The sequence below is a fragment of the Paracoccus tegillarcae genome (assembly GCF_002847305.1).
Taxonomy (GTDB): domain Bacteria; phylum Pseudomonadota; class Alphaproteobacteria; order Rhodobacterales; family Rhodobacteraceae; genus Paracoccus; species Paracoccus tegillarcae.
In genome coordinates, this window is record NZ_CP025408.1 from 1725610 (window position 1) to 1782561 (window position 56952).

The window sequence follows — 56952 nt, forward strand, 5'->3', positions numbered from 1 at the left end:
GTTGAAATACATCACCAGCGGCACCAGCGTCATGCCTTCGCGCCCCGTTGCCTGCCACAGCCGCGCCAATTCCTTGCGGCTGACCAGCAGCTTGCGCTTGCGCCGCTCGTCATGGCCGAACACACCGGCATTGTTCAGGGCCCCGATGTAGCTGTTGATCAGCCACAATTCGCCCTGCTCGATGCTGGCATAGGATTCGGCGATATTGGTCTGGCCCGTGCGCAGCGATTTCACTTCGGACCCGGTCAGCATGATGCCGCATTCCAGATCGTTTTCGATGAAATAATCGAAACGCGCCCGCCGGTTTTCGGCGATCACCTTATAGTTCTTGTTTTCCGGTTCCTTGGCCATCCGCGTCAGATAGGCTTGCGGCGTCAGCCTGTAAAGGGATGGCGCTGGACGATTGAGGTTGTTCGCCTGCCTGGGCAAGTGCTTTAAGAGTGCGGGAAAGGGGTGCCAGATGTTGATGCAGATCGGTTTGGGGGCGTTGCTGCTGGTCATCACAACGGTGACCGCCGGGGCCGCGGCCCTACCGATGATGCGCTTTTTCCGCTTGCGCAATGCCTGGCTCAGCCGCGAACCGCATGATCTCAAGCTGGTCCTTGCCATGATCCTGGCCAGCTTGTGGATGCTGTTCATCATCACCGCCAGCGTCACCATCTGGGCCACGGGTTTTCGCCTGCTGGGTCTGTTCGACACGATGGAGCAGTCGGTCTATTTCAGCCTGACCGTCTTTACGACGCTGGGCTTTGGTGATGTCCTGTTGCCGCAACAGTGGCGCATTCTCGGTGTCATCGCCGCGGTCAACGGATTGCTGAACGTGGGCGTCCTGACCGCGATCCTGATCGAGACGCTGCGCAATATCCGCCGCAGGCAAATGCGTGACCACAAGGAGCCAAGATGAAACCGGGACGCCGCAACCTGATTACCGATGTCGAGGGGCTGCGGGTCGGCAATGCCGATGATGGCGCGCTACGCTCGGGCGTTACGGTGCTGACGGGTGATGCACCCTTTGCGGCGGCGGTGCATGTCATGGGCGGCGCGCCGGGCACGCGAGAGACGGAATTGCTGGCACCTGACAAGATGGTCGGGGGGGTCGATGCGCTGGTGCTGTCTGGCGGCAGTGCCTTTGGACTGGCGGCCTGTGACGGGGCGATGCAGGCGCTGCGCGCGGCGGGGCGCGGCTTTGCCATCGGACCGGCGCGGGTGCCGATCGTGCCGGGGGCCATCGTGTTCGACTTGCTCAACGGTGGCGACAAGGATTGGCAGGTCAATCCCTATTCCGCGCTTGGCCAACTGGCCTGCGAGGGCGCCGGTGCAGAATTCGCCACAGGCAGTCATGGCGCGGGCTTTGGCGCGATGACGGGGCGTCTCAAGGGCGGACTGGGTTCGGCCTCGGCGCGGCTGGATGCGGGCTATACCGTCGGGGCGCTGGTTGTCGTGAATGCGCTTGGGTCGGCCACCATGGGCGAGGGGCCGCATTTCTGGGCAGCCCCGTGGGAGATGGCCGGCGAATTCGGCGGGCTGGGTCTGCCGCGTGATCTGCCCCCATTGGACGAGCCCCGGCCCGGCAAGCGGCTGGGCGAGGCCACCACCATCGCCATCATCGCCACCGACGCGGCGCTGGACAAGGCTGGCCTGCAACGGTTGGCGATTGCGGCACATGACGGCATGGCGCGCGCGCTGGTGCCCAGCCACACGCCCTTTGACGGCGATCTGGTCTTTGCGGTGTCGACCGGGGCGAAACCGATGGCCGACCCCGAAACGGACCCGTTCCTGCTGGGCCATGTCGCGGCCACCACGCTGGCCCGTGCCATCGCGCGCGGCGTCCACGCGGCCCGCCCTGCCGCCGGGGATCTGCAACTTTGCTGGCAGGATCTGGCGGCGCGGGCAGACGGTCGTTCAGAATGAGAGAAGGGCGGAACCGTTAGGTCCCGCCCCGAGAGATCGCCAAGAGGGATAAACCTAGCGATTACAGCCAAACGAAACTGCGCCCGCTCTGGTTCAACGGAACCGGTGATTTCACGATGATACAGCCGCGATCCTGTCGCGATACCCGGCAAAAACAGGCTATTTTCATCAATCACGTTTTTGGCAACGCCGGATCTGATGGGGCTATTGCCTTTTGGTGCTGCGGAACCGCCCTTGCCGCTTTGACAAGGGCGCGGCGGCGGACCATCCTCAGGCCAAACCAATCGAGGGCTTCGATATGAACAAGCACAGCACTGATCTGAAAACGCAACTGGCGGACCCGTCACTTCTGGAGACCCGCGCCTATGTCGCGGGCGAGTGGGTCGATGCAAAGGATGGCAAGACCTTTCCGGTCACCAATCCGGCCCGTGGCGACGTGATCTGCGAGGTGGCGGACCTGTCGCGCGCCGAGGTGGCCAGTGCCATCGAAGCAGCCCATGCCGCGATGAAGGACTGGGCCGCGCGAACCGCCAAGGAACGCGCCAATATCATGCGCAAATGGTTCGATCTGATGATGGAAAATCAGGACGATCTGGGCCGCATTCTGACCGCCGAGCAGGGCAAGCCGCTGGCCGAGGCCAAGGGCGAGATCGCCTATGGCGCGTCCTTCATCGAATGGTTCGGTGAAGAGGCCAAGCGGATCTACGGCGAAACCATCCCCGGTCACATGCCCGACAAGCGCCTGACGGTGATCCGCCAGCCCATCGGTGTCGCGACCTCGATCACGCCCTGGAACTTTCCCAACGCCATGATCACCCGCAAATGCGGTCCGGCACTGGCGGCGGGATGTGGTTTTGTCGCCCGTCCTGCGGCGGAAACGCCGTTATCGGCGCTGGCGCTGGCTGTGCTGGGTGAACGCGCGGGTCTGCCCAAGGGGATCTTCAGCGTCGTGACCTCGTCGCGGTCCTCTGAGGTGGGCAAGGAGTTCTGCGAAAACCCGCTGGTGCGTAAACTGACCTTTACCGGCTCGACCGAGGTGGGCCGCATCCTGCTGCGTCAGGCCGCCGATCAGGTGCTGAAATGCAGCATGGAACTGGGTGGAAACGCGCCCTTCATCGTCTTTGATGACGCCGATCTGGATGCTGCGGTCGAGGGCGCTATGGCGTCGAAATTCCGCAATAACGGTCAGACATGCGTCTGTGCCAACCGCATCTATGTGCAGGCGGGCGTCTATGATGCCTTTGCCGAAAAGCTGGCGGCGGCGGTGGACAAGCTGCGCGTCGGCGACGGGATGGAGGATGGCGTGACCACGGGCCCGTTGATCAACGAGGATGCGGTCGACAAGATCGAAGAGCACATCAAGGACGTGGTCGATGGCGGTGGCAAGGTGGTGACCGGCGGCAAGCGCGGAGAGGGTCTGTTTTTTGAGCCCACGGTTGTCACCGGCGTCACCGACGACATGAAAGTGTCAACCGAAGAGACCTTTGGCCCGCTGGCGCCGCTGTTCCGGTTCGAGACCGAAGAAGAGGCCGTCGAAAAAGCCAACAACACCATCTTTGGCCTCGCCAGCTATTTCTACGCCCGCGACATCGGCCGGATCACCCGCGTTCAGGAAGCGCTGGAATATGGCATCGTCGGTGTCAATACCGGCATCATCTCGACCGAGGTCGCGCCCTTTGGCGGGGTCAAGCAATCTGGGCTTGGCCGCGAGGGGTCGCGCCACGGGATCGAAGACTACCTCGAAATGAAATATATCTGTCTGTCGATCTAAGGAGTTGTCATGACCCAGAAAGTTGCCCTTTTCACCGCCGCCGGCAGCGGCATGGGCGCGGCCGCCGTGCGCCGCCTGGCCGCCGACGGTTTCGCCGTCGCCGTCTTGTCATCCTCGGGCAAGGGCGAGGCGCTTGGTCAGGAACTGGGCGGGTTCGGCGTCACCGGTTCGAACCTTGATCCCGAGGCGCTGCAAAAGCTTGTCGATGGCGCGATGGATCGCTGGGGCCGCGTCGATGTGCTGGTCAACAGCGCCGGCCATGGCCCGCGCGATACCGTGCTGGAGATCAGCGACGACGACTGGCACACCGGCATGGAAGTTTATTTCATGTCCGCCATTCGCCCCACGCGGCTGGTGACGCCGATCATGCAAAAGCAGGGTGGAGGCGCGATCATCAATATCTCGACCTTCGCGGCCTTTGAGCCTGACCCGACATTTCCGACCTCGGGCGTGTTTCGGGCGGGTCTGGCGGCGTTTTCAAAGCTGTTCGCGGATCGTTATGCCGCCGATAATATCCGCATGAACAACGTCTTGCCCGGTTTCATCGACAGTCTGCCTGAAACCGAAGAGCGCCGCGACCGCATCCCCATGGGGCGCTATGGGCATCCCGAAGAAATCGCAGCCACAATCGCGTTTCTTGCCTCTGAAGGAGCGGGCTATATCACGGGTCAAAATCTGCGGGTTGATGGCGGAATCACCCGATCTGTCTGAACAATGGAACAATTCCGCCCATAGCGAAGTTTTGTGCAAAAGAAATATAGGAGAGACTAATGGAAGGTTTTGGCTGGATCTTGACGATCATCCTCGGTGCGATCGCTGGTTGGATCGCCGAACGGGTGATGAAAGGCGAGCATAGCCTGGTGATGAACATCATCCTGGGTATCGTGGGTGCGCTGGTTGGTAACTGGCTGTTCCGGTTGCTGTTCGACACGACCGCAGGTGGCGTATTCGGCCAGCTGATCGTCGCGGTCATCGGTGCCTGCATCCTGATCTGGCTGGGTCGGTTGCTGCGTAGCCGCACCTGACGCATCTTCGGATCGATCAATAAAAAAGCCCGCCGCGAAGGTTTCGCGGCGGGCTTTCGTTTCAAGAAGCCTGTGATCAGCTCCAGATGTCCTTGTTCACACCCGGCGCAAGTTCCGGATGCTTGGAGATATGAAACTTGGGTTCCTTGCCCTGTTTGCGCTGAGCCAGGTAATCCTTGGTGACATAGGTGATCGTGCCCGATAGCAGCACGATGGCGATCAGGTTGATCGTAGCCATCAGACCCATGCTTGCATCGGCAAAGTTGAACACCGTTGCCACCGACTGGATCGCACCCCAGATCACCATCGCCAGCGCAGCCACGCGCAACACCATGATGCCGGTATTGCCGCCGCCCAGAAACACGATGGCATTCTCGGCATAGGAATAGTTCCCGATGATCGAGGTGAAGGCGAAGAAGAAGATCGCGATGGCGATGAAGATATGGCCGAAGCCGCCAAAATGATCGCCCAACGCGGCCTGCGTCAGCGCCACGCCGGTCAGTTCATCCGATGGCATCACATCTGCCAGAAGGATCAGCACAGCCGTTGCCGTACAGACAAGCAGCGTGTCGATGAACACACCCAATGCCTGAACAAAGCCCTGCGATGACGGGTGGTGCGGGTTGGGCACCGCCACTGCCGCGATGTTCGGGGCCGACCCCATGCCGGCCTCGTTCGAAAAGAGACCGCGCTTGATCCCGTTCAGCGCGGCTGCGACCACACCGCCGGCAACGCCGCCCACGGTTTCCTGCAGGCCGAACGCAGACTTGACGATCCCGGCCAGAATGCCCGGCACCAGCCCGATATTCATCACCATCACGATGATCGCCGCCAGCAGATACAGCCCGGCCATCACCGGCACGACCTTTTCTGCCACCCGCGCGATTTGCGGGATGCCGCCAAAGATGATCACCGCGGCCAATGCCGCGACCAGCACACCCACGATGGCCTTGTTGATGCCAAAGGCGCCCTCGACCGCCTCGGCGATGGAATTGGCCTGCACGGCGTTGAAGATCAGGCCGAAGGAAATGATCAGCGCGACCGAGAAAACCGCAGCCAGCCATGGTTGCCCCAAGCCGCGTGCGATGTAATAGGCCGGGCCGCCGCGATACATGCCGTTGGGGCCATGTACCTTGTACAGCTGCGCCAGCGTCGATTCGGCATAGGCCGTGGCCATGCCCACCAGCGCCACCATCCACATCCAGAAGATCGCGCCCGGCCCGCCCAGTGTCAGTGCGACGGCGACGCCGGCGATGTTGCCGGTGCCGACGCGGCTGGCCAGCGAGACGGTCAGCGCCTGAAACGGCGAGATCCCGTCCTTGTCGGTCTCGCCCGAGCCGCGCACGGTGCGCCACATTTCCTTGAAATGGACGAACTGGATAAAGCCCAGTCTGACAGTAAAATACAGCCCGACGGCCAGCAGGCCGTAGATCAGGATGTAGCCCCAGAAGATCGTATTCAGAAAATCAATAATCGCGTTCATGGCTTGTCCCCCGCCACTGTTTCACCTTTGGAGTGTGTAACAGCTTTGTGAGGTGCGCAAGGCGGCCGTCCTGCTGGCGATGCAGTTGTTCAGCGAGGCTCGACGTTCAGCCAGACGCCGCCATGCGGGCGCAGGGTCAGGATCACGCGCGGTTCTGGCTGACGGCCCGGAATCGCGGTGAAACGAAAACGCGCAAGCAGCGTCGACAGGATGATCACGCATTCCTGCAATGCAAAGCTGGCGCCGATGCAGATGCGTGGCCCGCCGCCAAAGGGCAGGAACGCAAAACGATCCGGCGGCGTCAGAAAACGGTCCGGGTCAAACGCATCGGGGTTGTCCCACAGCATGTGGTGCCGGTGCATCGCATAGATCGGCATCATGATCGTATCGCGCGGCAGGATCTCTCGGCCGCATAGCTCGTCATGCGCCAGCGCCGTACGCGCCAGAAACGAGCCGGGCGGATAAAGGCGCAGCGTTTCGTGCACGACCCGGTCAATATAGGGCAGGTTGACGACATCAGCGGCGGTCGCGGTCCGGTCGCCCAGGACCGATTGCGCCTCGGCGGCGGCGCGTTCCTGAACCGCAGGATCAAAGCTGCACAGATACAAGGCCCATGCCAGGGTCAGCGCCGTCGTCTCGTGCCCGGCCACGATAAAGGCCAGCAGGTTATCGCGCAGCTCGGTATGGGTCATCTTGCGCTGCGTTTCGGGGTCCTGCGCCTCTAGCAGCAGATCCAGCAGGTCGGGCGGCCCGTGTTGTTCCGCGGCGGCGGCGCGGTCAGCGATGGCCTGATTGGCCTGACGTTTCATCCGGCGCAGGCTGGCATTGGCAATGATCCGGCCCGGGCGCGGGATCCAGCTGGGCGCACCCACCACATCCAACAGCGACGTCTTGGCCGCGCTTTCGATATAGCCGTTGACCGCATCATGCACGACCTTGCGGTCCAGCCCGCCCTCGCCCGAAAAGGTGACATCCGCGATCACCTCAAAGGTCGCGGCCACGGTTTCTTCAAGGATATCGACCGGTCCTGTGGCCTTGGCCAGACGGCGGGACGAGGCCTCGGCGGCGGCGGTCATGACCACGCCAAGTGCCGTGACATGGCGCTGCGCAAAGACCGGGGCCGCTGCGCGGCGCTGCCAGCGCCAATGCGCGCCCTCGGTTCCGAACAGGCTGTCACCCACGGCAGGTTTCAGGATCAGCTTGGTAATGTCCGATTTCGGATAATCGTCCAGTTTGTCCTTCAGCACCCGGCGCATCGCCTCGGGGGCCATGACCATGTGCCAGCGCACCCCGGTCTTGCCGGATATCATCAGCTGCCTTGTGGCGATCTCGGGGACGATGTTCAGCAGACTGCGCCGCGCGGCAACGGCGGTGCCAAAGATACCCAAAGGCTCGCGCAGCAGCGGCGCGCGGGCGGGCAGGGCGGTGCTTGTCTGAGGCTGAGGCGCGTCAATTTCTGCGGCGTGGGTCATTGGCGCACGATAGCTGCGTAACCGGGCGGCGACAATGCGTCAGCATGTCGTTTAGCGACCTTTGGCTTAACATCTGACGGCGGGCTGCACATCATCTGCAATCTGCATCTGACGGCGGCGGCTACAGCCCGGAATCGGTCAGCACCTGCTGGATCACCGGGGCAAGGCGCTCGGCCCAGTCCTGCTGGCCCGGCGCGTCGGCGATCAGGTCGTTGCGGACCTCGATCAGCACGTTGGGCCGCCCTGGCCGCAGGCTGTGACGGTCTATCGAATCGCCGTTCAGGTAATCGGCATAGGGCTGGTTGTCGCCGGTGATCCATCCCTCTTGCCGGCAAGCCTCGATCAGCAGATGCGCCAGCCTGGCCTCGTGCCAGGGATAAAGAACCGCGATCTCCCACGGGCGCGCGGCGCGGCCCCGCAATTGCGGGGTAAAGCTGTGGATGGCGCAGATGGCACGGTCGGGCCGGCGCGCGGCCAGCGCCTCGTAGGCGTCATGATAAGGGCGGTACAGCCGCTCGATTCGGCGCTGCTTTTCATCGGCATCGGCATGGCGATTCGCCGGGATGATGGTGCCGTCATACAGCCGCATCAGCAGGGTCGGGTCATCTTCGCCCCGGTTCGGGTCAATAACGAGACGCGAAAAATTCGACAGGATCGCCGGTGCGTCCAGACGTTCGGCCAGCGCCGTGGCCAGCCCCGCCGCGCCTACATCATAGGCGATATGGCGGGCCATATCTGACGTAGCAATGCCCAGATCACCGCCATTGACCCAACGTGGCACGTTGTTGGTCGCGTGATCGCAGGTGATCAGCCAGCGCGAGGGCCGATCCTCGCCGATTGTCGTGAATGGGTTATCGTTCATCGTGTCTACTCTGCCCCAGTACCAGCGTTTATTCGACCCGTGCGCCAAGTGCCAGTTGCCGCTGCGTCGCGCATCGGGCATAGCTAGCGCAAACATGAAGGAGGCGATTGCAGATGAGACGGCACCGCAAGGTCAAGATCGTGGCAACCCTTGGACCAGTCTCGAGTGATGAGGCGATGATCCGCAAGCTGTTCGAGGCAGGGGCCGACGTGTTCCGCCTGAACATGAGCCATGGCAGCCACGAAGATCACCGCGCGCGTCATACCGTGATCCGCAAGATCGAGGCCGATACAGGTCGCCCGATTGCGATTCTGGCGGATTTGCAGGGACCCAAGCTGCGCGTCGGCACCTTTGCAAAGGGCCCGGTCGACCTGGCCGACGGTCAGCGGTTCCGCTTTGACCTGGATACCGCCGAAGGCGACGCCAATCGCGTGCAATTGCCCCACCCCGAGATCTTTGCGGCTCTGGCGCCCGGCTCTGAACTGTTGGTCAATGACGGCAAGATCCGCCTTTCGGTTGATGACTGCGGCAAGGATTTTGCCGATTGCACGGTGACCGCAGGCGGCGAGATTTCCGACCGCAAGGGCGTGAACGTGCCTGATGTGGTGCTGCCACTGGCGGCGCTGTCGCAAAAGGACAAGGCCGATCTGGAGTTTGCCTGCGAATTGGGCGTCGATTGGCTGGCGCTGTCTTTCGTGCAGCGCGCCGAGGATGTCGAAGAGGCGAAGCACCTTGCCAAGGGCCGCGCCGCGGTCCTGTCCAAGATCGAGAAACCCGCTGCCGTGCGTGCCTTTGACAGCATTCTGGCCGTGTCCGACGGGATCATGGTGGCGCGTGGCGATCTGGGCGTGGAACTGCCCGCCCATGCCGTGCCGCCGATCCAGAAACGACTGGTCCGCGCCTGCCGCACCGCCGCCAAGCCGGTGATCGTGGCCACGCAAATGCTGGAATCGATGATCGAAAGCCCGATCCCCACACGCGCCGAGGTCAGCGACGTCGCCACCGCCATCTATGAAGGCACCGATGCGGTGATGTTGTCAGCCGAAAGCGCCGCAGGTGATTTCCCGGTCGAGGCGGTGACCACCATGGACAGCGTTGCGCGCTCGGTCGAGGCAGATCCCACTTACCGCGAACTGATCGAGGCGACGCGTCAGGCCAAGCGTCATTCCGTTGCCGATGGCATCGTGACCGCCGCGCGCGAGATCGCGGAAACCACCGATATCGCGGCGATCTGCGCCTTTACGCAGTCAGGCACAACGGTCAGCCTTGTTGCCCGTGAACGCCCCCGCGTACCGATTCTGGCGATGACGCCGGTCGAGACCGTGCTGCGGCGGCTGTGTCTGACCTGGGGGACGCATTGCGTCATGACCCCGCGTCTGCAGCGCTTTAAAGAGGCGGTCGTGCAATCGGCCAAGGCAGCGCGTGATGGCGGCTTTGCCGACGAGACGCGGCAGATCGTGGTCATGGCGGGTGTGCCCTTCAATGTGCCGGGCACGACGAATATCCTGCGCATCGCGCCATGTGACGAGCGCTTGATCTATAGCACCGATCCGGAATAACCCGGTCACTGACACTTAATATCGGGTTTCTCACATGTCAGATTTTCTGCTGCTGGGCGGCATCGCCCTTTGCATCCTGTCGGTCATCTATGCGGTGATCCAGCTCATGCGGGTTCAGCCGCCGCGCGCTGCGGTCATCATGCTGATCCTTGGCATCGTCGCGATGTTCGCGGGCGCCTATCTCAGCCCGCAGCCTTTTACGGTCGAGGAAATTCCCGCGGCCTGGTCGCGCCTGACCGGTGGCGGCGGCGTTTAACCCTTGCAATACAGGCTGCGCCCCCGTATAGGGCGCGCTTCCACCCGCGTGGCCGGCCGATATGGCATTGCCGAGTCGCGCGTTTACTCTGATGAAGGAGACGAAAATGCCGAAGATGAAGACCAAAGCTGCCGCCAAAAAGCGGTTCTCGTTCACGGCCTCGGGGAAAGTGAAATCTTCTCAGGCTGGCAAGCGCCACGGCATGATCAAGCGCACGACGAAGTTCATTCGTGATGCGCGCGGCACCACCGTCCTTTGCGACGCGGATGCCAAGATCGTCAAAAAATACATGCCCTATAACCGCTGATCCGAGGACTGAAACATGGCACGAGTTAAATCCGGCAAGGTTACCCACGCCCGCCACAAGAAGGTTCTTGACGCGGCAAAAGGGTATTACGGCAACCGTTCGCGCAACTTCCGCACCGCGACGCAGGCTGTCGACAAAGCCAACCAATACGCCACCCGCGACCGCAAGAACCGCAAGCGCAACTTCCGCGCGCTGTGGATCCAGCGTATCAACGCTGCCGTTCGCGCGATTGATGCTGACCTGACCTATTCGCGTTTCATCAACCTGCTGTCGAAAGCCGGCATCGAGGTTGACCGCAAGGTTCTGGCCGATCTGGCCGTTCACGAGCCCGAAGCATTCGGTGCGATCGTGGAAAAGGCGAAAGCCGCCGCCTGATCACGGCAAGCCCCAAATACAAAAAAGGCCCGCCATTCCGGCGGGCCTTTTTCTTTGGGCTGCTCTGTGCCGCGCTAATCGTGGTCGTGGTCGTGGTCGTGGTCGTGGTCGTGGTCGTGGTCGTGGCCGTCGCCTCGATCCCCGTGAACCGCAAAGGCCTCCAGTTCGGCGTCCTGCGCCTCGATGAACCGATATTCCTCGGCCACGCCGGCCTCGGTCAGGCGGCGGGCGACGGTCAGGACGGTGTTGGGTGCATGATCGGCGCACAGATCGGCCATCTGGCTCAGTTCTTCGGCGGCAACGGGCAGCGCGGCCTGAACTGACGGCGCGCCGTAATGGCTGACGAAATGTTCGGCCAGCGCGCGTTTCAGCGCCTCGTATTCGGTGGCCTCGATCCGGACCACGGCGACAAAGGTCACCCGACCAAAACTTTCCAGTCCCAGCCAGCCGTTGGCGAATGCCTGCCGCGCCTTGCCTGTCAGATCGGCCTCGGACCAGTTGGAAAACTCGAACCCGCCCGAGACCGCCCATTCGCCGGTCACGGCGGGGCGGTGAAAGATGCGGCTGTCGCTTTCGTCGAAATGCACGGCGCGGGCCAGTTGCATATCAGTCCTCCAACAATGAGGTCAGGGGCGTCAGGACGGTCTGATCGCCCCGTTTGTCCAGCCGCCCGAAATTCTCGTCCACGCCGACAAAGCTGTCCTCGCCCAGCCCCTTGCACAGGCCCTGCCATTCGCGCGCCAGCGCCGCGCGGCCCTGTTTGTCGTCCAGATCGCCCAGCCAGAACATGCTGTGCCGACCCCATGCCCCGACGATATCGACCGGCGCCAGCGTGACGCCCTCGGCATATAGCGTGGTGTGATCGGGCGTTGTACCACCCTCTAGTCCCGGTGGCGGCACCAGCGGCAGCGACCAGCCGATGATCAGCCAGTCGGGCGCCAACGCCGGATCGCGCCCCGAGGCCGTGGCCCTGAAGCCACCGCAGCGCGCGTCATTGACCCAAAGCGTGCCGTCCCAGCCAAACTGGATACCAACCTCGCTGGGGCCAAGACTGCCCAACGCGTTCTGCATCCCGACCATCACGGCGGGCAGCGCCGCCATGGCCCGGCCCAGTGGCATGTCGGGCGCCAGCACGATCGCGGCCTCGGCGGTGTCGGACAGGGCACGCCACGGCACCAGCCCGCCATCCACACCGTCTGCGGCTGCCTGCCGGGCGACCTCGAACGGGTCATCCACGCAAAGCAGCCCTTGCATCATCGGAGGCAGGTCAGGGTTCATGCGAGGTCGGTCGCGATCAGCTTGCGCGCCAGCTCGCGAAAGGCCTGCGCCTGCGGGCTGTCAGCCGCGCTGACCACCACCGGCGCACCGCCATCACCTGCGGTCCGGATCGACAGGTGCAGCGGAATTTCGGCCAGCAGCGGCACGCCCATCTTTTCGGCCTCGGCCTTTACCCCGCCATCGCCAAAGATATGTTCGCGCGCGCCACAGGTCGAACAGACATGCACCGACATGTTCTCGATCAGACCATGGATCGGCACGTTCAGCTTGTTGAACATGTCGATCCCCTTGCGGGCGTCGATCAGCGCAATGTCCTGCGGGGTCGAGACGATGACCGCCCCGTCCACCTTGACCTTTTGCGCCAGCGTCATCTGCACATCGCCCGTGCCGGGCGGCAGGTCGACGATCAGCACGTCCAGCGCACCCCATTGCACCTGAAACAGCATTTGCTGCAACGCACCCATCAGCATCGGGCCGCGCCAGACGACGGCCTCGTCCTCGGCGGTCAGCAGCCCCAGCGACATCAGCGTGACGCCGTGATTGCGCAGCGGCAGGATGGTCTTGCCATCGGGGCTGGCAGGTCGCCCGCTGACGCCCAGCATCCGGGGTTGCGAGGGGCCGTAGACATCGGCGTCCAACAGCCCGACCCGGCGACCCTCGGCCGCCAGCGCGGTGGCCAGATTGGCGGCAACGGTGGATTTACCGACGCCGCCCTTGCCCGAGGCAATCGCGATCAGTCGTTTCACGCCGGGGATCGGTTCCGGGCCCTGCTGGGCCGGTTTGGCGGCGGGTTTCAGATCGGGCGGCGCCTTGTTGCTATGCGCCGTCATGACGATAGAGACGTTTTCGACGCCGGGCAGCCCGCGCAGGCGATCCTCGGCCTGCGCCTGCACCGCCTGCATCTGCGGGGCGGTGGCGGGGTCGATTTCCATCACGAAACGCACCCTGCCGGCATCGACCGACAGGGCGCGCACCAGACCGGCTGTCACCATATCCTGCCCGCTGACGGGATCAGAGATGTCCTTCAGGGCCGCAAGAACGGCCTCACGCGTCAGACTCACGCGTCGGGTCCCGCGATCTCACCGGTGACGACATGTTCCAGTTCCAGCCCGTCGATGGTCAGCACCACCTTGGCCTTGTAGGGGCCTGACTGGCCGCTGCCGCGTACCGCGTCCTCGATCGCCTTTTGCGAGGTCACACCGACCTGCTTGAGGAACTTGCGCATTGACATGTTGAAAGCATCATCCATTTCGGACCTCTTACTGTTTCTTTGTGGGTTTCTGCTGATAATCCTCGGTCACCCGGGGATTGGGCCGTGCCGCGATTACCGGCGTGCCGCCGGCCGAGAACTGCGCCCTGACCCGGCAATCCTCGCACATCTGGATCAACCGGCTCTGCGCGCTGCCTGCAAACATCGGGTGGTGACCCTCCAGTTTCTCGACGACGCGCCGTACCGTCGAGGCGACACCAAACAGCGTGCCGCATTCGATGCAGGCAAAGGGTTCCTCTTCGTGCAGCACGACCGAGGACAGCGCTGCATCCGCGGGATTGAAACGCGGTTCCAGCGTGATCGCATTCTCGGGGCACAGATTGGCGCAGAGCCCGCATTGCAGGCAGGCGTCCTCTTGAAAGCGCAGCTGCGGCTTGTCGGGGTTGTCCATCAGCGCGCCGGACGGACACAGCGACACGCAGGACAGACACAGGGTGCAGGCGCCGGTATCGACCAGCACGGCACCATAGGGCGCGCCCTCGGGCAGCGGCGTGATTTCATCAACGCCCAACGCCCTGGCGGCCAGCCGCGCGACCTGCCGACGAGAGCCCATCGGCAAAGCCGTGGGCGCAGGCGCAGGGGCAGCCTTGCCGTATAGCGCATCGGACAAGCCGTCAGGCTCGGCCGGCTCAATCACCGTCAGCCGACCCTTTGCACCCATGGTCAGCGCCAGGGTGATCTGCCCGTCCAGCGCGTCGCGTTCGGTCTGGGGGCCGGGCAGGACCGTGACCTCGCCGAAACCACTGACCAGCGCGGCCAGCATTTCGGCATGACCAAACGAGGGCAGGGCGTCCACCAGCAGCGGGATCACATCGGCAGGCAGCCCGCGCCCATGACGCGCGGCCAGTTGGATCATCTCGGCGCCATGTGTGTCATGGACCAGCAGGCGGGGGTTCGTGCCGCCTGCGCGGGCAAAGGTCTCAGCCAGCGTGCGGATGCGGCGCAGCAGGTGGTCGCGGGGCGGGTTCTCGAATTCGATCGCGCCGGACGGGCAGACCGAGGCACAGCCGCCGCAGCCCGCGCAGATCATCGGATCAACGGCGACGTGATCGCCCGCAGATGTCAGCGCGCCGGTCGGGCAGACATTCAGGCAGCGGCTGCACGCAGCCTGACCCGCGCGCGAATGGGCGCACAGACCCTGATCCAGCCGGATATGCAGCGGTTTTTCAAAGGTTCCCACATGGTGCGCGGCCTTGGCCACCGCCTGTGCCACGGCAACCGGGCTGCCCGGATCGGCGCGCAGATAGCCGTCGCGCTTGTCATGGGCCGCAAACAGCGGCGTGCCGCCGGACAGGTCCAGGATCACATCGCAATCCGAGCGTGCACCATCGCGCGGAGGGGTAAAGCCCGGCTCGCCCCGTCCCCCCGGCTGCAACAATTGCAGCGCGTCGAGGCTGACGTGAAACGCGCCCAGCGTGCCAGAGACGCCGCTCAACCGGCCCGACACGATTCGAAAATCCGCATCCGGCAGCGGCTCGTCCAGTCGCGGCGCGGACAGAAGCACCGTGATCGCCATATCCTCGGACAGTTCGCGGGCGGCGGGCAGGGCCGCTTCGGGCGAACCGATGATCAGGCAGGTGCCGGCGGATACCACATCAAGGCTGGGTGTCTCGGGCTGCGGCAACAACGCCTCGGCCAGCAAGGCGGCCTGTTTCGGCGTGGCGTCAGCATCGTCGGTCCAGCCGGCGCGGTCACGGATATCGACGCAAGGCGGCGCGTCCAGACCCAGCCCGGCGGCGATCTCGGCAAAGCGGCGCGCCTCCTGGCCGCAGGCGATCAGCACGTCGCCCTCGGCGATGGCGCTGGCTGCAGCGTCGATCTGTCGCAGGCAAAGATCGGTGTGAACGGACGACATGGACTGCCCCGTGGCCTGTTCCAGCCGCGCGGGGTTCAATTTCTGGCTGCCCAGACAGTCGCAAAGAAGGATTTTGGTCATTGGGTGGCTGAATTCATGGTCGCCCTAATAAGTCAGGAAGCGCGCCGTTCAACAACCCCGTTGCGATCAAGACTTCGCAAGCTCATGCCCAAAATTATTGCAATTCAGGCGATCATCTGGGACGTTACGTAACGCAGAGGCGGCAAACCGCCCGTTGATACTAGGGAGAAACACGCCGGGCATGGCAGTAATTCGCGACCATATGCCGGTGGGCATCGTTGTGCGCCGCAGCCCCGGGGTCACCCGCTGGGCTAAATGGGCGTGGCGAATCGTCGCCATCATCCCCGGTGCAGGACCTGCCGACTGGCGCGAACTGCGCCGCGATGGCGAGGTGGTCGATTATCATGCCGCGACGCTGACGCTGGAAATCTATTCATCCGATACCGAAGGCTATCTGGCCACATTGGCTGGCCAACAGCCGGGCGTGACCGTTGTGATGCATCCCGAAACCGCGCCAGATGCGCAGATGCCCTGGCGGGTCAGCCATGTGACCGCCTCTGCCTATGATGGGCAGGATTACGGCGATTCCGGCGAGGCGATGCTGGAAATCGTGGCGATGCCGCCGGCGATGATCGGCTGGCTGCAGAACTTTGTCGACGCGCATCATGTCGATGAACCCTTTATCAAACGCCGCCGCGACCGGCTTCGCATTGACCGGAACGAGGACGGCAAGGGCGATGCGCGGATCCGCCAGATGGCCGACGTCTATCGTGCACCGCGTACCGGGTCGGTGCCATGAGCGATTTCTGGACACGCCGCAAAGCAAGGGTCGAGGCCGAGGCCGAACTGGTTCAGGCCGATGCGCATGCCTCGGTGCAGGCTCGCGCCGATGCGGCTCTGGCCGAAGAACAGGCGGCGCTGAGTGAGCCGGAACTGTTGGCGCAGCTTGGCCTGCCTGATCCCGACGGGTTGCGTGCGGGCGATGATTTCACCGCCTTTCTGCGCCGCGAAGTGCCCGATTTCCTGCGCCGCCGCGCATTGCGCCGGCTGTGGACCTCCAACCCGGTGCTGGCCAATCTGGACGGGCTGGTCGATCACGACGATGATTTCACCGATGCGGCCACCGTCAAGCCGGGGATGCGCACCGCCTATCAGGTCGGTCGCGGCATGATTGATCGGGCGCGCGCCGAGGCTGAAAAACTGATCGCGATGACCGATGACCAGGATGTGCTGCCCGCATCCGAACCGTCCCTTGAGACGCCCCCTGTGCTGCCCGCCGAGTCCTCGACCGTGCGCCGCCCGACCGCGCCGCGCGTGACCGCGCAGCCGCAGGTCGCGGCGCCCCCGCCCGAGATCGCGGCAGTGGCGCCAACAGCGTTCGAGGCACAGCCACAGCCCGACATGCCCGCCGCGCGTCACATGCAATTCCAATTCACCGAGGCCCCGGCATGAGCGTTGATGCGACAGCCCAGATGATCGATCCCGACGAACAGATGCGGGCGGATTTCTATGCCTTCCTCGCCGGTTTTCTGGCGCGGCCGCCCTCGGCCGCGCAGTTGATCAGTGCGGCTGCGCTCAAGGGCGATGAGACCCCTATCGGTCGCGGTATCGATGCGCTGGCCGCGATTGCCGCCCATACCGGCGAAAAATCGGCGGTGCGTGAATTCAACGCGCTGTTCGTGGGTCTGGGCCGGGGCGAGCTGTTGCCCTATGCCAGCGTCTACCTGACCGGCTTTCTGAACGAAAAGCCGCTGGCCCAGTTGCGCCGCGACATGGCGCATCTGGGGATGAGCCGCGCAGATGATGTGTTCGAGCCCGAAGACAATATCGCCAGCCTGTTCGAGATGATGGCCGGGCTGATCGGTGGCCGCTTTGGCCCGCCTGCCGCTCTGGCCCCCCAGCGCGATTTCTTTGCCCGCCATATCAGCCCCTGGGCTGGCCATTTCTTCGCCGATCTTGAAGCGGCGAAAGGATCGGTGCTTTATGCCCCTATCGGCCAGATCGGACGGCTATTCGTTGATATCGAGAAAGAGGCCTTTCGCCTGAGCGGATCGCCGAAATGAAGGAGCAAGCCACATGAGCAGCGATGCCAAACGCCAGCCCAAACCAGCCAATCGCCGCGACTTCCTCAAGCTCGCCGGCAGCGCCGCGCCGGCGGCCATTGCCGCAGCCGCGCTGACGCCCGATCAGGCGCAGGCCGCGCCGCAGGTGAGGCTGTCTGAACGCGGCGACGCGTGCATGCAGGACACCGCCCATACCCGTACCTATTACGATCTCGCCCGCTTTTAAGACCCTATCCCAGCCACGCCGCGCCGCCGGCCAGAGCAAGGACAAGACCAATGCTGAAACGCAAGACCACCGGCGCAGCGCGCCGCCAGGACGCCCCCGCATTCGTGACCGCCATGGGCGACACGCAGATGAACCGGCGCAACTTTTTGCAACGCTCGGGTCTGGCGGTCGGCGGGATCGCGGCGCTTGGCGGCATGGCTGGCACGGTGCGTCCTGCGACCGCACAAGAGGCGGCTGCAGCGGGTGGCGAGATCAAGACGATCAAGTCGGTCTGCACGCATTGCTCGGTCGGGTGCACGGTGCTGGCCGAGGTGCAGGACGGGGTCTGGATCGGGCAGGAACCGGCATTTGACAGCCCCTTCAACCTGGGCGCCCATTGCGCCAAAGGGGCCTCGGTGCGCGAACATGCCCATGGCGAGCGGCGGCTGAAATACCCGATGAAGCTGGTCGGCGGCGAATGGACCCGCCTCAGCTGGGAAGATGCGATCAACGAGATCGGCGATCAGATGCTGTCGATCCGCGAGGAAAGCGGCCCTGACAGCGTCTATTGGCTGGGCAGCGCCAAGCATTCCAACGAACAGGCCTATCTGTTCCGCAAGTTCGCGGCCTATTGGGGCACGAACAACGTCGATCACCAGGCGCGGATCTGTCACTCGACCACGGTTGCGGGTGTTGCCAACACCTGGGGCTACGGCGCCATGACGAACAGCTATAACGACATTCACAAATCCAAGGCGATCCTGATCATCGGCGGCAACCCCGCCGAGGCGCATCCGGTGTCGCTGCAGCATGTGCTGAAGGGCAAAGAGGAAAACCGCGCGCCGCTGATCGTCTGCGACCCGCGCTTTACCCGCACAGCCGCCCATGCCGATGAATATGTCCGCTTTCGTCCGGGCAGCGACGTGGCGCTGGTCTGGGGTATCCTGTGGCATATCTTCGAGAATGGCTGGGAGGATGAGGAATTCATCCGCACCCGTGTCTGGGGCATGGACCAGATCCGCGCAGAGGTCGCCAACTGGGATCCGGCCGAATGCGAACGCGTCACCGGCGTGCCCGGCACGCAGCTAGAGCGCGTCGCGCGGCTGATGGCCGAGAACCGCCCCGGCACGCTGATCTGGTGCATGGGCGGCACCCAGCACACGAACGGCAACAACAACACCCGCGCCTATTGCATCCTGCAGCTTGCGCTGGGGAACATGGGCGTATCGGGTGGCGGCACCAATATCTTCCGCGGCCATGACAACGTGCAGGGCGCGACCGATCTGGGCGTGCTGTCGCATGACACGCCCGGTTATTACGGCCTGGCAGACGGCGCATGGGCGCATTGGTCGCGGGTCTGGGGCGAGGATCTGGACTGGCTCAAATCGCGCTTTGTCGTCGTCAAGGACGCCGAGGGCAAGGACAAGCCCCTGATGAACGAGAACGGCATTCCCGTCAGCCGCTGGATTGACGGCGTGCTCGAGGATGCGGACAACATCGACCAGCCCCACAACGTCAAGGCGATGGTTCTGTGGGGACACGCCCCCAACAGCCAGACCCGCATGACGGAAATGAAGACGGCGATGGAAAAGCTGGAAATGCTGGTCGTGATCGACCCCTATCCGACCGTCTCGGCAATTCTGTCGGACCGGACCGATGGTGTCTATCTGCTGCCCGCCGCGACCCAGTTCGAGACGCGCGGCTCGGTCACGGCATCGAACCGTTCGCTGCAATGGCGCGAAGAGGTCGTCGCACCGCTGTTCGAATCCAAGCCGGACCACACGATCATGAAGCTGTTTGCCGACAAGTTCGGCTTTTCCGACCGGCTGCTGCGCAATATCGCGGTCGAGGGCGATGAGCCCGTGGTCGAGGACATCACCCGCGAATTCAACCGCGGCATGTGGACCATCGGCTATACCGGCCAGTCGCCCGAACGGATGCGGCTGCATATGGAAAACCAGCATACCTTCAACAAGACCAGCCTGCGGGCCGAGGGCGGCCCCTGTGACGGCGAGTTCTACGGCATGCCATGGCCATGCTGGGGCACGCCCGAATTGAAACATCCGGGCACCGCAAACCTTTACGACATGTCGATCCCTGTCAGTCAGGGCGGCCTGACCTTCCGCGCCCGCTTTGGTGTGGAACGCGAGGGCGAGAACCTTCTGGCCGAGGGGGTCTATTCGAAAAACTCCGAGATCCAGGACGGCTATCCCGAATTCACCTATGAAATGCTGGTGCAGCTGGGCTGGCATACCGATCTGACCGAACATGAACGCTATCTGATCGGTCAGGTGGCCGGCATCGAGGACATGCAGGGCAACTGGGAAGAGGTCGGCGAGGCCGAGGGCATGGCGGTGCCGGGCGATTATGACGCCCGCGCCAGCACGATCAACTGGAAGACCGACCTGTCGGGCGGCATCCAGCGGGTCGCCATCCTGCATGAATGCGCGCCCTTCGGGAACGCCAAGGCGCGCTGCAACGTCTGGACCTTCCCCGATCCGGTCCCGGTTCACCGCGAGCCGCTTTATACCAACCGCCGCGATCTGGTGGCGGATTATCCCACCTATGCCGACCGGGTCTTTTATCGCCTGCCGACGCTGTATGAATCGATCCAGAAGAACGATTTCTCCAGTGATTTCCCGATCATCCTGACATCCGGCCGCCTGGTCGAATACGAGGGCGGCGGGGAAGAGACGCGCTCGAACCCCTGGCTGGCCGAGTTGCAGCAGGAAATGTTCATCGAGGTCAATCCGAAGGATGCCGGAGATCGCGGCATTCGCGATGGCCAGCAGGTCTGGGTCGAGGGCCCCGAGGGCGGCAAGGTGCGCGTCAAGGCGATGATCACCGAGCGGGTGGGCGCGGGCGTGGCCTTCATGCCCTTCCACTTCGGCGGCTTCTTCGAGGGCAAGGACCTGCGAAGCAAGTACCCCGAGGGCGCGGACCCGATCGTCTTGGGCGAATCCACCAATACCGCGCAGACCTATGGCTATGATTCCGTGACGCAGATGCAGGAAACCAAAGCCACCCTCTGCAAGATCACGGCAGCGTAAGGAGAACAGACAGATGGCAAGAGCAAAATTTCTGTGTGACGCCGAACGCTGCATCGAATGCAACGCCTGCGTAACCGCCTGCAAGAACGAACACGAGGTCCCCTGGGGCATCAACCGCCGCCGGGTCGTGACGATCAATGACGGCAAGCCGGGCGAACGCTCGATCTCGGTTGCCTGCATGCATTGTTCGGACGCGCCCTGCATGGCGGTCTGCCCGGTCGATTGCTTCTACCAGACGCCCGACGGGATCGTGCTGCACAGCAAGGACCTGTGCATCGGCTGTGGTTATTGCTTCTACGCCTGCCCCTTCGGCGCGCCGCAATATCCCAAGGCCGACAATTTCGGATCGCGCGGCAAGATGGACAAATGCACCTTCTGCGCCGGCGGACCAGAGCCCGACAATTCCGAGGCCGAATTCCAGAAATACGGCCGCAACCGGATCGCCGAGGGCAAGCTGCCGATCTGCGCCGAGATGTGCTCGACCAAGGCTCTGCTGGCTGGTGATGGTGACGCGATCAGCGACATCTATCGCGAGCGCGTCATCACGCGCGGCTTTGGCACCACGGCCTGGGGTTGGGATACGGCCTATGCCGATTCCGCGACGGCAGGTCTGCCAGATGCGCCCGAACCCGACGCGCCCGAATGGACGAAACCGCCAGCCGATCAACCGGCGCAGCAGCAGCCCGCCTCTGGCAGCCAGCAGCAGGCGCCTGCGGTAACGCAACAGCCAGCCCCGGCCAGCAACTGAGCGCGAGAAAGGAGGCCGAAATGGCCCATCCCATCCAACGCCTCGCCGCTGCCGCCCTGCTGATGGCGGGGCTTTGCCTGCCGGCTGGTGCGCAGACCATGGTCAATCCGGGCGATTACGGTCGCGACATCGACAACCCCACCGTGATGGAGCCGGTCGAGGCACCCTCATCCTCGGTCCGTCCGCCCGCGGCGGAACAGCAGATCATCCAACCCAGCCCGGGCCAGATCGAGGGCGTGACGCGCCTGCGCGAGGATGTGGGCGACGCCCCGCAGCCGCAGCAACTGGACAACGCCGCCGCAGGCCCCGAGGGCGCCGATACGCTGGCCGATGTTCTGAACCGCGAAACGCCGGCGCAGGCCGGCGGGCTGGAACAACTGGGCCAGATGATGACCGGTGGCGGTCCGCGCTCTGCGGCCAGTGCCGAATTGGGCACCACGGTCGGCCCGTCGGGCGAGCTATCAGCGCCGCATAACGACCAGGCCATGTGGAACGCGGTGCGAGAAAACACTGCCCTGATCGACACGCAGGTTCGTGGTCCGGCCACCGATGTCCTGATCCAGGACGGCGGCATGACCTGGCTGACATTTCGCCAGGGCCCGCTGCTGACCTGGGGTGGATGGCTGTTGCTGGGCACGCTGATTGCGCTGCTGGCGTTCTTCCTGATCCGGGGCCGTATCCGCATTCAGGGTCACAAGACCGGCTTTACCATCGAACGCTTTGCCTTTGTCGAACGCTTTGGCCACTGGCTGACGGCCGGCAGCTTTATCCTGCTGGGCATCACCGGGCTTCTGGTGCTGTTCGGGCGAACCTTCCTGATCCCGCTTTTCGGCCATCAGGCCTATTCCCCCATCGCGATTGCCAGCAAATGGGTGCATAACAACGTCTCCTGGGCCTTCATGCTGGGTATCGTCCTGATCTTCGTGATGTGGGTGGCGCAAAACCTGCCCAGTCGCACGGACCTGGCCTGGATCGCCAAGGGCGGCGGCATGTTCTCAAAGGATAGCCACGTCCACGCGCGCAAGTTCAACGCCGGCCAAAAGATCGTGTTCTGGTCGGTGATCCTCTTGGGCATCTCGATCTCGCTATCGGGGCTGTCGCTGATGTTCCCGATGCAGTTCCAGCTGTTCAGCCACACCTTCGAGTTCCTGAACTGGACCCGGCTGCCGCAGCTGTTCCTGGGCGAGCCCTTGATCGTGAACATGTCGCCTCAGCACGAGATGCAGTTGGCACAGGCCTGGCACGCGATCGTCGCCTTTCTCTACATCGCCATCATCCTCGGCCATATCTATATCGGCACCGTCGGTATGGAGGGCGCGTTCGATGCGATGGGCTCGGGCGACGTAGAGGTGCAATGGGCCCGCGAGCACCACGACCTTTGGTATGAAGAAGCCACGGGCCGCGATGCGCATGAATATATCCCGCCTCCGCCCGAAACGGCGGCGCGGCGCAGTTGAAGAGGGCCCGCAAATGAAAGCGATGTATTCCGCCTTTCTGGTGATCGCGATGATTGGCGTCGCGGCTGGCATCACGCTGAACTCCACCGGCCCCACCACCGCCGAAGAATGGCAGGCGGGCGGTGGTCAGGTGCGACTGGATGGCGAGCCGGTCCGGAACTAGGGCTGCACGACCGGGCTTGGGACCTGGCTGATCGGCTGGCCGCGCAGGCGGGCGAGCGAATCAGTGCGCAGGATTTCACCAACACCGGTGCGGATCCGGGCGCGCGGGCACGAACTCACATGCCAAAGAAAACCCCCGCTGCCAGCGGCAACGGGGGTTTTCTGAACCTTTGCGGTTCGCGCGTCTTGCGACGCCTTCGCTTGGGCTTTTACAGCGCGCCTTCGCGCTGTGCCTTTTTACGGGCCAGCTTGCGGGCACGACGTACGGCCTCTGCCTTTTCACGGGCTTTCTTGACCGACGGTTTCTCGAAATGTTGCCGAAGCTTCATTTCACGGAAAACACCCTCGCGCTGAAGTTTTTTCTTCAGAGCACGAAGCGCCTGTTCGACGTTGTTGTCGCGAACGTTGACCTGCATGTGGTTGTCACCACCTTCCTAGGTTAGAGTTGTCATAATTGCAGGAAGCGCCCCAATATCAGCGGGGGCCTGCTTTGTCCAGCATGTGTTGAGGTGGCGATGGAAAACGAACGGGATAGATTGTTGGATGCGGCGCTGGCGCATGTGCCCTTTGACGGCATGAACGACGCCGCGCTGAATGCAGCAGCCGATGAGTTGGGAATCAGCCGCGCGATGGTGCGCGTGCATTTCCCGCAAGGTGGTGCCAGCCTCGCGGCGGCCTATCACCGCAAGGGCGATGCCGCGCTGCGCGAGTGGTTCGAAAAGACCCCGCCCGAGGGCCGCTATGGCGAAAAGGTCGCGCAGGCGGTCTGGCAACGGCTGGCGCTGGTCCAGCCCGATATGGTGCGCGCAGGCGCGACGCTGCTGTCCTTGCCGCAGCATGCCGGGCTGGGCGCCAGGCTGATCTGGGAAACAGCCGATACGATCTGGAACGGCTTGGGCGACAGCTCGCGCGATGTGAACTGGTATTCCAAGCGCGCCACGCTGTCGGCGGTTTACGGTTCCGCCGTGCTCTACTGGCTGGGCGACGATTCGGAGGACAAGGCCGCGACCCGCGCCTTCATTGACCGCCGTATCGAGGATGTTATGAGCTTCGAAAAGATCAAGGCGCAGGCCCGCAAGGTGCCGGGCGTCGCAGCCATGGTCGATCTGGCCACCGGTTGGATGCGCGCGCCCGAACCCCGTGACCTGCCCGGAAAGACCAGCGAGGACAAATGACCCCAGACGATATGACCGCCATCGAGATCACCGAACATGGTGAGGCCGATGTCCTGCAACCCAAACGCCGCGCTGTGCCGGTGCCGCAGAACGATCAGATCCTGATCAAAGTGGACTGGGCCGGCGTGAACCGCCCCGATGTCCTGCAACGCAAGGGGGCCTATCGCCCGCCGGCGGGTGCATCGGATCTGCCGGGGCTCGAGGCATCGGGCACGGTGGTGGGCCTGGGCGCCGGTGTGACGCGCTGGAAAAAGGGCGACAAGGTGACGGCGCTGCTGCCCGGCGGCGGCTACGCCGAATATGTCACCTGCAATGCCGATCACGCGCTGCCGATCCCCAAGGGGCTGTCCCTGCGCGAGGCGGCCTGCCTGCCGGAAACCGCCTTTACCGTCTGGTCGACCATGGTCATGCGCGGCGGCCTGAAATCGGGTGAGCAGTTCCTGATCCACGGCGGCACATCGGGCATCGGTGTCATGGCCATCCAGATTGCCGTGGCGCTTGGGGCGCGGGTATTCGCCACCGCCGGATCGGATGAAAAATGCGCCGAGATCGAAAAGCTGGGCGCGACCGCGATCAATTATCGCAGTCAGGATTTCGTCGAGGCGCTGCAGGGGCAGGGCGGCGCGGACCTGATCATCGACATGGTTGGCGGCAGCTATATTCCGCGCAACATCAAGTCGCTGGCCGATGACGGGCGGCTGGTCCAGATCGCCTTTCTCGAAGGCCCAAAGGTGGAACTGAACTTTGCCCAGATCATGACCCGCCGGCTGACCGTCACCGGCGCAACGCTGCGACCGCAAAGCGATATCGCCAAGGCCCGCATCGCCGATGAACTGCGCCGCCACGTCTGGCCGCTGATCGAGGCGGGCAAGGTCAAGGTGATGATCGACAGCGAATTCCCGTTGGAACAGGCCGCCAAGGCGCATCAGCGCATGGAAAGCAGCCAGCATATCGGCAAGATCGTGATGCAGGTCGCAGGCGGCTGATCAGGGCGGGCTGACTGGTCGCCCTGTGCAACGCATCTCGGCGACCAGCGTCCGCATTGCGGACAAAGCGCGATTTCTCTGCGGTTACCCCAATGGCGGCTTTGAGAATATCGGCGCATCGGCTACGCTTTACCTTCTAAGTTGACCGGAGAGGGTTGTGTTGGCGTTTGATGGCCGATGACCTCTTGTTTTTCTTTCCCGTAAACTCACTATAGCTTGGCTGGGTGAAAAGTATCGTTTTCCAACGGGACCGAGAACTTCCAGCCGAAGGGGAATATCTCGTGGCGCTCCACACCGAGGACTGCCGGGAGACGTGCATCTTGGCTATTCATCCAGCCCTTTTTGGTTTGCCAATACACCGCTGCAAGGTCTCCTCCGCTGTCAGTATCGACGCAAAAAACTGATTCAAGCTCTGTACCGGAAGCCAGCTTAGTAGTTCCGTGGACCAAGTAGTCACCGTCGTTTTCCGGTACTGAAGACGGGTTAGAGACAGTGCCTTTTTGCGATTTTACATCAAGACGTATGACGAATGACGAAGAGCTTGCCAAAAGGTTGAAACACTTAACGAGATCTGGATCAATTTCGGTCATCGCACTTCCTAATTTTAGAAATTTATCATGCGTCAAATGGACGTCTAAAACCCTGGTTTGGGACACGCGCTAAGCACCTCGATTAATGTTTCCACAAACTCCGCTCCTAACTCAAGCGGTTGTTGAACGTTGCTGGCAATGTCGCGATAGCAGCCTTTCGCTGTGAACCAGAAATCTGGCAAATTGGGCTCCAAGCGACCCTGACAAAGCGACCAGATTCTCAAAACCTTGGCACATGACCCACAGACCCGGCGCTCGTCCTTAGCCCGCCCATGGCCCGTGCTGATCCTCGGAGCCGTCATCCAGACGCACAAAGCCGTGGCGACCGAAATAGTCGCGTTGGCCCTGTAGCATGTTCGCGGTGCCGCGTTCGGTGCGCATCGCGTCGAAATAGGCCAGCGCCGCCGAATGCGCCGGCACCGCGATGCCGTGCAGAACGGCCAGCGACACGACCCGGCGCAATGCGTCCTGTGTTTTGGTCAGCCAATCTACGAAAAATGGCGCGGCCATCAGCGGACGGCCCGGCTGATCCTCCAACGCCCCGGCCATATCATCCAGCATGGCCGACCGGATGATGCAGCCGGCCCGCCAGACCCGCGCGATGGCAGCGCTGTTCAGCGACCAGCCAAAGTCCCGGCTGGCGGCGGCGATCATGCCAAAGCCCTGATCGTAGCAAAGGATCTTGCCGCAGGTCAGCGCCTGTTCCAGCAGGTCCATATCGGGCTGGCCGGCGATCGGCTGCGGCCCCGGCCCAAAGATTTCCTGCAGGTCAGTGCGCCGGTCCTTCAGCGCCGAGATATTGCGCGCGGTCACGGCGGCGTCGATGACGGGAATGGGCGCGCCCAGATGCTGCGCCTCGATGGCGGTCCAGCGGCCGGTGCCCTTTTGCCCGGCGATATCGGCAATGACGTCCAGCACCGGCCCGCCGGTGGCGCTGTCCTCTGCGGCGGCGACCTTGGCGGTGATCTCGACCAGATAGGATTTGAGCGCGCCGTCATTCCATCGCTCAAACACTTGCGCGATGGCCGCCGCGTCCATGCCCAGCCCGTCGCGCATCACCCCGTAGACCTCGGCGATCAGCTGCATATCCGCATATTCGATGCCGTTATGCACGGTCTTGACAAAGTGACCCGCCCCCGCCTCGCCCATCCAGTCGGCGCAGGGCTGGCCCTGATAATCGGCGGCGATCGCGGTCAGGATCGGTGCGGCCCGGTTCCAGTTCGCGCGGCTGCCACCGCCCATGATCGAGGGGCCGTGCCGCGCGCCCTCTTCGCCGCCCGAAACGCCGATGCCCAGAAACTGCACCGGCAGTTCGGCATTTCGGCGGTTGGTGTCGTGGAAATCGGAATTGCCGGCGTCGATCAGCAGATCGTCGGGCGACAGCAGGGGCAGCAATGCCTCTATCTGCTGATCCACCACTTTGCCCGCCGGCACCATCAGCAGGATCATCCGCGGGGTTTTCAGCGCCGCTATCAGATCCTCCAGGCTTTCGGTCGGCGTGATCCGTGCGGCCAGATCACCGGCCTCGGCGGCAAAATCCTGCGTCACCGCCGTGGTGCGGTTGAAGACAGCGATGTCAAAGCCCTTTTCGGCGATGTTCAGCGCCAGCGCCTGGCCCATCGTGCCCAGCCCGATCAACCCGATATCCGCATTGCCCATTCCGACCTCCCGTCGTTTCAGCGAACTTTTTCCATCAAGACCTGTGCCCGGCTGCAATCGCGCCGCACATCGGGGGCGCAGTCGCGCGGCGCCAGATCGCGGGTCAGGCAGATGCGCACCTCGGCCAGATCGCGGCCCTTGCAGGTCACGGTGATGCCGTCGCGGGTCAGCTCCGGGGTGGCCTCGATAAAGGCGTCCTCGATCACCGCGGGCGGCACCCTGATATCGCGCGGCAGATCGTCAAAGACCTGCGGCACCGGGGCCACGGCTGCTGCATCGCGCACCGCCTGATAATAGCCCTGCGCGGACAGGCCCGAACAGCGCCCGTGTTTCTGCCATTGATACCAGGCCAGCCCGCCGGTTCCCATGACATCGGCCATCGCCTGACTTTCGCGGCGCGACGGATCGCGTTCAGCGGTCGTGCAATCCTGCGGCCAGCCGCGCTCATATTGCGGCCACAATCCGTGGACGATGAAATCGATCCCCTGACCCGAATCGCATTGTTCCGAATCGCGTGCGTCGCCTGTGGCACTGCACCAGGCCGGCGACCAGCTGAGCGCCAGCACATAATAGTCGAACTGCCCCGCAACCGGCTCGGCCCGCGCTGCGCCTGCCGCCATGGTCAGCCCGACCAGCATTGCCCCGATTGCCCGCATTCCGTACCCGCTTTGCAGCCTTTGACCCCGGCACCATCGCAAAGCGCGCCGTCGATGACCAGCGTCCCCCGCGTTTCGGGTGCAGATTCCACTTTTCCCCGACGCGTTGACGCCCTATATATGCGGCGAATTCCCCCCGAAAACGTGGAATGGCAGCCGCCAGATAGCCGTTTTCCCCGGCTGGAAAGCCATGTTCATTCGGGACCCGTGACGCGAAAAGGAGAGAGCCATGAACAAGCCGCTGATGGCCAAGGCCACCGCCGTTTGGCTGGTCGACAACACGACGCTGAGCTTCAAGCAGATCGGCGATTTCTGCGGTCTGCACGAGCTTGAGGTGCAGGGCATCGCTGATGGCGATGTGGCAACCGGCGTGAAGGGGTTCGACCCCATTGCCTCGAACCAGCTGGACGCCGAGCAGATCACCAGGGGCGAGGCCGATCCGGCCTATGTCCTCAAGCTCAAGCACAACCCCGCCGCCGATGGCGAGGAAAAGCGCCGCGGTCCGCGTTACACGCCGCTGTCCAAGCGTCAGGATCGTCCTGCCGCGATCCTGTGGCTGGTCAAGTTCCACCCGGAACTGGCCGATGCGCAGATTTCCAAGCTCGTGGGCACCACCAAGCCGACGATTCAGGCGATCCGCGACCGGACGCATTGGAATATCGGCAATATCCAGCCCATCGACCCCGTCGCACTGGGGCTGGCCAAGCAGACCGAACTGGATGCCGCCGTGCAAAAGGCCGCCAAGAAGAAATCGGCCGATGGTGGCGTGATGTCGGATGACGAGCGCCGCAAGCTGGTCTCGACCGAAACCTCGCTGACCATGAGCGACGAGCCGCGCTTGCCCACCGCCATTGCCGGGCTGGAGAACTTCAGCCTGACCAAGGACGAAGACGAAAAGCCGCAGCGCGATCTGGATGCCGACACCTTCTTCAACCTGCCGGATGCGGAAGACGACGACGAAGACGACGACAACTGATGGAAAAGCGCGCCATTGCGCCGCGTCCGAACTGGCGCGACGAAGCTGAACGGCTGGGCTTTACCTTTGCCGATATGCATGGCGCGCCCTATTGGGACGAAAGCTCGGCCTATGAGTTCTCATTGGCCGAGATCGAAGACAAGATCGAGGATCCCGCGACCGAGTTGCACGCCCTGTGCCGCGAGGCGGTCGACCGGATCGTGGCCGACGAAGATCTGATGGCGCGAATGGGCATCCCGCATGCGCGTTGGGATCTTGTCGCCGAAAGCTGGCGCCACGGCGAACCCGAACTGTATGGCCGGATGGACCTTGGCTATGACGGTGCCGCCCCGGCTGTGCTGCTGGAATACAATGCGGACACGCCGACCTCGCTTTATGAAAGCGCGTCCTTTCAGTGGCTGTGGCTGGAACAGCAGATCGAAGCCGGCGTTCTGGATGCGGGCGACGATCAGTTCAACGGCATCCACGAGGCGCTGATCGAACGCTGGCGCCAGATCGCGGAACCGGGCGCGCATGTCCATTTCGCCGCCATGAAGGACATGCCCGAAGATTACGCGACGGTCGAGGCCATGGCATGGGCCGCGCGCGAGGCGGGTCTGGGCGCGCATTACACCGATCTGGAAAGCATCGGCCTGACCAATGAGGGCCAGTTTGCCGATAATGAGGACAGGGTGATCGGCACCCTGTTCAAGCTGTATCCATGGGAGGATCTGTTCCGCGACGAATTCGCGGCGCATGTCCAGCCCTCGGGGGTGCGCATGATCGAGCCGGCCTGGAAGGCGCTGGTCTCGAACAAGGCGATCCTGCCGGTGCTCTGGCAGATTGCGCCGGGCCACCCCAACCTGCTGCCCGCGTTTTTCTGGGACGATGTTTCCGATGCGCTGTCAGGCGGTGGCGCCGCGCGCGCCGACGGTTTCGATGCGGTCGCAGACCGGCTCGCGCGGGGCTATGTGAAAAAGCCGATCTTCTCGCGCGAGGGGGCATCTGTCACCATCGTCGAGGGCGGGCGCGTGACCGAAACCGCGCCCAATCGCGAATATGACGACCAGCCGATGATCGTGCAGGAATACTGGCCCTTGCCGATCATGGACGGTTTCCGCCCCATCATCGGCGCCTGGATCGTCGGCGAAACCTGCTGCGGCATGGGCATTCGCGAAGATCAGGCGCGGATCACGCAGGACCTGTCACGCTTCAAGCCGCATTATATCCGGGGTTAACAGGCCCGGCCCTGGCCTGTCTGCCCCGCGCTTGCGGGCAGGCCCCTCACTCCACCTGAACAAGTATCGCGTAGTCCTCGGCTCTGGCCGAGCGGAACATCTGGAACACGCGAAATTCGACAGAGCTGGACGGTGCCGCGAAATCGAATCTCCTCCGGGCATCAGCGACATCGACGACGGTTATGGCGACATTTTCGCCCCCGACGACCACTTCGATAAAGACATTCTGCCCCGGTCGAACCGCCAGCGTATAGCAATCGAGGCTTTCCGGCGGAAGATTTCCCTGAACATAGGCACCGGACTCGCCCGGGTTGAATTTTACCGCTGTGCAGGTCTGCGCCTGTGCACCGACCGCAAACAGGCAAAACATCAGGGCGACGACAAACTTCGTCATGCGGACCTCCGCGCAAGAATAATTGATTGATGTCAGGACTATAGCATGAACCACGCTTTGGCAGAAGGAATTTGGCTGCTGACGGTTCTGCCGGCTGACCACGCCGGATTGCCGATGGATTTGCCCCGATCCGCGCCCGCATGTTCGAAGATGTGAGCATTTGCAGGGTGACAATGCATGGCGAGTTTTCCTATATCGGTTCCGTCATCAGGAGGTTCGCCATGCGTAAACGGTCCCGCAACGTCTCGCTTGCCATTCTTGGCGCGGCCGCATTCGGGCTGGCCGGCTGCAAATCCGAAGAAACAGATGCCAGCGCATTCCCGGACGAGGCATCCTGCGTCGCTGCGGCGGATCAGGGCAGCCTGTTCTTCACCGCCGAGGATTGCCAGACCGCGTTTGCCCAGGCGCAACAGGATCATCTGGAAACCGCGCCACGCTATGAAAGCCTGGAAGTGTGCGAGGCCGAACACGGCGCTGGCAATTGCGGCGGCGATCCGGCGGCGCAGGAATCGGGCGGCGGCGGGTCGATCTTCATGCCCCTGATGATGGGCTATCTGCTGGGGTCGGCCCTGTCGGGCAGCAATCGCGGCGTCATGAGCCAGCCGTTGTCGCGCACGGCAAATGGCGGCTTTGCCACACCCTCGGGCGATACCCGTCTGGCAACGAACAGCGGCACCGGCAAGGTCCAGCCCGCGGCCTTCAACAAGGGACCCACGACCATGGGCCAGCCGCCGATGACCCGTGCACAGGTGGCCCAGCGCGGTGGATTTGGGCAAACAGCCGCCAGCCGCGGCGGCGGCACCCGCTCGGTCGGGGGCTGAAACACCGCGCCATCAGCGACCCTGTGGTTGCCCAAGGTCGCGGCGGCGCGTATTGAGGCGAAAACGCGTGAGGCAGCGATGACGAAACCTGTGGTGCTGTGCATTCTGGATGGCTGGGGCATCTCGGATCGACCCGATCAAAGCGCCCCGGATCAGGCGAATACGCCGAATTTCGACGGGCTGATGCGCGATTGTCCCCATGCAACGCTGACCACCTTTGGCCCAGATGTGGGCCTGCCCTCTGGTCAGATGGGCAATTCCGAGGTCGGCCATACCAATATCGGCGCGGGCCGCGTGGTGGCGATGGATCTGGGTCAGATCGACCTGGCGATCGAGGATCGCAGCTTTTTCGGCAATGAAACGCTTGGCGGCTTTATCTCGGCGCTCAAGGACAGCGGCGGCACCGCGCATCTGATGGGCATCGTCTCGGATGGCGGGGTGCATGGCCATATCCAGCACGTTCTGGCGGCAGCCAACGCGGTGGCCGAGGCCGGCGTGCCGGTGGTGATCCACGCAATCACCGATGGCCGCGACGTGCCGCCGAAATCCGCCCTGGGCTTTATCACCGAATTGCAGGGCAATCTGCCCGAAGGCGCGCGGATCGGCACCGTCATCGGCCGCTATTTCGCGATGGATCGCGACAACCGCTGGGACCGTGTCAGCCGCGCCTATGACGCCATGGTGCGCGGGCAGGGCACGGATGCGCCCGCCGCCGACCACGCGGTCGAGGCGGCCTATCAGCGCGGCGAGACGGACGAGTTCATCCAGCCCTTCGTCATCGACGGCTATAACGGCGCCATGGATGGCGACGGGTTCTTTTGTCTGAACTTTCGCGCCGACCGCGCGCGCGAAATCCTGATGGCGATCGGCGCGTCCGATTTTGACGCCTTCGACACCGGCGAAAGACCGCAATGGGCGGCGTTGCTGGGCATGGTCGACTATTCGACGCGGCACAATGACTTCATGACCTCGGCCTATCCCAAGAAGCAGGTGGTGAACACGCTTGGCGCCTGGGTCGCCAGCAAGGGCCTGCGCCAGTTCCGTCTTGCCGAGACCGAGAAATACCCGCATGTCACCTTTTTCCTCAATGGCGGCAAAGAAGCACCCGAAGAGGGCGAGGACCGGCATATGCCCTCCAGCCCCAAGGTCGCGACCTATGACATGGCGCCGGAAATGGCCGCCGAAGAGGTCAGCGATAAACTGGTCGAGGTGATCGGCGCGGGCTACGATCTGGTGGTGGTGAACTTCGCCAATCCCGACATGGTCGGCCATACCGGCATCCTGTCCGCCGCGATGCGGGCCTGCGAGGCCGTGGATACGGGTCTGGGCCGGATGCTGCAGGCCCTGCAGGCCGCCGGCGGCGCGGCTGTGGTGATTGCCGATCATGGCAATTGCGAAACCATGATCGATCCGGCAACCGGCGGGCCGCATACGGCGCATACGGTGAACGCGGTCCCGGTGATCGTCTATGGCGGCCCGGGCGGCGCCACGCTGCGCAATGGCCGGTTGGCCGATGTCGCGCCGACCGTGCTGGCCCTGATGGGGCTGGAACAGCCCTCGGAAATGACCGGCGAAAGCCTGATTGTTCCCGCATGAAACACACCCTCGCATGTGCTCTGCTGGCCGTCGCGCTGGTCGTGTCGGGCTTTGGATCGGCCACCGCCCAGACGGCGGACGAAGCGCGCGATATGGCCGAGGCAGCCGCCGCCCAGTTGCGCACCTCGGTCGAGAAACTGTCTGCCGCGCTGACCGCCGACGATCAGGTGACGGCCCTGTCCGAGGTCGTCAGCGGCTACGAGCAAGGGCAGGCGGCGCTGCGCGAGGGTCTGCGTCAGGCGGCCCTGCGCGAGGCCGAGCTGCGCGCGCGCTTTGAATCGCAGCGCGACAGCCTGTCGGATGTGCTGGGCGTGATGATGGCCATGGAACGCTCGCCCGAAACGGCGCTGTTGCTGCACCCATCGGGCGCGACGGCCACAGCGCGGGCGGGGATGATCCTGTCGGCGGTGACGCCGGGTCTGCGCGCCGAGGCCGAAAAGCTGCAGGTCGATCTGGACGAAATCGCAGAGGTCCGCGAATTGCAGGCCAATGCCGCGGCGATGCTGGGCGACGGGCTGGCCTCGGTGCAAGAGGCCCGGCGGCTCTTGACCAGCGCCGTGACCGACCGCTCGACCATGCCGGTCCGGTTTGGCGATGACCCCGAAGAACTGCAAAACCTGCAACAATCCGCCACCAGCCTCGATGACTTTGCCAGCGGCATCGCCGGCATGCAGGGCGATGTCGGCCCCCCGATGGAGGACTTCGAGGGCGCGCAGGGCAGCTTGCCCCTGCCGGTCACCGGCGAGGTCGTGCGCTATTACAACGAAGAGGACGCGGCAGGCGTCGAACGCCCCGGCATCGTCATCGCAACCGCGCCCGCCGCCCTGGTGCTGACGCCCTGGCCGGCCACGATTCGCTATCGCGGTCCGCTGCTTGATTACGGCAATGTGATGATCGTTGAGCCCGCACGGGGCTATCTACTGGTTTTCGCTGGGCTTGATCAGGTGTTTGGTGAGGTCGGAGATGTTCTGGCCGCGCGCGAACCTGTGGGCCTGATGGGGGGCTCCGAGGCGCGGGCAGCCGAATTTGGCGCGCAATTTGTGGCCGATGCGTCGCGTGGCGGGGGTGCAGGACGCAGTGAAACGCTGTATGTCGAGTTGAGGCACGGCGGAGAGACGCTTGATCCGACCGGATGGTTCGTGATGAACCCGGTCGTCGAGACGCAGGAATAGAGGCAAGGACCGGAATGAAGCATTATCTGTTGGCAGGGTTGGGCGGCGTCCTTGCAGGCGCAATTGTGACCACCCAGGTCGCCGGCCCGCTGATCGCGCAAGAGGCCGAAAGCAATGCATCGATCTATGAGCAGTTGGAATTGTTCGGCAATATCTTCGAACGCGTGCGCTCTGACTATGTCGAGGCACCCGACGAAAAAGAGCTGATCGAGGCAGCGATCAACGGCATGTTGACCTCGCTTGACCCGCATTCGGGTTTCCTGTCGGCCAATGATTACGAAGACATGCAGACCCAGACCCGCGGCAGCTTTGGCGGGCTGGGGATCGAGGTCAGTCAGGAAGACGGCATCGTCAAGGTCGTCTCGCCGATCGACGACACCCCGGCCAGCGAGGCAGGCGTGCAACCGGGCGATTTCATCACCCATGTCGATGGCGAAAGCCTGATGGGCCTGACGCTGGACGACGCCGTCGACAGGATGCGCGGCCCGGTCGGTTCGGAAATCACCATCACCATCCTGCGCGAAGGCGCCCCCGAACCGTTCGATCTGACCATGTCGCGCGACACCATCAAGCTGACGGTCGTGCGCACCCGGATCGAGGGCCATTCGGTCGTCCTGCGCGTCTCGACCTTCAATGACGAGACCTATGACACGCTGGAAAGCGAGTTGACCAAGGCTGTGGAAGAGGCCGGCGGGATCGACCGGGTGACCGGCTTTGTGCTGGACCTGCGCAACAACCCCGGCGGCTTGCTGAACCAGGCCATCAGCGTCTCGGATGCCTTCCTTGACGCGGGCGAGATCGTCAGCACGCGGGGCCGCATCCCCGAGGAAAGCGAACGCTGGAATGCCGAAGCCGGCGATCTGGCGCAGGGCAAGCCTATGGTCGTTCTGATCAATGGCGGTTCGGCCAGCGCCTCCGAGATTGTGACCGGCGCGTTGCAGGATCACCGCCGCGCCATCGTCGTGGGCGAGAAATCCTTTGGCAAGGGCTCGGTCCAGACGGTGATGCCCGTCACCTCTGACAGCGCCATCCGCCTTACCACGGCGCGGTATTACACGCCGTCGGGCCGGTCGATCCAGTCGCTTGGCATCAATCCCGACATCATCGTGGCCCAGCCCGCCCCGCCGCCGGTCGATCCCGACGCCGAGGACGAGCCGATGAGCCAGTCGAACTTTTCGCGCTCCGAGGCGGATCTGCGCGGCGCGTTGAACAACGACTCGATCAGCGAGGAAGAGCGCAAGCAGATCGAGGAAGAGGCCGCCGAGGTCGAGGCAACCGCCAATCTGCGCGAAGAGGATTATCAGCTGGCCTATGCGGTCGATATCCTCAAGGGCCTGTCAGCGGTCAGTTTCCGCGCCGATGACGTGGTGCCCGCCGATACGCCGGCAGTGACCGGCGAAGGCTCGGGCACGACCGACGGAAACGAGGGTGCAGCCACCGAATGAGCGATGCGGCATCCGGGCCGGGCGGTCTGCCCTATCGCCCCTGTGCGGGCATCGTGCTGGTCAATGCCGACGGTCGGGTCTTTGCCGGCCAGCGGCTTGATCGGCCCGCCGATCAGCCGGGCGCGTGGCAGATGCCGCAGGGCGGCATCGACGAGGGCGAAACCCCGCGCGATGCTGCGCTGCGCGAGTTGATCGAGGAAACCGGCATCAATGCCGATATGGTGACGGTCGAGGCTGAAACCGCCGATTGGGTGACCTATGACCTGCCGCCCGAATTGCTGGGCAAGGTCTGGAAGGGCAAGTTCGGCGGACAAAAGCAGAAATGGTTCCTGCTGCGCTTTAACGGGCGCGATGCGGATGTGCATATCGACACCGATCATCCCGAATTCAGCGAATGGTGCTGGATGGATGCGGGCGAACTGACCGCCGGCATCGTGCCGTTCAAACGGGCGGTGTATGATCAGGTCTTTGCCGAATTCGGCGCGCGGCTGAAGCTCGGCTGACAGGCTGCCTCCGGGTGGCTGACATGCGGGGGCAACATGATGACGGGCAGTTTTTCCATTGGCATCATCGGCGGGTCCGGCATGCTGGGCGGCGCCATCGCCCGCGCGCTGCTGCGACAGGGCGACTGGCCCGCGTCGCGGCTGTGGATCTCGAACCGCAGCGGCAGTCGGGCGGGGTTCGACGACCATCCGCACGTGACCGTCACCACCGATAATCAGCAACTGGCCAGCGCCTGTGATCTGATCCTTCTGGCCGTTCCCCCGGAACATGCAGACGATCTGCGAATCCGCGCGAGTGACCGTCTGGTCGTGTCGGTGATGGCGGGGATCACGGTTCAGCGGATCACCCGGCTGACCGGCGCGGCGCGCGTGGTCCGCGCCATGAGCAGTCCGGCCGCCGAACGCGGTCTGGCCTATTCCCCATGGTTCGGCACCGCCGCCTTGACCGCAAGGGATGAGGCCCGCGTCACCGCGCTGTTCACCCCATGCGGGCTGACCGACCGGATCGCGCAGGAAGATCAGATCGACCTCTTCACTGCGATGACCGGGCCGGTGCCGGGCTTTGTTGCCCTGTTTGCGCAGCTCGTGGCCGGCTACGCCACGCAGCACGGCATCCCGCCCCCCATCGCCGATCGCGCCGTGCGCCAGCTTTTTCTGGGCGCGGGCATCATCATGGCCGAGGACGCGAAAAGCCCGGACGAGCATGTGCAAGAGATGATCGACTATGCCGGCACCACGGCTGCCGGACTGCAAAGCCTGCAAGGATCATCCATCGCGCAAGACCTGCGGGCCGGTCTGGACGCATCGGTCGCCCGCGCCCGTGCTCTGGGCGAAACCGACTAGCCCGCATCCCTTTCCAGCGCCGCCAAGTGACGGCACCGGGCTTTCCATATCCCGATATTTCCATTATTCCAGAAATATGGAATCAAAAGACGCGCTCGACTGTTTTGCATCGCTCAGCCAGGCAACCCGTCTGGATGTGTTTCGCCTGCTGGTCCGCTCCGGTGGTGACGGCATGACGGCGGGCGAGATTGCCCAGACGCTGGACGTGCGCGACAACACCCTGTCGACCAATTTGTCGATCCTTTCCAACGCCGGATTGGTGGCCAGGCGGCGCGAGGGTCGCCGGATCCGCTATTTCGCCGACCTGACCACGATGCGGCATCTGGTGGATTATCTGCTCAGCGATTGCTGTGGCGGCAGCCCGGACAAATGCCGTCCTGCGATCAATTCCCTGATCACCGCGTTCGATTCAGCCCGGTGGCAGCAGTCGAGGATGCCCGATGAACCCTTCAACGTGCTGTTCCTCTGCACCGCCAACTCGGCCCGCTCCCTGATCGCAGAGGCCGTTCTGAACGCCGACCCCTCGGGTCGGTTCCGGGCCTATTCGGCGGGCTCTCAGCCCTCGGGGCAACCACATCCGCGAACCTTGCAGCTGCTCGGGCGGCTGGCTCATGACCCAGGCGATATCCGCTCGAAAAGCTGGGATGAATTCGACGGCCCCGACGCCGCCCGCATGGATTTCGTCTTCACCGTTTGCGACAATGCCGCCGGCGAGGTCTGCCCGGTCTGGCCCGGCAATCCGATCACCGCGCATTGGGGCATGCCCGATCCAGCCGCCGCCAGCGGCACCGAGGCGCAGCAGGCCGCAGCCTTCGACGCCACGCACAAGATACTGGCAGCCCGCATGTCGGCCTTTACCAGCCTGCCCATCGCCTCGCTCGACCGCGCCGCGTTGCAGGCCAAGGTGGATGACATCGGCAAGCAGCCCGAACCCACCACAGCTTCATGAGGCCCCTATGACCGATACAGCCACCCTCGATGGCAGCGGACTTGGCACGTTCGAACGTTGGCTTTCCCTCTGGGTGCTGATCGCGATGATCGGCGGCATAGCCATCGGCACGGCCGCGCCCGGGCTGGTGCAGGCCATCGCCGGGGCCGAGGTCGCCTCGATCAACCTGGTGGTCGCGGTGCTGATCTGGGCGATGGTCTACCCGATGATGATCGGCGTCGATTTCGGCGCCGTCGCGCAGGTGGCACGGCAGCCGCGCGGTCTGCTGGTGACGCTGGCGGTCAACTGGCTGATCAAGCCCTTCACCATGGCGTTTCTGGCGGTGCTGTTCTTCGATTACGTCTTTGCCCCGTGGATATCGCCGCAGGACGCCGCGCAATATACCGCCGGGCTGATCCTGCTGGGCGCGGCACCCTGCACGGCGATGGTGTTCGTCTGGTCGCAACTGACCCGCGGGGATGAAACCTATACGCTGGTGCAGGTCTCGGTGAACGACCTGATCATGATCGTCGCCTTCGCGCCCATCGTGGCCCTGCTGCTGGGCGTGACCGAGATCGAGGTGCCCTGGCGCACGCTGATCCTTGCGACGGTGCTCTATGTGGTGCTGCCACTGATCGCCGGCCAGATCACCCGGCGCATCCTTGGCGGCGATACAGCCGCGTTTGCCGCCCGCATCAAGCCCTTCTCGATCATCGGTCTGCTGGCGACCGTGGCCATCCTGTTTGCCTTGCAGGGGCAGGTCATTCTGGACCGGCCACTGGTCATCGCGATGATCGCCGTGCCGATCCTGATCCAGTCCTACGGCATCTTCGCCATTGCCTACGGGGCCGCCCATGCGCTGAAAGTCCCCCATCGCATCGCCGCGCCCTGCGCGCTGATCGGCACGTCGAATTTCTTCGAACTGGCCGTCGCCGTCGCCATCAGCCTCTTTGGCCTGCATTCCGGCGCGGCGCTGGCCACCGTGGTCGGCGTGCTGGTCGAGGTGCCGGTCATGCTGTCGCTGGTGGCCTTTGCCAATCGCACCCGAAACCGCTTTCCCGAGGCTCCGACATGATCGTCATTCACCACAACCCCGACTGCGGCACCTCGCGCAACGTGTTGCAGATCATCCGCAAATCCGGCGCCGAGCCCATCGTGATCGACTATCTGACAACCGGCTGGACCCGCCCGCAACTGCTGGCCCTGTTCGCCGCCGCCGATCTGACCCCGCGACAGGCGCTGCGCACCAGCAAATCGCCAGCGGTTGAACTGGGCCTGACCGACGACGGCATCAGCGACGACACCATTCTGGACGCGATGCTGAAACACCCCGTCCTGGTCAACCGCCCCATCGTCGCCTCGCCCAAAGGGGTGCGGCTGTGCCGTCCGTCGGAAACCGTGCTGCCGCTGCTGGATCAACTGCCGCCCGGTCCGCTCTACAAGGAAGACGGCGCGATGATCCTGAACGAAAGCGGCGACATCGTCGACTGACCCGCGACAACCACCCCCAACCAGATCGAACGCCAAGCCCTGCGCATCGCCAGCCGACAGACGCTGTCCGCGCGCGCGAAGCCGGTGCAAGGCGGTCTAAGCCTTCCCCCTTGGCCGCGCAGATGCTAACGCAGACGCGATAAATACGCCGAGGCACCCGATGGACGACCTGACCCCGCTGCGCCAGCAATGGCTTGACCGCATCAACGCCGCCGCCGATCCGGCCGCGATCGAAGAGGTGCGCCTCGCCGCCCTTGGCAAAAAGGGCGAAATCAGCCTGAAAATGCGCGAATTGGGCAAGATGACGCCCGAACAGCGCCAGACCACCGGCAAGGCGCTGAACGAATTGCGCGATGAACTGGACGCCGCCCTGCGCGCCCGCAAACTGGCGCTGGAAGATGCCGCGCTGGATGCCCGCCTTGCTGGCGAATGGCTGGACGTGACCCTGCCGGGCCGCCCGCGCCCCGCGGGCACCATCCACCCGATTTCGCAGGTGATGGACGAGGTCACGGCGATCTTTGCCGATATGGGCTTTGCCGTGGCCGAAGGGCCGCAGGTCGAAAGCGACTGGTATAATTTCGACGCGCTGAACATCGCGCCCGAACACCCCGCGCGGCAGGAACATGACACGTTTTTCATGCACCGCGAGCCGGGCGATGACCGCCCGCCGCATGTGCTGCGCACACATACCAGCCCGGTCCAGATCCGCGCCATGCAGAACCAGGGCGCGCCGATCCGCGTCATCGCGCCGGGCCGTGTCTACCGCATGGACATGGACCAGACCCACACGCCGATGTTCCACCAGTTGGAGGGGCTGGCCATCGACCGCGACATTTCCATGGCGCAGTTGAAATGGACGCTCGAGGAATTCTGTCGCGCCTTTTTCGAGGTGCCCTCGGTCGAACTGCGCTTTCGCGCCTCGCATTTCCCCTTCACCGAGCCCTCTGCCGAGGTCGATATCCGCTGCTCTTGGGAGGGCGGCCAGTTGAAGATCGGCGAAGGCGATAGCTGGATGGAAATTCTGGGCTCCGGCATGGTCCACCCCCATGTGCTGCGCTCCGCCGGCGTCGATCCCGACGAATGGCAGGGCTTTGCCTTTGGCATGGGCATCGACCGTCTGGCGATGCTGAAATACGGCATCCCGGACCTGCGCGCCTTCTTCGAGGCCGACCTGCGCTGGCTGCGGCACTACGGCTTTGCAGCCGGCGATGTGCCGAGTTTGTCGGGTGGGTTGTCGCGCTAAATGGCGATAAACTTCCACCCGCGCGCTGGGCAGATGCTTGTTGCGGATTTTAGTGATTTGAAAGCACCTGAAATCTGCAAGGTTCGGCCGGTGATTGTTATTTCTCCAAAGTTGCCGTTTCGGTCCGGTCTGGTCGCAGTCGTCCCGGTTAGCTTGACGCCGCCGCGGCAGGACTTACCTTATGTTTTTCGATTGTCGAAGAATTATCATCCGGATTCCCAAGATGATCTGGCATGTTGGGCAAAATGTGATCTCGTAATGAACATCGCACTTTGGAGGCTGAACGGTTTCAAGCTTGGTCGAAGAAAGTGGTCGACGCCCGCCATTTCGCCAGAAGATCTAGTCGGTGTTAGAAAAGCTGTCGCAGCAGGGCTTGGACTAAAGTTTTGACGCAACGCCCCGCCATGTTAGTTGTAAATTCACTTATGGTGTACTATATCAAACAAGTATCCCGAAGTTCGGGCTTTAAGACCTAGATCACTAGGCAGGCTGCCCGCCAGTCGATGACAAGACTTGGGTAGCCTAGATATTGTCACGTCCCAAAGCCCTGCCTCTGGCGGGGCTTTGTGCGTTATGGAGGCCGCGACAACGGTACATATGACGGTGCACCGACGGCCAAAATCCAACCAAATCAAGTTTCGAAGCGCGGGTCGGGCAACGTCCGACCGTTTCCTGGACAGATGCCTCTTCGCCACCTGCACCCCGGCAACCCAAGACACGCGCCGCACCCACACCCAACCGACCGCGCGCAACACCCACCGTTCGCAAGCTGTGTACGCCCTGTGTACGCGCTGTGCGCATGTGGTGCACGCTCTGTGCAGGCCGAAATCCAGCATTTGCTGGGCCTTTCGCAGGGTGCCGCAAAACCCGTGCAACAGTCACCGCGCGCATCTGTGACCGGCGCGCGCAACACCCCGCCTTCACCTCGGCGCCATTTCCGGCCATGCTGACCAAAACAGTGACAGGCAGACGACATGTTCAAGTCGAAGAAACCCAGAACCGAGCCAAAGCTCAGGAAACCGGTCGCGTCCGAGGCGCAGCCCACAGCGCCCACGCCCAAGGTCGCGTCCCGGCCCGCCACCGCGCCCCAGACCTCTGAACCGACCGCAGGCCCAGCATTTGCTGGTGCACCCAGCATCGCCGCGCCCGCCAGCTTTGCCGTCCCCGCCCTTGCCCCCGATCTCTGGCCGACCGAGGACGCGGCGGATGAGGCGGCGCTGCACGCGGCCGAGCATGTGTTCAAACACCTTCTGGCCCGTGTGAAGAACTTTCAGGAAAACCTGCCCGATCACCACGAACTTGGCATCCAACTGGCCAATTTCGGCGGCGTAAAGCCCCTGCATGTGCGCGGGATGGGCTTCAAGAATCCCAACGTGATCGAGTTTTACGGCCTCTTGGACGGTGACAAGAAGGTGGCCGTCGTCCAGCACGTCTCGCAGCTGAACTTCCTGCTGATAGCCGTCCCCCCCGTCGCCGAACAGCAACCCTATCGCATCGGTTTTGGCGCCGAACTGCGTGAGGCAGAAAAGCCCGCATAGGCCGGCTGTCAGGGCATTTCCTCGCCATTTGGGCATTTGCTACTTGCAACTCGCGCGGGATTGGCCACTCTCTGGCGAGAATGTTAGGGCAAACATACGCGATTCGTTGAGAAATCTGAGGGGTAACCATGGCCGGGAAAACAGATCAGCAGGATTGGTGGCGCGGCTCTGTGACCTATCAGATCTATCCGCGCTCTTTCATGGATGCGAATGACGACGGCATCGGTGATCTGGCGGGCATCATCAAGCGGCTGGACTATGTGGCCTCGCTTGGGGTGGACGCGATCTGGCTGTCGCCTGTCTTTACCTCGCCGATGAAGGATATGGGGTACGATGTGTCGGATTATACCGATATCGACCCCAGCTTCGGCACGCTGGACGAATTCGATGCGCTGGTCGACAAGGCCCACAAGCTGGGCCTGAAAGTCATCATCGACCAGGTCCTGTCGCACAGTTCCGACCAGCATGAATATTTCACGGAATCGCGCAGTTCGCGGGACAATCCCAAGGCGGATTGGTATGTCTGGGCCGATCCCAACCATGACGGCACGCCGCCCAATAACTGGCAGTCGATCTTTGGCGGTGCCGCCTGGACCTGGGATTCGCGCCGCCGTCAGTATTATTTCCACAACTTCCTGAAAGAGCAGCCGGACTGGAATTTCCACAATCCCGAGGTTCAGGATTATCTGCTCGATACGATGCGGTTCTGGCTGGATCGCGGTGTCGACGGCTTCCGTCTGGATACGGTCAACTTCTACGTCCATGACAAGCTGCTGCGCGACAATCCGGCGAATTATCTTCCCTGGGCGCAGACCGCGTTGAAGCCATTCGACATGCAGTTCTGCCTGTTTTCCAAGAACCAGCCCGAGAATATCGGTTTTCTGGAACGGATGCGGGCGCTGCTGGACGAATATGACGCGCGCACGACGGTGGGCGAGGTCGGCGACACGCATTTGTCGATCGAGTTGATGGGCGAATATACCAGCGGCAAGCGGCTGCACATGGCCTATTCCTTCGAAATGCTGGGCCCGAATTTCAGCGCCGAACATTTCCGCAGCCGCATCCAGCGGTTCTTCAACGGTGCGCCCGAGGGCTGGCCATGCTGGGCGTTCTCGAACCATGACGTGCCGCGCCATGTGGGTCGCTGGCTGGAACATGCGGCTGATCAGGACGACCTGGCGCGTCAGGCCGCCGCGATGCTGCTGAGCTTCGAGGGCTCTGTCTGCCTGTATCAGGGCGAAGAACTGGGGCTGGTCGACACCGAGCTGAGTTTCGAGGAACTGACCGACCCCGACGGCATCGCGTTTTGGCCCGATTACAAGGGCCGCGATGGGTGCCGCACGCCGATGGTCTGGGATGACAAGGCTGCGAATGGCGGCTTTTCCAAGGCCAACCAGACCTGGCTGCCGGTCAAGGCGCCGCAGCAGGCGCGCGCCGTATCGACCCAGGAGGGGCGCGATGACAGCGTGCTGGCCTTTTACCGCCAGATGCTGGCGCTGCGAAAGTCAGAGCCTGATCTGCGCCTTGGCGATATCCGCTTTCTCGACCTGCCCGAACCGGTTCTGGGCTACACGCGCGGCAAGACGGTGCTCTGCCTGTTCAACCTGTCGGACAAGCCCGTGGATGTGGATCTGCCGCAGAAGATCACGGGTCTGTTAACGCAGGGGGCGACTCTGACGGCGGGACGTGTCAATCTGCAGGCGAACGGTTTCGTGATCGGCCGCACGCAGTCCAACTAGCACCAGCGGCCCGCCGAGACCTTTGCATCAGGAGCAAGCCAGATGACGACAGCCGAACTTCCTCCGCATCTGTCGCAGCAGGATGTGACGCGCTTGCTGGAGGCGCGCCACGACGCCCCGTTTGATGTGCTGGGACCCCACAAGCAGGGGCGCAAGGCATGGCTGACCGCGATCGTGCCCGACGCGGTTTCGCTGACCGCCCGTGTTGGCCGCAAGACCGTGGACCTGCCGCGCATCGAGGGCGCGGTGTTTGGTGGGCCCGTGCCCGCGTCGAAATCGCCCTATCGGCTGACCGCAGCTTTTTCAGACGGGGAAAGCTGGGAATTCGACGATCCCTATCGCTTTGGTCCCGTGCTGGGCGAGATCGACCAATACCTGATCGGCGAGGGCACGCATAACCGTCTGTGGCAGGTGCTGGGTGCCCATGTCCGCAACCACGAGGGCGCTGACGGCACGCATTTCGCCGTTTGGGCGCCGAATGCCGTGCGGGTCTCTGTCACCGGTGATTTCAACCAGTGGGACGGCCGCCGCCACCCGATGCGCCGCGTCGGCCAAACCGGCGTCTGGGAATTGTTCATCCCCGGTCTGGGTGAGGGAACGCTGTACAAATACGAGATCGCACCGCAGCAGGGCGCGCCGTTTTCCAAGGCTGACCCGGTCGGCTTTGGCGCGCAGCATCCGCCGGCGACGGCGTCGGTGGTCCGCGACATCTCGGGCTATGGCTGGAAAGATGACGATTGGATGGCGGCGCGTGCCGAGCGCAATCGCCGCGACCAGCCGATTTCCGTCTACGAGGTCCATCTGGGTTCCTGGCGCCGGACCGAGGGCAACCGGCCGCTCAGCTATAAGGAACTGGCGGTCGAACTGGTCGATTACGCCAAATGGATGGGCTTTACCCATCTGGAATTCATGCCGGTCAGCGAATTTCCCTTTGACGGATCATGGGGTTATCAGCCGGTGGGCATGTACGCGCCGACGATCCGTTTCGGGCCGCCGCACGAGTTCCGCGATCTGGTCGAGGCCGCGCATCAGGCCGGTCTGGGCGTGTTGATGGACTGGGTGCCGGGGCATTTCCCGTCCGACGCGCATGGGCTGGCGACCTTTGACGGCACGCATCTGTACGAACATTCCGACCCGCGTGAGGGGTTTCATCAGGACTGGAACACCCTGATCTATAACTACGGCCGCACCGAGGTCCGCAATTATCTTGTGGCCAACGCGGTTTACTGGCTGGAGGAATATCACCTGGACGGCCTGCGCGTGGATGCCGTCGCCTCGATGCTGTATCGCGATTATTCCCGCGATGACGGCGCCTGGGTGCCCAACAAGGATGGCGGGCGCGAGAATTACGAAGCCATCGATTTCGTGCGCGACATGAACATCCAGGCCTATGGTCATGTCGAGGGCATCATGACCGTGGCCGAGGAATCGACCGCGTTTCCGGGCGTGACCACGCCTGTCGATGCGGGCGGGCTGGGCTTTGGGTTCAAATGGAACATGGGGTGGATGAACGACACCCTGCGCTATATCGAGAAAGATCCGATCTATCGGTCCTTTGATCATCACCTGATGACCTTCCCGATCGATTATTCGTTCTCAGAGAATTTCATTCTGCCGATCAGCCATGACGAGGTCGTGCACGGCAAGGGCAGCATGATCGCCAAGATGCCCGGCAATGAGTGGGAAAAATTCGCCAACCTGCGGGCCTATTACGGATTCATGTGGGGCCATCCGGGCAAAAAGCTGCTGTTCATGGGCTGCGAGTTCGGCCAATGGCAGGAATGGAACCACGATCAATCGCTGGACTGGGACGCGCTGCACGGTGGCTATCAACGCGGCGTGCAGTCGCTGGTGCGTGATCTGAACCATCTGTATCGCGACACGCCTGCGCTGTATCGGCGCGACTGCGATCCATCGGGCTTTCGCTGGATCGCCAATAACCCGGAAAACTCGACCATCGCATTCAGCCGTCTGGGCGAAGCGGGCGATGCGCCGGTGGTGGTGGTGTGCAACTTCACCCCGGTCGAACGCTCGCGCTATCGCGTCGGCCTGCCAATGCCCGGCCATTGGAGCGAGGTGATCAATACCGATGCCGAAACCTATGGTGGTGGCAATCGGGTGAATGCGGATGGGGTGCAAAGCACGCCGCAGGAATGGGATGGGCAGGCCCAATCGGCCGAAATTCGTTTGCCCCCCCTGTCGGTGGTGATTTTGCGATTGGATCAGTAAGCGCGGTTTTATCGCGATGATACGGGAAGAGGGGGACCCGACGATGATCGACGACAGAAGACTTGCACAGCGCTCGATGGCGTTCGTGCTGGCCGGGGGGCGTGGCTCGCGTCTGAAGGAATTGACCGACCGCCGGGTAAAGCCCGCGGTCTATTTCGGCGGCAAGACACGCATCATCGACTTTGCGCTGTCCAACGCGATGAATTCCGGCATCCGCAAGATGGCCGTGGCCACGCAATACAAGGCCCACAGCCTGATCCGCCACTGTCAGCGCGGCTGGAGCTTTTTCCGCGCCGAGCGCAACGAATTCATGGATATCCTGCCCGCCTCGCAGCGGATGGACGAAGAGATGTGGTATCGCGGCACGGCGGATGCGGTGACCCAGAACATCGATATCGTCGACAGCTATGGCATCGACTATATCGTCATCCTCGCCGGGGATCACATCTACAAGATGGATTACGAGATGATGATCCGTCAGCACGTCCAGTCGGGCGCGGATGTGACGGTTGGGTGCCTGACGGTTCCGCGCGAAGAGGCTTCGGCCTTTGGCGTCATGGCGGTGGATGGGGACAGCCGCGTCACCTCGTTTCTGGAAAAGCCCGCCGACCCGCCTTCCACGCCAGAAGATCCCAACAAGGCGCTGGCCTCGATGGGGATCTATGTCTTCGACTGGAAATTCCTGCGTGACCTGCTGCAAAAAGACGCCGAGGACACCAATTCCAGCCATGACTTCGGCCATGATCTGATCCCCGACATCGTCAAGAACGGCAAGGCGGTCGCGCACCGTTTCGATGAGTCCTGCGTGCGCGCGGATGGGGCCGAATCCTATTGGCGCGACGTTGGCACCATCGACGCCTTCTGGGAGGCGAATATCGATCTGACCAATTTCACCCCGACGCTGGATTTGTGGGACCATAACTGGCCGATCTGGACCTATTCCGAAAGCGTGCCGCCGGCCAAGTTCATCCATGATGAAAAAGACCGACGCGGGGTGGCGATCTCATCCATGGTATCGGGCGGTTGCATCATCTCGGGCACCGAGGTGCGCAATTCGCTGTTGTTCACGCAGGTCCACACGAATTCCTACGCGGTTCTGGATCATGCGGTGGTGCTGCCGCATGTGGTGGTCAACCGCTCGGCACGGCTGACGAAATGCGTGATCGACCGTGGCGTGCATATCCCGGCCGGGCTGGTGGTGGGCGAAGACCCGCAAGAGGATGAAAAATATTTCCGCGTCTCGGAAAAAGGCACGACGCTGATCACCAAGGACATGATCGCGAAATGGGAGGCCGCGCAGTGACGCAAGTCCTGTCCGTCGCATCCGAGGTCGCGCCGGTCATCAAGACTGGCGGGCTGGCCGATGTGGCGGGCGCCTTGCCTGCCGCGCTTGCGCCCTTTGGCGTGACGATGCGCACGCTGATGCCGGGCTATCCTCAGGCGATGCGGATGCTGGAGGATGCGCAGCCCGTGGCGCAATTTCAGGATTGCTTTGGCGGCCATGCCGATCTGCTGGCGGGCAAGGCCGGTGGGCTGGATCTGCTGGTGCTGGATGCGCCGCATCTGTTCGAACGCGGTGGCGGACCATATCTGGCGGATGCCGGCACCGACTGGCCCGACAATCCCGAACGCTTTGCCGCGCTAAGCTGGGTCGCGTCCGAGATCGCCAATGGCGCGATCGAGGGCTGGCAGCCTGATATCGTCCATTGTCACGACTGGCAGGCGGGACTGGCGCCCTATTACATCGCCCGCTCGCCCGCTGCGGATCGAGTCAAAACGATCATCACCGTCCACAACATCGCCTTTCAGGGCCTCGCACCGGCATGGAAGATGGGCGCGCTGAAAATCGCGCCCGTCGATTTTACGCCGGACGGCATGGAATATTGGGGGCAGATATCCGCGCTCAAGGCGGGGCTGGTCTTTGCCGATTGGCTGACAACGGTTTCGCCGACCTATGCCGCCGAACTGATGACGGCTGAATTCGGCATGGGGCTGGAAGGCGTGATGCGCGCACGCCGCGACAGCTTTACCGGGATTCTGAACGGAATTGACGAACAGGTCTGGTCGCCCGCCACCGATCCCGCGATCACGCCCTACAAGGCCGCGCGCGGCAAGGCGTCGAACAAGGCCGCACTGCGCAAGGAATTCGGTTTGCGGCAGGCCGACGGCCCGCTTTGCGTGGTGGTGTCGCGCCTGACCGAACAGAAAGGGCTGGATCTGCTGATCGAGGCGCTGCCCACGCTTTTGGATCGCGGCGGGCAATTGGCGCTGCTGGGGTCGGGCGACAAGGGACTGGAGGCTGCCTTTCAACGTGCCGCGGGTCCTGATGTGGGTGTGCGCATCGGCTATGACGAGGCCCTGTCGCACCGGATGATGGCCGGTGGCGATGCGATCCTGGTGCCCTCTCGGTTCGAGCCCTGCGGCCTGACGCAGCTTTACGGGCTGCGCTATGGCGCGATCCCGCTGGTGGCGCTGACGGGGGGGCTGGCCGATACGGTCGTTGCCGCCAATCCGGCCAGCATGGCCCATCAGGTGGCCACCGGGATCCAGTTCCATCCGGTCACGGCGGCGGCACTGGCCGATGCGCTGAACCGCCTGTGCGACCTTTACGCCGACCCTGACCGCTGGACGAAGATGCAGCGGAATGCGATGAGCCAGCCTGTCGGGTGGGACCAATCGGCCGCCCGTTATGCCGAACTGTATGAAAGCTTGCTGGCCGCGCGATGACGAACCGCTTTTACCTGACTGCCGGACGCCCCTATCCTCTGGGCGCAACCTTTGACGGAGAGGGCGTCAATTTCGCCGTCTTCTCGCAGCACGCGACCAAGGTGTCGCTTTGTCTGTTCGATCAGGACGGTCAGGAAAGCGTCATTCTGGATCTGCTGGAGCGTGACGGCCATATCTGGCACAGCTATATCTCGGGGATGCAGCCGGGCCAGCAATATGGCTTTCGCGTGCACGGCCCCTACGATCCGCAGAACGGCCACCGCTTTAACCCGCACAAGCTGCTGATCGACCCCTATGCCAAGCAACTGACCGGCGCGCCTGTCTGGGACGATGCGCTTTACGGCTATACGATTGGCAGCGCCGAGGGTGATCTGAGCTTTGACAAGCGTGACAGCGCGCCTTTCATGCCGCGCAGCGTGGTGGTTGATCCGGCCTTTACCTGGGGCGCGGCGGGCGGCGCGCTGGGCCATCCCTGGAATGAGACGGTCATCTACGAGGCCCATGTCAAAGGGCTGACGGCTGAACGGCGCGATGTGCCGCATGCGGGCAAGTTTCTGGGCATGGCCTCTGATCCGATCCTTGATCACCTGACCAAGCTTGGCATCACGGCGATCGAACTCTTGCCGGTGCAGGCCTTTGTCGATGACCGCTTTCTGGTCGACCGCGGGCTGAGAAACTACTGGGGCTACATGAGTTATGGCTTCTTCGCCCCCGATCCGCGCTATCTTTCGGGCGGCGATATCGCCGAGTTTCAGCAGATGGTCGCGCGGTTTCATTCAGCCGGGATCGAGGTGCTGCTGGACGTGGTCTACAACCACACGGCCGAGGGCGACCAGATGGGCCCGACGATGTGTTTCAAGGGCTTTGACAATGCCAGCTATTACCGGCTGGCCGACAACCGGCGCTATTATCAAGACGATACCGGCTGCGGAAATTCGCTGAACATGGATCATCCCTTCACCCTGCGGCTGGTGATGGATTCGCTGCGCTATTGGGTGCAGGTGATGCGCGTTGACGGGTTCCGGTTCGACCTGGCCTCGACCCTTGCGCGCACCAGCGGCAGCTTTAACCGCGACGCGCCGTTCCTGCGCGCGGTGCGGCAAGACCCGGTGCTGAACAAGGTCAAGCTGATCGCAGAGCCCTGGGATGTCGGCCCCGGCGGCTATCAGCTGGGCGCCTTTCCCGCGCCGTTTTCGGAATGGAACGACCGCTATCGCGATCAGGTTCGTCGGTTCTGGCGGGGCGACAGCGGGATGATGCCGAAACTGTCCAGCCGCGTGGCAGGTTCGTCCGTGCGGTTCGACCATGACGGGCGGCGGGCGACAAGCTCGGTCAATTTTCTGACCTCGCATGACGGGTTCACGCTGATGGACACGGTCAGCTATCACAGCAAGCACAATGAGGCCAATGGCGAAGACAATCGCGATGGCCATGATCATAATTTCTCGGACAACTGCGGTGTCGAAGGGCCCACGGACGATGCCGAGGTGATTGCCCGCCGCGCCCGTCGCCGCCGCAATCTGATGGCCACCTTGATGCTAAGCCAGGGCACGCCGATGATTCTGGCGGGGGACGAATTGGGGAACTCGCAGGACGGCAACAACAACGCCTATGCGCAGGACAACCCCATCGGTTGGGTCAACTGGAAGGACGCCGACGCAGATTTCATGGCGTTCTGCCAACGCATCATCGCGTTTCGCAAGGCCAACCCGATCCTGCGCCAGCGCTGGTTTCTGCATTCGCTGCCGCGCTCGGTCGATGGCAAGCCCGACCTGTTCTGGCGGCGCGCCGATGGCCAGCCGATGACCGTGGATGACTGGGCCAACCCTGAACTGAAGTTTCTGGGAATGGAAATCCGCATGGCGCGCGGCACCCCGGCTTATGAACCGCGCCTTGGGGTGATCTATGTGCTGTTCAACGCAGGCCCCGCTCAGACCGTCATGCTGCCCGACGCGCCAGATGGCCATGTCTGGCGGCGCTGTTTTGACACGGCGCAAGAGGTGTCGCTGGCGGCAGCTGGGGCGAAAACCGCTATTGCCGACAGCTCGGTTGCCGTGTTCGACCTGATTGAAAAGACGAAACCCCGGCCCAAACCAGTGGCCAAAACGGGAAAGGCAGGCTTGGAATGACCCCGCATATCGTCGAGACCACCCCGATCGAGGGGCAAAAGCCCGGCACCAGCGGGCTGCGCAAAAAGACCCGCGTCTTCATGCAGCCGCATTACCTTGAGAACTATGTTCAGGCGATCTTTGACGGGATCGGCGGTGTTCAGGGCAAGGTTCTGATCATAGGCGGCGACGGCCGTTATTTCAACGACCGCGCCATTCAGGTGATCTTGCGCATGGCCGCCGCCAATGGCGCGTCGGGCTGCATCGTGGGGCAGGGGGGGATCTTGTCCACGCCGGCGGCCTCTCATCTGATCCGCAAGCGCGGCACCGATGGCGGGCTGATCCTGTCGGCCAGCCATAACCCCGGCGGCCCCGACGAGGATTTCGGTCTGAAGTATAACGGCCCCAATGGCGGCCCTGCGAATGAGGGCGTCACGGACCGTATCTTTGCCCGGACCAAGGACATCGACAGCTACCGCATTCTGGACGCGCAGGATGTCGATCTGGACCAAATCGCATCGACCACACTTGGCGATATGCAGGTCGAGATCGTCGATCCGGTCACCGATTACGCGGCCCTGATGGAAGAGCTGTTTGATTTCGACGCCCTGCGCGCGCTGTTCGCCGGCGGCTTCCGGATGCGGTTTGACGCAATGCACGCCGTCACCGGACCCTATGCGACCGAGATACTGGAAAACCGACTGGGCGCGCCCAAGGGAACGGTTGTGAACGGCACGCCCTTGCCCGATTTCGGCGGTGGGCATCCCGATCCGAACCCGATCTGGGCCAAGGATCTGATGGATCACATGTATGCCGAGGACGGGCCGGATTTCGGCGCGGCCTCGGATGGGGATGGCGACCGCAACATGATCGTCGGCGCAAACTGCTATGTCAGCCCCTCGGACAGTTTGGCGGTGTTGGCTGATCTGGCGCATCTGGCGCCGGGTTATGCCAAGGGTCTGGCAGGGATCGCGCGCTCTATGCCCACGTCCGAGGCTGCCGATCGTGTCGCTGCGGCCAAGGGTATCGACTGCTACGCCACTCCGACCGGATGGAAGTTCTTCGGCAATTTGCTGGATGCCGGCCGCGCCACGATCTGCGGCGAGGAAAGCGCCGGCACCGGATCGGACCATGTGCGCGAAAAGGACGGGCTTTGGGCCGTGTTGCTATGGCTGAACATTCTGGCCGCGACAGACAAATCGGTGATGCAGGTGATGACCGATCACTGGGCACGCTATGGCCGCAACTACTATTCGCGCCATGATTATGAGGCCGTCGATACCGCTGCCGCCAACCAGTTGATGGATGATCTGCGCGCCAGTTTCGGCAGTCTGCCGGGACAAAGCTTTGGCCCGCTGACGGTCGAGACGGCGGACGAGTTCGCCTATGACGATCCGGTGGATGGCTCGCGCTCGAGCGGGCAGGGCATCCGTGTCGCCTTCGCCTCGGGCGGGCGGGTGATGTATCGCCTGTCGGGCACCGGCACCGAGGGCGCGACGCTGCGGGTCTATCTGGAGCGGCTGGAGACCGATCCGGATGCGCTGGCGCAGGACGCGCAGGCGGCGCTGGCCTCGGTGATTGCGGCGGCTGACCAGATCGCCGGCATTCGCAAACGGACAGGCCGCGACGCGCCCGATGTGATCACCTGAACGCAGGGCATTGCGGCAATCGCTGAAAAACATCGCGCCCTGACCGGTCAACACATGCCGGTCAGGGCGTTTGAATGATCAAGCCTGGGGGTGGTCAGATCTCGGGGACCAGAACTTCGCGCTTGCCGACATGGTTCGCGCTGCTGACCACGCCCTGATCTTCCATCTGCTCGACGATCCGCGCGGCCTTGTTATAGCCGATGGACAGTTTGCGCTGGATGTAGCTGGTCGAGCATTTGCGATCCTTGGCCACGATCATCACCGCCTGATCGTAAAGCTGATCGTCGCCGCCATCACCGCTGCCAAGACCCAGCACCGCGTCGATATCGGATGCGACCTCGTCCTCGGGCCCTTCGACTACGCCCGACTTGTAGCTGGGCGGGCCAAAGGATTTCAGGTGGTTGACGATCTCTTCGACCTCTTCGTCGCTGACGAACGGGCCGTGCACGCGGCTGACGCGACTGCCCGCGCCCATGTAAAGCATGTCGCCCTGACCCAGCAATTGCTCGGCGCCCTGTTCACCCAGAATGGTCCGGCTGTCGATTTTCGAGGTGACCTGAAAACTGATCCGGGTGGGGAAGTTGGCCTTGATCGTGCCGGTGATGACATCGACCGAGGGGCGCTGCGTGGCCATGATCAGGTGAATGCCCGATGCCCGCGCCATCTGTGCCAGACGCTGAATGCAGGCCTCGATTTCCTTGCCGGCGACCATCATCAGGTCGGCCATCTCGTCGACGACGACGACGATATAGGGGAAGGTCTCGGGCTGGAATTCCTCGGTCTCGAAGATGGGTTCGCCGGTATCCTCGTCAAAGCCGGTCTGAACGGTGCGCTTGAACATTTCGTCCTTCGACAGCGCCTCGCGGACGCGGCTGTTATAGCCCTCGATGTTGCGCACGCCCATCTTGGACATCTTGCGATAGCGTTCCTCCATCTCGCTGACGACCCATTTCAGCGCGACGACGGCCTTCTTTGGGTCGGTGACGACGGGGGATAGCAGATGCGGGATGCCGTCATAGACCGACAGTTCCAGCATCTTGGGGTCGATCATGATCATCCGGCATTCGTCCGGCGTCAGCTTGTAGAGAAGCGACAGGATCATGGTGTTGATGGCCACGGATTTACCCGAGCCGGTTGTCCCGGCGATCAGCAAATGCGGCATCTTGGCAAGGTTCGCGACGATGGGTTCGCCGCCGATATCCTTGCCCAGTGCCAGCGGCAGCGGATGCGTGCCGTCGCCGAACTGGCGGGCCGACAGGATTTCGCGCAGCACCACCTTTTCGCGGCGCTGGTTGGGCAGTTCGATGCCGATCACGGTGCGGCCCGGAACGGTGCTGACGCGCGCCGACAGCGCCGACATGGACCGCGCGATATCATCAGCCAAACCGATCACACGGCTGGCTTTCAGGCCCGGCGCGGGTTCCAATTCGTACAGCGTGACGACCGGGCCGGGGCGAACCTCGGTGATCTGGCCCTTTACGCCATAATCGTCCAGCACGGCCTCCAGCATCCGCGCGTTTTCCTGCAGCGCCTCTTGGCTCAGTTGCAGGCGTTCGCTGGCGACTGCGGCGGTCAGCAGGGCAAGCGGCGGCTTTTCATAGCCCGAACTGGTTTCGTCAAAGCGCAACGAGGGTTGTGCCTCGGCCTGTGCCTGACGCGACGGAGCGGTGGGTTTTGACTTGGGCGGCACGACAACGCGCGCATTGTCCGCGCCAAAGGGATAGGCCTCTGCCGCTTCGACGGGCTCTGCCTGCGCGGCAGCGTTCTGCCCGCCATCCTCGCGTGCCAGACGCGCCGCAACCGCCGCCAGAACCGAGGGCCGGCTGGCGCGGGACTGGATCGCGTCGGTGATGCGGTGATTGACCTCTTCGGCCGAGGGCGCATCGCCATCGTAATCTGCGCTGCGGTCGACCAGTTCCGGCTCGGGCCAGTCTTCGGTCAGGTCATCGCCCTGTTCGGTCGCAGGTTGGCCGCGCAAACGGGCCAGCAAACCGGGCGCGCGGGGTTCTGCCTGGTGCTCGGGCTGCGCGGCGACGGTGCCGTCGCGCGATTGCGCGCGTTTCTCGCGCAGTTTCTGCGCCGCCCTGGCAGAGGCGACAGCGCCGCGCCCGGCCAACCGCATCGCCATGTCATAGGCCGTTACCAGCCCGATCACAAAGCGCCGCCACATGGCCCGCATCTCGGTCCGGTCAATGCCCAGCACAAAGCCGGTAAAGGCCAGCGCGCCAGCAGCAACCAGCAAGGCGACCAGCTTGATGCCGATATGAGGGCTGAATGGCAGGACGGTCAGGACCGCGCCCATTACCATGTCGCCGAAATGCCCGCCCAGACCGTAATTCTGCGCCCAATCGGCGGGCGGCACCATCGAGGTTGCATAGATCGACCACAGCGCCACGGCGATTGGCAGAAAGATCGCGCGCATGATCCGTTCTTCGCCCTGATGCAGCATCAGCCGCAGGCCCCAGACGACCGCACCGACGACCAGCACCCACGAGCCGTAACCCGCAATCATCATCAGCGGCGAGGCGACATAGGCGCCAAAGGTTCCCAGCAGGTTTTCAGCCGGCTGATCGGTGGCGGACAGAAAGCTGGGATCGTCCGCCGACCAACTGATCAGCATCATCGCCAGAACGATGCCAATCGTCACCAGCCCGGCACCCAGCAATTCCTTGCCGCGCCGTTCCAGTGCCGCCTGCGTCGTCTGATCGAACAGCGGATCGCGGTGTTTCGCCTGCCAGCTTGCCATGCCCTTATCCCTCGCCGTTACTCGTTCTTGTTCTTGTCATAGATGACGGCTTTCAGCCGTTTCAGCGCCGCTTCGGTTTCGTCCGCCGTTGCGACCAGTGCGACGCGAATGAACCCCGCGCCCGGGTTTTGTCCGTTGACCTCGCGTGACAGGTAGCTGCCCGGCAGCACCTGAATGCCCGCCTCGCGCCACAGTGTCATCGCCGCGGCCTCGCCATCCTCGACCGGCAGCCACAGGAAAAACCCGCCTTCGGGGCCACGATAGCCCGGTACATTGCCAAGCACCCGGTCGGCTACGGCGTATTTTTCCTGATAGAGCGCCAGACTTGCGGCGACGTGGTCCTCGTCTTGCCAGGCGGCCTGGCTGATATGTTGCGCCGGCAGCGACAGCGGCGCGCCGGCAAAGCTGCGCAATTTCCGGATCTGCGCGATATTGGCCGCGCTGCCCGCCACAAACCCCGATCGAAGGCCGGGCAGATTGGAACGTTTGCTGAGCGAATTAAAGATCAGCACGCGGTCTGCCAGGCCCAACCTGGTCGCCACGGCCAGCGCACCTGGTGGCGGCGCATCGCGGTAGATCTCGGAATAGCATTCGTCGGCAAAGACCAGAAAATCATGCTTGTCGGCCAGCAGCAGCAACTGTTCCAGATAGTCGCTGCTTGCAATCGCGCCCTGCGGATTGGCGGGCGAGCAGATATAGGCAATGGCCGTGCGATCCAGCAGATCGGTGGGCAGCGCCGCGTAATCGGGCAGGTTGCCGGTATCCGTGGTTGCGGCAACATAGACCGGGTCAGCCTGCACCGCCGCGGCCGCCACCGCATAGACCTGATAAAACGGGTTCGGCATCAGCACGGCCGGACGCTGTGCGTTCTTGGTTTCGGGGCACAGCGCCAGCGCGGCGTTGAACAGCCCCTCGCGCGTGCCGTTCAGCGCCATGATCTGGTCCGGCGTCACCTCGACGCCATAACGCCGCGCGATCCAGCCGCCAATCGCCTCTAGCAGGCCTACAGTGCCTTCATTGGTGGGGTATTTCGCGAATTCGCCAATATTCTCGGCCATGACGCTTGCGACAAAATCAGGCATGGCATGGCGCGGCTCGCCAATGGTCATCACCATCGGCTCGCCGCCGGGCTGGACACCCGACAACAGCTTCCGCAGGCGCGGAAACGCATAATCCGGGAGGTTCGAAAACCGCTCGGGGATCGCCATTACTGCCTCACTTCCGGGATCTTTTGCCCCGCATTGTCATCAGATTAGCGTGATCGCCCGCCTGCGTCCAGCCAAACGGCTGTTCGCGGCACGATGTTGTGGCTTTTTGGTTCGGCTGCATCACCCGCCGCCGCTATCCCAAAGCCGCCTCGATCGCGGTGGCCACCCTCAGCAATCGCCGAT

55 protein-coding genes and 1 pseudogene (2 of these 56 cut by a window edge) are annotated in these 56952 nt (G+C 63.3%); 39 read left to right on the forward strand and 17 right to left on the reverse strand.

The genetic code is table 11. The features are described 5' to 3' along the window. A protein-coding gene (gene smpB, locus CUV01_RS08495; protein ID WP_101460095.1) for an SsrA-binding protein SmpB crosses the window boundary here: on the reverse strand, positions 1-351 show its 5' portion. The gene continues 123 nt to the left of window position 1, outside the view; the window shows 351 of its 474 coding nt (coding positions 1-351); the start codon lies at positions 349-351; its stop codon lies off the left edge, out of view. 109 nt (positions 352-460) lie between these two features. On the opposite strand from smpB, the gene CUV01_RS08500 reads away from it, so the two are divergent. The 5 genes from CUV01_RS08500 to CUV01_RS08520 all read left to right on the forward strand — a co-directional run bounded on the left by CUV01_RS08500 (position 461) and on the right by CUV01_RS08520 (position 4707). Next, complete coding sequence (locus CUV01_RS08500; RefSeq protein WP_232962644.1) at positions 461-904, forward strand: potassium channel family protein; 444 nt, start codon at positions 461-463, stop codon at positions 902-904. Then, positions 901-1911, forward strand: a complete 1011-nt coding sequence (locus tag CUV01_RS08505; protein ID WP_101460096.1) for a P1 family peptidase — start codon at positions 901-903, stop codon at positions 1909-1911. The genes CUV01_RS08500 and CUV01_RS08505 overlap by 4 nt, the downstream gene beginning before the upstream one ends. Positions 1912-2209: 298 nt before the next feature. Further along, complete coding sequence (locus CUV01_RS08510; protein WP_101461964.1) at positions 2210-3682, forward strand: NAD-dependent succinate-semialdehyde dehydrogenase; 1473 nt, start codon at positions 2210-2212, stop codon at positions 3680-3682. 9 nt (positions 3683-3691) lie between these two features. Continuing rightward, entirely contained in the window at positions 3692-4393 is a 702-nt protein-coding gene (locus CUV01_RS08515) for an SDR family oxidoreductase (protein WP_101460097.1), read from the forward strand. Between the two features lie 59 nt (positions 4394-4452). Further along, a complete protein-coding gene (locus CUV01_RS08520; RefSeq protein ID WP_101460098.1) occupies positions 4453-4707 on the forward strand; it encodes a GlsB/YeaQ/YmgE family stress response membrane protein in 255 nt (84 codons plus the stop codon). A gap of 76 nt (positions 4708-4783) precedes the next feature. Here CUV01_RS08520 and CUV01_RS08525 read toward each other — a convergent pair whose 3' ends face one another. From CUV01_RS08525 to CUV01_RS08535, 3 genes are all read right to left on the reverse strand, one after another. Next, complete coding sequence (locus tag CUV01_RS08525; RefSeq protein WP_101460099.1) at positions 4784-6190, reverse strand: alanine/glycine:cation symporter family protein; 1407 nt, start codon at positions 6188-6190, stop codon at positions 4784-4786. Between the two features lie 89 nt (positions 6191-6279). Further along, complete coding sequence (locus tag CUV01_RS08530; RefSeq protein ID WP_101460100.1) at positions 6280-7662, reverse strand: cytochrome P450; 1383 nt, start codon at positions 7660-7662, stop codon at positions 6280-6282. Positions 7663-7783: 121 nt separating this feature from the next. Further along, positions 7784-8524, reverse strand: a complete 741-nt coding sequence (locus CUV01_RS08535) for an N-formylglutamate amidohydrolase (protein ID WP_101460101.1) — start codon at positions 8522-8524, stop codon at positions 7784-7786. Between the two features lie 113 nt (positions 8525-8637). Between CUV01_RS08535 and pyk the strand changes: the two genes are divergently transcribed. The 4 genes from pyk (at position 8638) to rplT (ending at position 11021) form a co-directional block, all read left to right on the forward strand. Then, entirely contained in the window at positions 8638-10083 is a 1446-nt protein-coding gene (gene pyk / locus CUV01_RS08540) for a pyruvate kinase (RefSeq protein ID WP_101460102.1), read from the forward strand. Positions 10084-10117: 34 nt separating this feature from the next. Beyond that, positions 10118-10339: a hypothetical protein gene (locus CUV01_RS08545; protein ID WP_101460103.1), complete on the forward strand. Its 222-nt coding sequence runs from the start codon at positions 10118-10120 to the stop codon at positions 10337-10339. 106 nt (positions 10340-10445) lie between these two features. Then, positions 10446-10646 carry a 50S ribosomal protein L35 gene (gene rpmI, locus CUV01_RS08550; RefSeq protein ID WP_101461965.1) on the forward strand — a complete coding sequence of 67 codons (201 nt, stop codon included), beginning with the start codon at positions 10446-10448 and terminating at the stop codon, positions 10644-10646. Positions 10647-10661: 15 nt separating this feature from the next. Beyond that, entirely contained in the window at positions 10662-11021 is a 360-nt protein-coding gene (gene rplT / locus CUV01_RS08555) for a 50S ribosomal protein L20 (protein ID WP_101460104.1), read from the forward strand. Between the two features lie 74 nt (positions 11022-11095). Here the strand turns inward: rplT and CUV01_RS08560 are convergent, their stop codons facing one another. The 5 genes from CUV01_RS08560 to CUV01_RS08580 are packed head-to-tail and all read right to left on the reverse strand — an operon-like array spanning position 11096 to position 15505. After that, entirely contained in the window at positions 11096-11626 is a 531-nt protein-coding gene (locus tag CUV01_RS08560) for a DUF6505 family protein (RefSeq protein WP_101460105.1), read from the reverse strand. A 1-nt stretch (position 11627) separates the two neighbouring features. After that, complete coding sequence (locus CUV01_RS08565; protein ID WP_101460106.1) at positions 11628-12299, reverse strand: biotin/lipoate--protein ligase family protein; 672 nt, start codon at positions 12297-12299, stop codon at positions 11628-11630. Then, on the reverse strand, positions 12296-13360 hold the full coding sequence (gene apbC, locus CUV01_RS08570; RefSeq protein ID WP_101460107.1) for an iron-sulfur cluster carrier protein ApbC: 1065 nt from the start codon (positions 13358-13360) through the stop codon (positions 12296-12298). The genes CUV01_RS08565 and apbC overlap by 4 nt, the downstream gene beginning before the upstream one ends. Continuing rightward, complete coding sequence (locus CUV01_RS08575) at positions 13357-13548, reverse strand: DUF6494 family protein (RefSeq protein WP_101460108.1); 192 nt, start codon at positions 13546-13548, stop codon at positions 13357-13359. The genes apbC and CUV01_RS08575 overlap by 4 nt, the downstream gene beginning before the upstream one ends. A gap of 10 nt (positions 13549-13558) precedes the next feature. Beyond that, positions 13559-15505 carry a 4Fe-4S binding protein gene (locus CUV01_RS08580; protein WP_101460109.1) on the reverse strand — a complete coding sequence of 649 codons (1947 nt, stop codon included), beginning with the start codon at positions 15503-15505 and terminating at the stop codon, positions 13559-13561. Positions 15506-15686: 181 nt separating this feature from the next. Here CUV01_RS08580 and CUV01_RS08585 point away from each other — a divergent pair, with 181 nt between their 5' ends. From CUV01_RS08585 to CUV01_RS19630, 8 genes and pseudogenes are all read left to right on the forward strand, one after another. Next, on the forward strand, positions 15687-16244 hold the full coding sequence (locus CUV01_RS08585) for a DUF3305 domain-containing protein (protein WP_232962646.1): 558 nt from the start codon (positions 15687-15689) through the stop codon (positions 16242-16244). Beyond that, complete coding sequence (locus CUV01_RS08590) at positions 16241-16897, forward strand: DUF3306 domain-containing protein (RefSeq protein WP_101460111.1); 657 nt, start codon at positions 16241-16243, stop codon at positions 16895-16897. The genes CUV01_RS08585 and CUV01_RS08590 overlap by 4 nt, the downstream gene beginning before the upstream one ends. Further along, a complete protein-coding gene (locus CUV01_RS08595) occupies positions 16894-17508 on the forward strand; it encodes a TorD/DmsD family molecular chaperone (protein ID WP_101460112.1) in 615 nt (204 codons plus the stop codon). Before CUV01_RS08590 ends, CUV01_RS08595 begins: the two co-directional genes overlap by 4 nt. A gap of 13 nt (positions 17509-17521) precedes the next feature. After that, positions 17522-17734, forward strand: a complete 213-nt coding sequence (locus CUV01_RS08600) for a twin-arginine translocation signal domain-containing protein (protein ID WP_101460113.1) — start codon at positions 17522-17524, stop codon at positions 17732-17734. 50 nt (positions 17735-17784) lie between these two features. Next, on the forward strand, positions 17785-20763 hold the full coding sequence (locus CUV01_RS08605; protein WP_101460114.1) for a molybdopterin-dependent oxidoreductase: 2979 nt from the start codon (positions 17785-17787) through the stop codon (positions 20761-20763). Positions 20764-20776: 13 nt separating this feature from the next. After that, positions 20777-21352, forward strand: a pseudogene (gene fdh3B / locus CUV01_RS08610) (formate dehydrogenase FDH3 subunit beta); the annotation flags it as partial. 179 nt (positions 21353-21531) lie between these two features. Then, complete coding sequence (locus tag CUV01_RS08615; RefSeq protein WP_232962648.1) at positions 21532-22968, forward strand: formate dehydrogenase subunit gamma; 1437 nt, start codon at positions 21532-21534, stop codon at positions 22966-22968. A 13-nt stretch (positions 22969-22981) separates the two neighbouring features. Continuing rightward, the gene (locus CUV01_RS19630; protein WP_157994821.1) at positions 22982-23131 is read left to right on the forward strand and encodes a hypothetical protein; all 150 of its coding nucleotides are present in this window, start codon (positions 22982-22984) and stop codon (positions 23129-23131) included. Positions 23132-23339: 208 nt separating this feature from the next. Here the strand turns inward: CUV01_RS19630 and rpsU are convergent, their stop codons facing one another. Continuing rightward, a complete protein-coding gene (gene rpsU / locus CUV01_RS08620; RefSeq protein ID WP_022705914.1) occupies positions 23340-23546 on the reverse strand; it encodes a 30S ribosomal protein S21 in 207 nt (68 codons plus the stop codon). Between the two features lie 99 nt (positions 23547-23645). Between rpsU and CUV01_RS08625 the strand changes: the two genes are divergently transcribed. Both CUV01_RS08625 and CUV01_RS08630 read left to right on the forward strand, forming a co-directional pair. Next, on the forward strand, positions 23646-24305 hold the full coding sequence (locus CUV01_RS08625) for a COQ9 family protein (protein WP_101460115.1): 660 nt from the start codon (positions 23646-23648) through the stop codon (positions 24303-24305). Beyond that, a complete protein-coding gene (locus CUV01_RS08630; RefSeq protein WP_101460116.1) occupies positions 24302-25291 on the forward strand; it encodes an NAD(P)H-quinone oxidoreductase in 990 nt (329 codons plus the stop codon). The genes CUV01_RS08625 and CUV01_RS08630 overlap by 4 nt, the downstream gene beginning before the upstream one ends. Before the next feature lie 209 nt (positions 25292-25500). Here the strand turns inward: CUV01_RS08630 and CUV01_RS19635 are convergent, their stop codons facing one another. From CUV01_RS19635 to CUV01_RS08640, 3 genes are all read right to left on the reverse strand, one after another. Further along, positions 25501-25881, reverse strand: coding sequence for a hypothetical protein (locus CUV01_RS19635; protein ID WP_157994822.1), 381 nt, complete (start codon positions 25879-25881; stop codon positions 25501-25503). A gap of 261 nt (positions 25882-26142) precedes the next feature. Beyond that, the gene (gndA, locus tag CUV01_RS08635; RefSeq protein WP_101460117.1) at positions 26143-27540 is read right to left on the reverse strand and encodes an NADP-dependent phosphogluconate dehydrogenase; all 1398 of its coding nucleotides are present in this window, start codon (positions 27538-27540) and stop codon (positions 26143-26145) included. 17 nt (positions 27541-27557) lie between these two features. Further along, the gene (locus CUV01_RS08640) at positions 27558-28196 is read right to left on the reverse strand and encodes a ribonuclease T2 family protein (RefSeq protein WP_101460118.1); all 639 of its coding nucleotides are present in this window, start codon (positions 28194-28196) and stop codon (positions 27558-27560) included. Positions 28197-28425: 229 nt separating this feature from the next. Here CUV01_RS08640 and CUV01_RS08645 point away from each other — a divergent pair, with 229 nt between their 5' ends. Continuing rightward, entirely contained in the window at positions 28426-29172 is a 747-nt protein-coding gene (locus tag CUV01_RS08645) for a DUF1013 domain-containing protein (RefSeq protein WP_101460119.1), read from the forward strand. Then, positions 29172-30389: a glutathionylspermidine synthase family protein gene (locus CUV01_RS08650; protein ID WP_101460120.1), complete on the forward strand. Its 1218-nt coding sequence runs from the start codon at positions 29172-29174 to the stop codon at positions 30387-30389. Before CUV01_RS08645 ends, CUV01_RS08650 begins: the two co-directional genes overlap by 1 nt. A gap of 46 nt (positions 30390-30435) precedes the next feature. Here the strand turns inward: CUV01_RS08650 and CUV01_RS08655 are convergent, their stop codons facing one another. After that, entirely contained in the window at positions 30436-30783 is a 348-nt protein-coding gene (locus CUV01_RS08655) for a hypothetical protein (protein WP_101460121.1), read from the reverse strand. A 221-nt stretch (positions 30784-31004) separates the two neighbouring features. Here CUV01_RS08655 and CUV01_RS08660 point away from each other — a divergent pair, with 221 nt between their 5' ends. The 18 genes from CUV01_RS08660 (at position 31005) to CUV01_RS08745 (ending at position 52815) form a co-directional block, all read left to right on the forward strand. Then, on the forward strand, positions 31005-31604 hold the full coding sequence (locus CUV01_RS08660; protein ID WP_101461967.1) for a DUF1190 domain-containing protein: 600 nt from the start codon (positions 31005-31007) through the stop codon (positions 31602-31604). Between the two features lie 78 nt (positions 31605-31682). Then, on the forward strand, positions 31683-33200 hold the full coding sequence (gpmI, locus tag CUV01_RS08665) for a 2,3-bisphosphoglycerate-independent phosphoglycerate mutase (protein WP_101461968.1): 1518 nt from the start codon (positions 31683-31685) through the stop codon (positions 33198-33200). Continuing rightward, positions 33197-34372, forward strand: coding sequence for a murein hydrolase activator EnvC family protein (locus tag CUV01_RS08670; protein WP_101460122.1), 1176 nt, complete (start codon positions 33197-33199; stop codon positions 34370-34372). Before gpmI ends, CUV01_RS08670 begins: the two co-directional genes overlap by 4 nt. Before the next feature lie 14 nt (positions 34373-34386). Further along, positions 34387-35817, forward strand: coding sequence for a S41 family peptidase (locus CUV01_RS08675; protein ID WP_101460123.1), 1431 nt, complete (start codon positions 34387-34389; stop codon positions 35815-35817). Beyond that, complete coding sequence (locus CUV01_RS08680; RefSeq protein WP_101460124.1) at positions 35814-36320, forward strand: RNA pyrophosphohydrolase; 507 nt, start codon at positions 35814-35816, stop codon at positions 36318-36320. Before CUV01_RS08675 ends, CUV01_RS08680 begins: the two co-directional genes overlap by 4 nt. 36 nt (positions 36321-36356) lie before the next feature. Next, a complete protein-coding gene (locus tag CUV01_RS08685; RefSeq protein ID WP_232962651.1) occupies positions 36357-37163 on the forward strand; it encodes a pyrroline-5-carboxylate reductase family protein in 807 nt (268 codons plus the stop codon). 76 nt (positions 37164-37239) lie between these two features. Further along, positions 37240-38112, forward strand: a complete 873-nt coding sequence (locus tag CUV01_RS08690) for a metalloregulator ArsR/SmtB family transcription factor (protein ID WP_101460125.1) — start codon at positions 37240-37242, stop codon at positions 38110-38112. Between the two features lie 7 nt (positions 38113-38119). Next, positions 38120-39166: an ACR3 family arsenite efflux transporter gene (arsB, locus tag CUV01_RS08695; protein WP_101460126.1), complete on the forward strand. Its 1047-nt coding sequence runs from the start codon at positions 38120-38122 to the stop codon at positions 39164-39166. Then, the gene (locus CUV01_RS08700) at positions 39163-39582 is read left to right on the forward strand and encodes an arsenate reductase family protein (RefSeq protein ID WP_101460127.1); all 420 of its coding nucleotides are present in this window, start codon (positions 39163-39165) and stop codon (positions 39580-39582) included. Before arsB ends, CUV01_RS08700 begins: the two co-directional genes overlap by 4 nt. A gap of 160 nt (positions 39583-39742) precedes the next feature. Then, positions 39743-40825: a phenylalanine--tRNA ligase subunit alpha gene (gene pheS / locus CUV01_RS08705; protein ID WP_101460128.1), complete on the forward strand. Its 1083-nt coding sequence runs from the start codon at positions 39743-39745 to the stop codon at positions 40823-40825. Next, positions 40826-41215: a type II toxin-antitoxin system PemK/MazF family toxin gene (locus tag CUV01_RS08710; protein ID WP_101460129.1), complete on the forward strand. Its 390-nt coding sequence runs from the start codon at positions 40826-40828 to the stop codon at positions 41213-41215. Between the two features lie 584 nt (positions 41216-41799). Continuing rightward, a complete protein-coding gene (locus CUV01_RS08715) occupies positions 41800-42363 on the forward strand; it encodes a DUF6173 family protein (RefSeq protein ID WP_101460130.1) in 564 nt (187 codons plus the stop codon). 128 nt (positions 42364-42491) lie between these two features. Next, positions 42492-44102 carry an alpha-glucosidase family protein gene (locus tag CUV01_RS08720; RefSeq protein ID WP_101460131.1) on the forward strand — a complete coding sequence of 537 codons (1611 nt, stop codon included), beginning with the start codon at positions 42492-42494 and terminating at the stop codon, positions 44100-44102. Between the two features lie 42 nt (positions 44103-44144). Next, complete coding sequence (gene glgB / locus CUV01_RS08725) at positions 44145-46331, forward strand: 1,4-alpha-glucan branching protein GlgB (RefSeq protein ID WP_101460132.1); 2187 nt, start codon at positions 44145-44147, stop codon at positions 46329-46331. 43 nt (positions 46332-46374) lie between these two features. Beyond that, positions 46375-47634, forward strand: a complete 1260-nt coding sequence (gene glgC, locus CUV01_RS08730) for a glucose-1-phosphate adenylyltransferase (RefSeq protein ID WP_101461970.1) — start codon at positions 46375-46377, stop codon at positions 47632-47634. Further along, on the forward strand, positions 47616-49058 hold the full coding sequence (gene glgA / locus CUV01_RS08735; protein ID WP_101460133.1) for a glycogen synthase GlgA: 1443 nt from the start codon (positions 47616-47618) through the stop codon (positions 49056-49058). The genes glgC and glgA overlap by 19 nt, the downstream gene beginning before the upstream one ends. After that, positions 49055-51187, forward strand: a complete 2133-nt coding sequence (gene glgX, locus CUV01_RS08740) for a glycogen debranching protein GlgX (protein WP_101460134.1) — start codon at positions 49055-49057, stop codon at positions 51185-51187. Before glgA ends, glgX begins: the two co-directional genes overlap by 4 nt. Further along, positions 51184-52815: an alpha-D-glucose phosphate-specific phosphoglucomutase gene (locus CUV01_RS08745; RefSeq protein WP_101460135.1), complete on the forward strand. Its 1632-nt coding sequence runs from the start codon at positions 51184-51186 to the stop codon at positions 52813-52815. Before glgX ends, CUV01_RS08745 begins: the two co-directional genes overlap by 4 nt. Before the next feature lie 94 nt (positions 52816-52909). On the opposite strand, the gene CUV01_RS08750 is transcribed toward CUV01_RS08745, so the two are convergent. The 3 genes from CUV01_RS08750 to CUV01_RS08760 form a co-directional block, all read right to left on the reverse strand. Beyond that, complete coding sequence (locus CUV01_RS08750) at positions 52910-55561, reverse strand: DNA translocase FtsK (protein ID WP_101460136.1); 2652 nt, start codon at positions 55559-55561, stop codon at positions 52910-52912. Between the two features lie 17 nt (positions 55562-55578). Further along, on the reverse strand, positions 55579-56769 hold the full coding sequence (locus tag CUV01_RS08755) for an aminotransferase class I/II-fold pyridoxal phosphate-dependent enzyme (protein WP_101460137.1): 1191 nt from the start codon (positions 56767-56769) through the stop codon (positions 55579-55581). A 133-nt stretch (positions 56770-56902) separates the two neighbouring features. Then, a protein-coding gene (locus CUV01_RS08760; protein WP_101460138.1) for an amidase crosses the window boundary here: on the reverse strand, positions 56903-56952 show its 3' portion. Its footprint extends 1276 nt past the window's final position; the window shows 50 of its 1326 coding nt (coding positions 1277-1326); the start codon falls outside the window, past its right edge — the gene reads right to left on this strand; the stop codon is at positions 56903-56905.

Coding starts and splice junctions, on each gene's coding strand:
- rpsU (WP_022705914.1), bottom strand. CDS start 23,546: ATGCAGGTCAACGTTCGCGACAACAACGTCGAACAGGCGCTTCGTGCT.
- CUV01_RS08565 (WP_101460106.1), bottom strand. CDS start 12,299: ATGAACCCTGACCTGCCTCCGATGATGCAAGGGCTGCTTTGCGTGGAT.
- CUV01_RS08515 (WP_101460097.1), top strand. CDS start 3,692: ATGACCCAGAAAGTTGCCCTTTTCACCGCCGCCGGCAGCGGCATGGGC.
- gpmI (WP_101461968.1), top strand. CDS start 31,683: ATGACGAAACCTGTGGTGCTGTGCATTCTGGATGGCTGGGGCATCTCG.
- pheS (WP_101460128.1), top strand. CDS start 39,743: ATGGACGACCTGACCCCGCTGCGCCAGCAATGGCTTGACCGCATCAAC.
- pyk (WP_101460102.1), top strand. CDS start 8,638: ATGAGACGGCACCGCAAGGTCAAGATCGTGGCAACCCTTGGACCAGTC.
- CUV01_RS08595 (WP_101460112.1), top strand. CDS start 16,894: ATGAGCGTTGATGCGACAGCCCAGATGATCGATCCCGACGAACAGATG.
- CUV01_RS08755 (WP_101460137.1), bottom strand. CDS start 56,769: ATGGCGATCCCCGAGCGGTTTTCGAACCTCCCGGATTATGCGTTTCCG.
- CUV01_RS08640 (WP_101460118.1), bottom strand. CDS start 28,196: ATGCGGGCAATCGGGGCAATGCTGGTCGGGCTGACCATGGCGGCAGGC.
- CUV01_RS08625 (WP_101460115.1), top strand. CDS start 23,646: ATGGAAAACGAACGGGATAGATTGTTGGATGCGGCGCTGGCGCATGTG.
- CUV01_RS08690 (WP_101460125.1), top strand. CDS start 37,240: ATGGAATCAAAAGACGCGCTCGACTGTTTTGCATCGCTCAGCCAGGCA.
- CUV01_RS19630 (WP_157994821.1), top strand. CDS start 22,982: ATGAAAGCGATGTATTCCGCCTTTCTGGTGATCGCGATGATTGGCGTC.
- CUV01_RS08510 (WP_101461964.1), top strand. CDS start 2,210: ATGAACAAGCACAGCACTGATCTGAAAACGCAACTGGCGGACCCGTCA.
- CUV01_RS08675 (WP_101460123.1), top strand. CDS start 34,387: ATGAAGCATTATCTGTTGGCAGGGTTGGGCGGCGTCCTTGCAGGCGCA.
- rplT (WP_101460104.1), top strand. CDS start 10,662: ATGGCACGAGTTAAATCCGGCAAGGTTACCCACGCCCGCCACAAGAAG.
- CUV01_RS19635 (WP_157994822.1), bottom strand. CDS start 25,881: ATGACCGAAATTGATCCAGATCTCGTTAAGTGTTTCAACCTTTTGGCA.
- glgA (WP_101460133.1), top strand. CDS start 47,616: ATGGGAGGCCGCGCAGTGACGCAAGTCCTGTCCGTCGCATCCGAGGTC.
- CUV01_RS08585 (WP_232962646.1), top strand. CDS start 15,687: ATGGCAGTAATTCGCGACCATATGCCGGTGGGCATCGTTGTGCGCCGC.
- CUV01_RS08670 (WP_101460122.1), top strand. CDS start 33,197: ATGAAACACACCCTCGCATGTGCTCTGCTGGCCGTCGCGCTGGTCGTG.
- glgC (WP_101461970.1), top strand. CDS start 46,375: ATGATCGACGACAGAAGACTTGCACAGCGCTCGATGGCGTTCGTGCTG.
- rpmI (WP_101461965.1), top strand. CDS start 10,446: ATGCCGAAGATGAAGACCAAAGCTGCCGCCAAAAAGCGGTTCTCGTTC.
- CUV01_RS08500 (WP_232962644.1), top strand. CDS start 461: ATGTTGATGCAGATCGGTTTGGGGGCGTTGCTGCTGGTCATCACAACG.
- CUV01_RS08645 (WP_101460119.1), top strand. CDS start 28,426: ATGAACAAGCCGCTGATGGCCAAGGCCACCGCCGTTTGGCTGGTCGAC.
- CUV01_RS08750 (WP_101460136.1), bottom strand. CDS start 55,561: ATGGCAAGCTGGCAGGCGAAACACCGCGATCCGCTGTTCGATCAGACG.
- CUV01_RS08580 (WP_101460109.1), bottom strand. CDS start 15,505: ATGACCAAAATCCTTCTTTGCGACTGTCTGGGCAGCCAGAAATTGAAC.
- glgX (WP_101460134.1), top strand. CDS start 49,055: ATGACGAACCGCTTTTACCTGACTGCCGGACGCCCCTATCCTCTGGGC.
- CUV01_RS08520 (WP_101460098.1), top strand. CDS start 4,453: ATGGAAGGTTTTGGCTGGATCTTGACGATCATCCTCGGTGCGATCGCT.
- CUV01_RS08745 (WP_101460135.1), top strand. CDS start 51,184: ATGACCCCGCATATCGTCGAGACCACCCCGATCGAGGGGCAAAAGCCC.
- CUV01_RS08530 (WP_101460100.1), bottom strand. CDS start 7,662: ATGACCCACGCCGCAGAAATTGACGCGCCTCAGCCTCAGACAAGCACC.
- gndA (WP_101460117.1), bottom strand. CDS start 27,540: ATGGGCAATGCGGATATCGGGTTGATCGGGCTGGGCACGATGGGCCAG.
- CUV01_RS08525 (WP_101460099.1), bottom strand. CDS start 6,190: ATGAACGCGATTATTGATTTTCTGAATACGATCTTCTGGGGCTACATC.
- CUV01_RS08710 (WP_101460129.1), top strand. CDS start 40,826: ATGGCGATAAACTTCCACCCGCGCGCTGGGCAGATGCTTGTTGCGGAT.
- CUV01_RS08660 (WP_101461967.1), top strand. CDS start 31,005: ATGCGTAAACGGTCCCGCAACGTCTCGCTTGCCATTCTTGGCGCGGCC.
- CUV01_RS08605 (WP_101460114.1), top strand. CDS start 17,785: ATGCTGAAACGCAAGACCACCGGCGCAGCGCGCCGCCAGGACGCCCCC.
- CUV01_RS08685 (WP_232962651.1), top strand. CDS start 36,357: ATGATGACGGGCAGTTTTTCCATTGGCATCATCGGCGGGTCCGGCATG.
- CUV01_RS08600 (WP_101460113.1), top strand. CDS start 17,522: ATGAGCAGCGATGCCAAACGCCAGCCCAAACCAGCCAATCGCCGCGAC.
- CUV01_RS08615 (WP_232962648.1), top strand. CDS start 21,532: ATGGCCCATCCCATCCAACGCCTCGCCGCTGCCGCCCTGCTGATGGCG.
- CUV01_RS08560 (WP_101460105.1), bottom strand. CDS start 11,626: ATGCAACTGGCCCGCGCCGTGCATTTCGACGAAAGCGACAGCCGCATC.
- arsB (WP_101460126.1), top strand. CDS start 38,120: ATGACCGATACAGCCACCCTCGATGGCAGCGGACTTGGCACGTTCGAA.
- CUV01_RS08700 (WP_101460127.1), top strand. CDS start 39,163: ATGATCGTCATTCACCACAACCCCGACTGCGGCACCTCGCGCAACGTG.
- CUV01_RS08575 (WP_101460108.1), bottom strand. CDS start 13,548: ATGGATGATGCTTTCAACATGTCAATGCGCAAGTTCCTCAAGCAGGTC.
- CUV01_RS08535 (WP_101460101.1), bottom strand. CDS start 8,524: ATGAACGATAACCCATTCACGACAATCGGCGAGGATCGGCCCTCGCGC.
- CUV01_RS08715 (WP_101460130.1), top strand. CDS start 41,800: ATGTTCAAGTCGAAGAAACCCAGAACCGAGCCAAAGCTCAGGAAACCG.
- CUV01_RS08590 (WP_101460111.1), top strand. CDS start 16,241: ATGAGCGATTTCTGGACACGCCGCAAAGCAAGGGTCGAGGCCGAGGCC.
- CUV01_RS08545 (WP_101460103.1), top strand. CDS start 10,118: ATGTCAGATTTTCTGCTGCTGGGCGGCATCGCCCTTTGCATCCTGTCG.
- CUV01_RS08655 (WP_101460121.1), bottom strand. CDS start 30,783: ATGACGAAGTTTGTCGTCGCCCTGATGTTTTGCCTGTTTGCGGTCGGT.
- CUV01_RS08720 (WP_101460131.1), top strand. CDS start 42,492: ATGGCCGGGAAAACAGATCAGCAGGATTGGTGGCGCGGCTCTGTGACC.
- CUV01_RS08630 (WP_101460116.1), top strand. CDS start 24,302: ATGACCCCAGACGATATGACCGCCATCGAGATCACCGAACATGGTGAG.
- glgB (WP_101460132.1), top strand. CDS start 44,145: ATGACGACAGCCGAACTTCCTCCGCATCTGTCGCAGCAGGATGTGACG.
- CUV01_RS08650 (WP_101460120.1), top strand. CDS start 29,172: ATGGAAAAGCGCGCCATTGCGCCGCGTCCGAACTGGCGCGACGAAGCT.
- CUV01_RS08680 (WP_101460124.1), top strand. CDS start 35,814: ATGAGCGATGCGGCATCCGGGCCGGGCGGTCTGCCCTATCGCCCCTGT.
- CUV01_RS08505 (WP_101460096.1), top strand. CDS start 901: ATGAAACCGGGACGCCGCAACCTGATTACCGATGTCGAGGGGCTGCGG.